Genomic DNA, 57,671 nt, shown 5'->3' with positions numbered 1-57,671 from the left:
ATGGTGTTGTAAAGAAAGAAGTGACCTTGGAAACCCTTGTGGAAAACAGATTGGCACATAAAAACGACTTGGTAAAGATTTTGGGAGACGGCGAATTGAAAGCTGCCCTTAAAATATCTGTACATAAATTTAGTGCTTCCGCTAAAGCTGCTATTGAAGCTGCTGGAGGTGAGGCAATAAGTTTATAAGAATAAGAAGCATGAAGAAATTTATAGAGACCATATCAAATATTTGGAAGATTGAAGAGCTAAGGCAACGAATTATTGTTACCCTTGGCTTGCTTTTAGTGTACCGTTTTGGTGCACAAATTGTTCTTCCAGGTATTGATACTTCCCAGTTGGGAGCTTTGGCCGATGGGACTGATGGGGGATTACTAGGATTATTGAATGCTTTTACAGGAGGTGCTTTTGCCAATGCATCTGTGTTTGCTCTGGGAATCATGCCCTACATTTCTGCTTCCATTGTGGTGCAGTTGATGGGTATTGCCATTCCTTATTTGCAAAAACTGCAGAAAGAAGGTGAAAGTGGAAGAAAGACCATCAACCAGATAACACGTTGGTTGACCATCGGTATTTGTATCGTCCAGGCACCTGCTTATTTATATAGCCTTGAAGCTGGGTTTGGAGTTCCTGCTTCCGCTTTTGTGATCGGGAAAGGATTGGATTTTATGATTCCAGCCGTAATTATCCTGGTTACTGGATGTGTGTTTGCCATGTGGTTGGGAGAGAAGATAACGGATAAAGGAATCGGTAACGGTATTTCCCTATTGATCATGATCGGGATTATTGCCACCATGCCACAATCTTTTGTTCAGGAGTTTATCTCAAGAACTACAAACAACACCGGTGGAATCATGTTTATCTTGATTGAGGTGATCATTTGGTTCTTGGTGATCTTGGCAAGTGTGTTGTTGGTGATGGCCGTGCGCCAGATACCGGTTCAATATGCAAGAAGAACAGCTTCTGGTGGGTACGAAAAGAACATCATGGGATCTAGACAATACATCCCATTAAAGTTGAATGCATCCGGGGTTATGCCGATTATCTTCGCCCAAGCGATTATGTTTGCGCCAAGTTTGATTGGAAAGACCTTTAATGATACAGCAGTAGGACAATGGATGGAGGTTCAGTTTGCCGATATTTTCGGATTGGCCTATAACATTCTGTTCGGCATATTGATCATCATATTCACCTACTTCTATACGGCCATTACAGTTCCCACGAACAAAATGGCGGATGATCTAAAAAGAAGTGGTGGATTCATTCCAGGGATTAGACCTGGAAAGGAAACAGGTGATTTCTTGGACAAGATCATGTCCTTGATCACTTTGCCTGGTTCTGTTTTCTTGGCCTTGTTGGCAGTATTGCCTGCAGTAGTGGTGAAGTTGATGGACGTACAGGCTGGATGGGCATTATTTTACGGTGGTACTTCCCTATTGATTATGGTAGGTGTGGCCATCGATACGGTACAACAAGTAAATTCTTATTTGTTGAATAGACATTATGACGGTTTGATGAAAACCGGAAAGAATAGAAAAGTAGCATAATTAGACGATAGACTTTGGTTGAAGGGCGTTAGTCAAACACTATCAACTAAGGACTAAAAACTAAAGACTAAAGAATGGCAAAGCAGCCTGCAATAGAACAAGACGGAACCATAATCGAAGCATTGTCAAACGCAATGTTTAGAGTTGAATTGGAGAACGGTCATGTTGTAACAGCACACATCTCTGGAAAAATGCGTATGCATTACATCAAATTACTTCCAGGGGACAAGGTAAAGCTTGAAATGAGCCCATACGATTTAACAAAAGCAAGAATTACTTATAGATACTAATACGATGAAAGTAAGAGCATCAATAAAGAAGAGAAGCGCCGAATGCAAGATTGTTCGCAGAAAAGGCAGATTATACGTAATCAACAAAAAGAATCCTAGATTTAAACAAAGACAAGGGTAATTATGGCAAGAATTGCAGGGGTTGATATACCCAAACAAAAACGCGGAGTAATTTCACTTACCTACATTTACGGAATTGGTAAAAGTAGGGCCCAAGAAATTTTGGAGAAGGCCAAAGTGAGCGAGGATACCAAAGTTTCCGATTGGAATGATGATGAAATCGGTAGAATCAGGGAAGCTGTTTCCTCTTACACTATTGAAGGAGAACTTCGTTCCGAAACCCAATTGAACATCAAGCGATTGATGGACATCGGTTGTTACCGTGGGATTCGTCATAGATCCGGATTACCGCTTAGAGGTCAACGTACCAAAAACAACTCTAGGACTAGAAAAGGAAAGAGAAAGACTGTTGCCAACAAGAAAAAGGCAACCAAATAATAATTTAGATAGAAGTCATTAGTTAGTATTTAGACGTTAGAAGAATCTGTTTGAAATGTAAAAGTCTAGGATTCCAATAACTAAGAACTAACACTAGAAACTAAAAAATATGGCAAAAGTAAGTACAAAAACAACAAAGAAGCGCAAAGTAGTGGTGGAGTCCGTTGGAGAGGCCCACGTTACTGCTTCCTTTAACAATATCATCATTTCCTTGACCAATAAAAAGGGTGATGTAATTTCTTGGTCTTCGGCTGGTAAGCTAGGATTTAGAGGTTCTAAAAAGAACACTCCCTACGCTGCCCAGGTAGCCGCGGAAGATTGTGCCAAAGTTGCACATGAGGCAGGATTGAGAAAAGTGAAGGTTTACGTAAAAGGACCTGGAAATGGTAGGGAATCTGCAATTCGTTCCATCCACAATTCCGGTATCGAGGTTACGGAAATCATCGATGTTACCCCACTTCCGCACAACGGTTGTAGACCTCCAAAAAGAAGAAGAGTTTAATTAATCATAATCGGCCCATTAGGGTCTTCACGAAAGTGCATGGAGATTATCGAAGGATAAGCCTTAATTCATAATCGCACTTTCAAAAAATTAGAAGATGGCAAGATACACAGGACCAAAATCAAAGATCGCTAGAAAATTTGGAGAAGCGATTTTCGGAGACGATAAAGCCTTCGAGAAAAAAAGTTATCCTCCAGGACAGCACGGTAACAACAGACGCCGTGGTAAAAAATCAGAATACGCTATCCAGTTGATGGAGAAGCAAAAAGCCAAGTATACCTACGGTATTTTGGAAAGACAATTTAGAAACCTATTTGACAAGGCCAACAGAAGCAAGGGAGTAACCGGTGAGGTATTGCTTCAATTGTGTGAGTCCCGTTTGGACAACGTAGTCTACAGAATGGGAATTGCCCCATCAAGACGTGGTGCCAGACAGTTGGTTTCCCACAGACACATTACCGTTAACGGTGAGATAGTGAACATTCCTTCCTATAGCCTTAAGGCTGGGGATGTAGTTGGTGTTCGTGAAAAATCTAAATCCGTACAGTCCATTCAAGATTCCTTGGCTGCCAACAGCAGTGTTTACGAATGGATTACATGGAATTCTGAAACAAAGGAAGGAACTTACGTTGCGATTCCTGAAAGACTTCAGATTCCTGAGAATATCAAGGAACAACTAATAGTCGAGTTATACTCTAAATAAAATCAACATTAATCCAATATGGCATTACTTAATTTTCAGAAGCCCGATAAAGTTATAATGATCGATTCAACAGATTTCGAAGGGAAATTTGAATTTCGCCCTTTGGAACCTGGTTATGGATTAACAGTTGGAAATGCGCTGAGAAGAGTTCTACTTTCCTCATTGGAAGGTTTTGCGATTACTTCTGTGCGTATTGATGGAGTTGAACATGAGTTTTCTGTTATCCCAGGCGTTGTTGAAGACGTTACGGAAATGATCTTGAACCTAAAACAGGTTCGTTTCAAAAGACAGATTGATGATGTTGAAAGTGAAACTGTTTCTGTTTCCGTAAGTGGAAAAGAACAATTGACCGCTGGAGATTTCCAGAAGTTCATTTCAGGATACCAAGTATTGAATCCTGATTTGGTTATTTGTAACATGGATCCCAAAGTAAGTATTAACCTTGAGGTTATTATCGAAAAAGGTCGTGGATACGTTCCAGCTGAGGAAAACAAGAAATCCAATGCCCCCTTGGGAAGCATTGCGGTTGATTCTGTTTACACTCCGGTTAAAAACGTAAAATACAGCATTGAAAACTTTAGGGTAGAGCAAAAAACCGATTACGAAAAATTGGTTTTTGAAATCATCACTGATGGTTCCATCCACCCGAAAGATGCATTGACTGAAGCTGCCAAAGTTTTGATTCACCACTTCATGTTGTTCTCCGATGAGCGTATCACCCTTGAGGCTGATGAAATTGCCCAAACGGAGACTTATGATGAGGAGTCGTTGCACATGCGTCAGTTGTTGAAGACCAAATTGGTAGACATGGATTTGTCCGTAAGGGCATTGAATTGTTTGAAAGCTGCCGAAGTGGATACTTTGGGAGATTTGGTTTCCTTCAACAAAAACGATTTGATGAAGTTCAGGAACTTTGGTAAAAAATCCTTGACCGAATTGGAAGAGTTGGTAATCAACAAAGGACTTCAGTTTGGAATGGATTTGTCAAAATATAAATTGGACAAAGATTAAGTAATCATATTTTGCTCTCCCGATTGCAATCGGGATTTGGTAGCAAGATGATAAAACAGAAAGATGAGACACGGAAAGAAATTTAACCACCTAGGGAGAACAGCTGCCCACAGAAAGGCAATGTTGGCCAATATGGCTAGTTCCCTAATAGAGCATAAGAGAATCAACACCACTGTTGCCAAAGCCAAAGCGCTTAAGCAGTTTGTTGAACCATTGATCACCAAGGCCAAAACAGAGAACAACCAAACTACCGAAAAAGGTACGCATAACAGAAGGATTGTTTTCGCTAGCCTTAGAAACAAGTATGCAGTTACCGAACTATTTGGAGCGGTTGCAGAAAAAGTTGGTGACAGACCAGGTGGATACACCCGAATTATCAAATTAGGAAACCGACTTGGAGATAATGCCGATATGGCCATGATCGAGTTGGTGGATTTCAATGAATTGTACAACGCAGGAAAACCAGCCAAGAAATCTACAAGAAGAAGTAGAAGGGGTGGAGGCAAAAAGGCAGCGGCGGCTGCTCCAGTAGCAGAAACGAAAACAACGGACGATTCAGAAGAATAAGAAGAATGTTATTAACTATTGTATTAGTGGAAAAAGGATAAGTGAAAACTTATCCTTTTTTTATGTTTTTTTGTCAAACTGAAATTTTAAAACCACAATGAAGTATCACGCTAAGAAAAAGGCACTGGTGTTGTTGGCAGACGGCACCGTTTTTTATGGAAAGGCCATTGGAAACAAAGAAGGGACCGCCGTTGGGGAAGTATGTTTTAATACGGGAATGACCGGTTACCAGGAAATTTTTACAGACCCCTCTTACTACGGGCAACTGATGGTGGCCACCAATGCACATATTGGCAACTACGGAGCCAATTTGGATGAAGTGGAATCCGATTCCATTAAAATCGCTGGATTGATCGTTAAAAATTTCAGTTATGAATATTCAAGGCCCGATGCGGATATGAGCCTTCTGGAGTTTTTGGACAAAAACGACCTATTTGCCATTTCCGATGTGGATACTCGGGCTTTGGTCAGCTATATTCGGGATAACGGAGCCATGAACGCCTTGATCTCAACAAGAGTGGATGAGCTGGATGCGCTCAAGGAAGAGTTGAAAAAGGTACCGAGCATGGAAGGATTGGAATTGGCTTCCAAAGTTTCCGCCAAGGAACCGTATTACTTTGGCGAGGAAGACGCTAAAATCAAAATTTCTGCCCTAGATATTGGGATTAAGAAAAACATTCTAAGAAACTTGGCCAAAAGAGGAGCCTATATTAAGGTATTTCCGTACAACACGCCTTTTAAAGATTTGGAAGCCTGGAACCCGGATGGGTACTTCATATCCAACGGACCTGGGGATCCTGAGCCATTAACAGATGCTATTGCCACGGCCAAGGAGATGATAAAGTCCAACAAGCCTTTGTTTGGAATCTGCCTCGGGCATCAGGTATTGGCCTTGGCCAATGGGGTTTCAACCTATAAAATGCACAACGGGCACAGGGGTATCAACCACCCTATTCTCAATTTGGTCACAGGAAAAGGGGAAATAACCTCCCAAAACCATGGTTTTGCCATCAATAGGGAAGAAACCGAAGCCCACGCAGACTTGGAGATTACCCATATGCACTTGAATGATAATACCGTAGCAGGAATCAAGATGAAGGATAAGGATGTGTTTTCTGTACAGTACCACCCGGAAGCAAGCCCTGGACCCCATGATGCAGATTATCTGTTTGACCAATTTTTTGAGGTCATAGAATCTGGACGCAACTAAAACGTTGTAGTTTATTTTTAGGTTATTATCAGTGTTTTATGAGCCTTATCATGAAGCAAAACTGCACTCCTTTTGTATCTTTGCCGAATTAATTTCAACCATAAATTTAAGTTCACATGAGCATTATTATCAACATTCATGCAAGACAGATTTTAGACTCAAGAGGTAATCCTACCGTAGAGGTAGATGTGATTACCGAAAATGGCATTTTGGGAAGAGCTGCCGTACCTTCCGGCGCTTCTACAGGAGAGCATGAAGCCGTTGAACTAAGGGATGGTGGAAGTTCTTTTATGGGCAAAGGTGTAGGCCAGGCCGTGAATAATGTAAATACCATTATCGCAGAGGAATTGGTAGGTACTTCGGTTTTTGAGCAAAATCAAATCGATGATGCCATGATTGCCTTGGATGGAACACCAAACAAATCAAAGTTGGGTGCGAATGCCATCTTGGGTGTTTCCTTGGCGGTAGCCAAAGCAGCAGCCAACGAATTGGGATTGCCTTTGTACCGCTACGTGGGTGGTGTAAGTGCCAACACCCTTCCGGTTCCCATGATGAATATCATAAACGGAGGTTCGCACTCGGATGCGCCCATCGCATTCCAGGAATTTATGGTAATGCCGGTAAAGGCCAAAGACTTCAGCCATGCCATGCAAATGGGAACTGAAATTTTCCACAATCTTAAAAAAGTACTTCACGATAGAGGTTTGAGCACAGCAGTAGGGGATGAAGGTGGATTTGCACCAACCTTGGAAGGTGGTACGGAAGATGCCTTGGATACTATCGCAAAAGCAGTGGACAAAGCAGGATATAAACTAGGGGATGAGGTCATGATTGCGTTGGATTGCGCTTCTGCCGAGTTCTATGTGGACGGGAAATATGATTATACTAAGTTTGAGGGCGATAAAGGAGTGGTTAGGACTTCCGAAGAGCAAGCTCAGTATTTGGCCGATCTTTGCGAAAAATATCCCATCATATCCATTGAAGATGGAATGGACGAGAACGATTGGGACGGTTGGAAAGTGTTGACAGAAAAAGTTGGGGACAAAGTACAATTGGTAGGCGACGATTTGTTCGTGACCAATGTAGAACGACTTTCCCGTGGAATTGAAAATGGCATTGCCAACTCCATTTTGATTAAAGTAAACCAAATTGGTACCTTGACTGAGACTATTGCAGCGGTAAATATGGCAAAAAATGCAGGGTACACCTCAGTAATGTCCCACCGTTCTGGGGAGACAGAGGACAATACCATCGCTGATTTGGCCGTGGCATTGAACACGGGTCAGATCAAAACTGGTTCCGCTTCACGTAGTGATAGGATGGCCAAATACAATCAATTATTGAGAATTGAGGAAGAATTGGGAAGTACGGCTTACTATCCGCAGGAAAAAGCATTCAAAGTAAATTAATTGTTGATGATTTAATAGCAATAAAAAGGCCTTTCCGAAATGTGAAAGGCTTTTTTTTGTTTCAAAAAGGAACTTTGGCTAACTTAATTCAATAAACCAAGCAAACTTACCTAAATGAAGAACTTTCTTTTTGTAGCAGCCGAAAACGATGCCTTGGCCAATTGCAAGGCGGGTGGAATGGGAGATGTGGTTCGGGATGTTCCCAGACAGATTTCGGAACATGGGGACAAAGTTCATGTGATTGTTCCCTCCTACAGCAGATTGCATCAGGATGGACTTTTTAAGACCCATCTCAATTTTAATCTTCGGGGACTATCGTACACTGCCGAATTGTATGAGGTGAAACCCAAAAAGGAATTTCCCAATATCGTCCACTACGTGCTGCACCATCCAGAAATTGAAGCTGGAGATATAGCCCATATATATCACAATGACCCCGAAGAGCCCTTTTATACGGATGCCATTAAATATTTCATCTTTAATACTGCGGTGGCCGAAGCGGTCAAGAAAGGAGCATTTGGGGACATCGATATTATTCATTTGCACGATTGGCATGCCAGTTTACTCCTATTTTTAAGAGCATATCATCAAGAGTATACCAACCTAAAGGATATCCGTTTTGTGTATAGCATCCATAATTTGGCGATACAGGGAATCCGCCCTTTTGATGACAACTATTCTTCTGTGAGAAATTGGTTTCCTGATGTGGTTTTTGACCATAGGGCCTTGATGGACTATCGCTATCAGGATTGCATCAACCTAATGGCCGTTGGAATCCGATTTGCGGATGCAGTGCATACGGTATCCCCATCCTATAAGGAAGATGTAATGAAACCAAGCTCGCCCCCAGAGTTTATTGGCGGGGAAAGTCTGGAGCAAGATTTACGTACCGCAGATGAGGAAGGAAGATTGTACGGGATTTTGAATGGATGTAATTATAAGAACATCAATATAGAGGAAAAAGGGTTTATTTACCGTAATACGGTAAAGGCCCTGTTCCGATGGTTGCAAGAAGAATCCAAAAAGTACAAAGCGGACTTTTTGGCCCATACCGGGGAGAAGATCATGGAATATGTGGATAATCGACCCAAGTTCATTGCCTCAAGTGTGGCTAGACTTACAGAACAGAAATTCTACTTTTTTAGACGGTCTCCGGAGGCATTTGTGGAGATTTTAAAGAAACTGGAAAAGGTGGATGGGATTTTCATGTTGTTGGGTACCGGGGCTCCAGAATATGAAGAATTGTTCAGGCAATTGAGCTATGAGCATAAAAACTTCGTTTTTACCAACGGGCAATCCGAAAGTTTGATAGATTCGATTTACTTGGAATCCGACCTCTATTTTATGCCGAGCCTATTTGAACCCTGTGGCATTAGCCAAATGTTGGCCATGCGAAATGGAAATCCCTGTTTGGTGCACCACACTGGTGGACTTAAGGATACCGTTAAACACATGAAAACGGGCTTTGCCTTTGACGGTGATACGTATGACGAAAAGATAAAGAGCATGTTGGATGGTTTTGATCAGGCGCTGGATATGTTCCAGAATGATAAAGAGGCCTGGAAAAAAATGCAGACAGCTGCCAAAAAAATGAGGTTCACCTGGAAAAAATCGGTTGACAAGTACTACAAGGACCTCTATCAGTTCGATACGAAATAAGCTGTTTGAAACTTAACATTTATTTGTGTTTTTGCTGGCCTAGAAAGGGCGCCCAGAAATTGTTAATGGCTGCGCTTTTTCGTAATTTTCACCTTCTGTTTTATTAATCCTTTATCAGTTAAAATGTCGGACAAAGCAATACTCGAATATGCAGGTGAGAAATACGAATTTCCAGTTATCAAAGGCTCTGAAAATGAGCATGCTATTGATATCAAAACCCTCCGTGGCACTAGCGGAATAGTAACCATAGACCCGGGATATAAGAATACCGGTTCCTGTGAAAGTGCCATTACCTTTTTGGATGGGGAAAAAGGAATTCTGCGTTATCGAGGATATTCCATAGAGGATTTGGCTGAAAAGGCTGATTTTTTGGAAGTGGCCTACCTTTTGATTTTTGGCGAACTTCCTAATAAGGAACAACTAGAGACCTTCCATAACGATATTAAGGAGGAATCCCATGTGGATGAGGAAATGAAGAAGATTTTGGACGCTTTTCCGAAATCTGCACACCCCATGGGCGTACTGTCTTCATTGACCAGTGCCCTGGTGGCATTTAATCCCACTTCGGTTGATGTTTCTTCAGAAAAAGCAATGTACCGCTCCATAGTGCGTATATTGGCCAAATTCCCCGTTTTGGTAGCTTGGACCCAACGGAAGAAAAAAGGATTGCCTCTGGATTATGGAGATGATAGCTTGGGGTATGTAGAGAACATCCATAAAATGATGTTCAAAAAACCTAGTCAGGAATACAAAAGGGATGGTATTGCCATTGATGCTTTGGATAAGCTTCTCATATTGCATGCAGATCATGAGCAGAATTGTTCCACTTCCACGGTTCGGATAGTTGGTTCTTCACACGCTGGTTTGTTTGCATCCCTATCCGCAGGAATTTCTGCCCTTTGGGGGCCATTGCACGGAGGTGCCAACCAAGCCGTATTGGAAATGTTGGAAGCCATTCAAGAAGATGGCGGCGATACCAAAAAATATATGGCCAAGGCCAAAGATAAAAACGACCCTTTCCGTTTGATGGGCTTCGGTCACAGAGTGTATAAAAACTTTGACCCAAGAGCTAGAATCATCAAAAAGGCTGCAGATGAGGTTTTAGGGAATTTGGGCATCGATGATCCTATTTTGGATATAGCCAAAGGCCTGGAAAAGGAAGCTTTGGAAGATGAATACTTCGTAAAACGCAAGTTGTATCCAAACGTGGACTTCTACTCTGGGATAATCTATAGGGCCCTGGGAATTCCAACCGAAATGTTTACGGTAATGTTTGCATTGGGTAGATTGCCGGGATGGATTGCCCAATGGAGGGAAATGCGTCTACGTGGAGAGCCTATAGGACGTCCTAGACAGATTTACATTGGTGAGAACCACAGACCCTTTGTCTCTGTGGCCAAAAGATAGTATAGTGTACATATTAAAAGATGGAGAGGCGACTTTGGGGTCGCCTTTTCATTTGGCATTTTTCTCTACAGTGTCAGAGGTAAGATTCAAGGACTTATCCAGTTGGTAACAAATTTGCATGGCTCCTAAAAGATAATAGGTCTTCGCCTCAGATAGGGAATCGGATTGCAGGGTGTTCCTATATTTATTGTATGCGGCATGCAAGAATTGATGGGCTTCCAAAGCGGTAAGATTGTTTACAACGGAATCCATGGATTGCCTGTACTTTTTCAGGGAGCTGTCCATCTCTTTAAATGACGATGAACCTTCTACATTGGATTGGGGCTGCTTTGTTAAATGCTTGGATAGATCCAGTGAATCAATACAATCGGAATATTTGGTGGATTGGTCAGGGGCATTGGGAGCCGGCCCCCCAAAAGTTATTGGGAGGGAAACTTTTTCAGGGAAAATGCTTAAGGAGGCCAAACCAAGGCTCACCACTGCTATAAAACCGATGAATAGAACAATCTTTCTCATCCAAGGACTGTTTCTTCATTTAAAGTTAGTATTATCCGAAGTATTTTAGGTAGGTTTGAATAGGAATTTTTGAAAATAAATCAATTTTAATCAATTGATAATCAATAAGTTAAATCAAACTAAGGGATTTGATATTTACTGTTCCAAAAACCCCTTGTCCTACTATGATATTTTCTATTTGCTGAAGAGGAAAATCGCTTGCAAAGCACTAGTTTTGCCATAGTATTTTTGAGGATTTCCTCCCATTTAGGATAGTGACGCATCCTTTTGGAATTGAAAATTGAAACTATGATGCAATTGCATATTGAAAATGAAACCAGCCCATTAAAGGCGGTTATCTTGGGTACGGCCGAAAGCTGTGGTCCAGTACCCAAACCCGAAGAAGCTTATGACCCGAAATCCTTGGAGCACATTTTAGCAGGAACGTATCCAACCGAAGCGGATATGGTCAAGGAAATGGATGCTTTTGCCCAAGTGTTCCAAAAACATGGAGTTGCTGTTTACAGGCCTGATGTGTTGGTAGATTGCAACCAAATTTTCTCAAGGGACATTGCCTTTGTAATAGAAGATAAATTGTTTCATTCCAACATTCTGCCTGATCGCGAACGCGAATTTGAGGCGATTCATGGGGTACTTGAAAAAATAGACCCCAATAAAATTATCAGACCTCCCGAAGAAGTGCATATTGAAGGAGGGGATGTGATGCCCTGGAACGATTATATCTTTGTTGGGACTTATACCGGAGCTGATTATCCAGATTATATCACGGCTCGAACCAACAAAGAGGCCGTGGAATTTCTAAAAGCACAATTTCCGCATAAAAAGGTCAAGGCTTTTGAGCTACAGAAATCCAATACCAATGCCAAAGAGAATGCTTTACATCTGGATTGCTGTTTTCAACCTGTGGGCAAGGACAAGGCCATTCTACACAAAAACGGCTTTTTAGTGGAAGAAGAGTACCAATGGTTGGTGGATTATTTTGGCAAGGAGAACATTTTTGAAATCACCAAGGACGAAATGTATCAAATGTTCAGCAATGTATTTTCCATTTCGCCTGAAGTTGTGGTTTCGGAACAAAACTTTACCCGCTTGAACAACTGGTTGCGAGAGCAAGGCTTCACGGTGGAGGAAATTCCCTATGCAGAGATTGCCAAACAGGAAGGACTGCTTCGATGCAGCACCATGCCCCTGATACGAAGCTAAACAGGCTCCGGTTATAGGTAGCTTTCCAAATTCTCGGTCAATACAATGTCAATGGGGAATAGTTTTTTCTTTGGCACCACATTGTTGTAAAGTAGTTGTTCTGAAAGCAAACCGATGCAGGCATCACCTTGCATCTTTGGGTTTTGGTTCAAAAGGATGTTGATATTGCCTTTTCGCAATTGTGCTATGTTTTTAGGAACCAAATCATAGCCAATGACTTTAATGTTAGATTGCTTGTTCAGATATGCTGACAGTAAATGGGTCTTGGAAGTGGTGACATAGATTCCAGCGATTTCCGAAAAAAAAGATTCCAAACTTTCTGGAAAATTGTCTGAGGCAAAAGAAACCACTTCAATGGCCAAGTCAGGATTATGCTCACTGAAATAGGCCTTAAACCCATTTTCTTTATCCCTTAAGTGAATCGCATGGTCGGTATCAACACCAAGATGTGCAATTAGAACTTTCTGTTTGGGCGTATGCACAATGATTTGATCCATCAGTTGTGCGGCTAGCCTTCCGCTCATTTTGTAGTCTTGGCCCACAAAGGTTGTATGGTCGATTTCTTCAATTGGGGTGTTGATTAGCCCAATGGGAATGCCTTGCTTTTCAACTTTTGAAAACAGTGCTTTAAGTTCTTCGTAGAATATCGGGGCAATCAAAATCGCGCTCGGGTCTAACAGCATTGCCTCTTTCAACATTTTTTCAAAGCTCTCTTTACTTTTCTGATAGCGAAAATAATTGAGCATGATTCCAAATTGCGTCATTTTTTTTCCTGCTTCCGCTATACCCTGAGCGCATTGATCCCAGTATATATCCTGTTCATTGTGCTTGGGGATAACTACCGCAATGGTAAGGTCTTTATGTCGTTTTAAAGATCGGGCAATCAGATTGGGTTTATAGTCTATTTCTTTTAGAACCTTATCTACTTTCTCCCTGGCCTTTGCGGAAACATTACCTCTGTTGTTAACTACCCTATCTACCGTACCTCTGGATACTTGGGCAAGTTTCGCAATATCTTCAAGTGTGTGTTTTTTAGGCTGCACGTAAAGGCATTTAGTTCCAATAGCTATACACGATAGGATTTCAAATGGAATTGATCGGCAGGTTAGACCCAATCCATCTTTTCCTAAGCATGGACCAAAGTAGTGAAGTTATTGACGTTTAGCAATAAATAAAAAAGTAAAATTTACAATAACACATTGAAATATCTCATAAAATATACATTTTTATTGATTAATACATAATTGTGCTCGTGAACAATATGAAATATATCAAAATAATGTAGATTTGTTCAGTCTGGTTTTTTCCGATTAAGAGTAAAACCAGAACTGTCGTGCAAACAACCTTTTTCAACCAAGCTCCTTAATGGAAATCTCGAACATTGATATTGCGATCGTCCTTGCCTATGTGATAGGGGTTCTGGTGCTCGGATTTTATCTTTCCAAAAGAGCATCAAAGAATTTGGAATCCTATTTTTTGGGCGGCAACCAGCTTCCATGGTACTATTTGGGTTTGAGCAATGCATCCGGTATGTTCGATATCTCAGGGACCATGTGGACAGTTGGAATTTTGTTTGTCTACGGGCTTAAAAGTGCCTGGTTACCCTGGCTCTGGCCTGTATGGAACCAGGTTTTTGTATTTGTTTACTTAGCCATTTGGATGAGACGATCCAATGTAATGACAGGGGCTGAATGGATTACCTTCCGTTTTGGAGATGGAAAAGGAGCCAAACTGTCGCACATCATCATTGTCATTTTTGCGGTAATTAGTGTTCTTGGATTCATCGCATACTTTTTTGAGGGAATAGGAAAATACTCCACTTCCATTTTACCTTGGGATTTAGGCTTTGACTTTTTTGGTTATCACGTTTCATCTGCAAAAAGCTATGCTTTGTTGATTTGCGGACTCACTTCGCTCTATACGGTAAAGGGAGGAATGCATAGTGTTGTGGCCACAGAGGTTATGCAATTTGTGATTATGACCATTGCCTGTATCGGGGTTGGGATTATTGCATATAACATGGTGGATGCCGGTCAAATAGATAAGGTTGTCCCTTCTGGTTGGAAGGACTTAATGTTTGGCTGGAACTTGAATCTGGATTGGAGTAATGCTGCCTTTCCGCAGGTAAATTCCAAAATTTCCAAAGATGGCTTTGATCTCTTTGGACTGCTTTTTATTTTGATGGTGCTCAAGGGAATTTTTGCTTCCATTGCAGGCCCGGTGCCTTCCTATGATATGCAACGGATATTGGCCACCAAAACCCCAGGAGAAGCCGCCAAAATGAGCTTTCTGACCATTTGCGTGCTCTACATTCCCCGTTATTTTATGATTGTTGGTTTCACAGTATTATCTCTTGTGTATTTAGGCCCTGAGCTTCTGGCAATGGGGGAGAACATCGATTTTGAACAAGTGCTGCCCATGGCCATCAACAAATTCCTCCCAGTAGGTTTAAAAGGGCTAATGTTAGCTGGATTTTTGGCGGCTTTTATGGGTACTTTCGCAGCTTTTGTAAATGCAGCACCAGCCTATCTGGTCAATGATATCTATAAAAAATACATCAACCCTGGAGCAACGGATAAACGCTTGGTCAGATTAAGTATATGGTCTTCGCTGGGTATGGTGATGGTGGGCATTGTATTTGGATTGAATGCAAGCTCCTTAAATGAACTGATCTTATGGTTAAGTTCTGCTCTTTATGGGGGCTACGTGGCGGCCAACGTATTGAAGTGGATTTGGTGGCGCTTTAGTGGAAACGGATATTTCTGGGGTATGCTCTTCGGACTGATAGCGTCCACGGTCAAGTTGTTTTTCTTCCCAGAATATGTAGACATTTTTGTATTCCCCATCATATTCCTGTTTTCTTTTTTGGGCTGCATCATTGGCACCTATATGGAGCCACTTCCCAATCGGGAAAAAGTAAAACAGTTTTACAAGCAGACCAAACCTTGGGGATTTTGGGGACCCATAAAAAAAGAAGTCATGCAAGAAGACCCGTCCTTTGTTCCCAACATGGATTTTAAACGCGATACATTTAATGTGGTTGTGGGAATCATTTGGCAAATGGCCCAGGTGGTTATCCCTATCTACTTTATGCTTCGTGAAAACACAGAAATGGTCATTTGGTCCGCTATATTGATTTTGACCAGCTATTTGCTCAAAAAATTCTGGTGGGATAACCTTAAAAACATGGACTAGATGGATAAAGGGTTAAGGATTAGCGCCACTTTTTTGGATGAAATCAGTCATGACATCCCGCACCAGAATTGGGGCAGAAAGGAATGGGATGCTGATTTTCAGCATATGAAGCAAATGGGCATTAATACCGTGGTGCTCATTCGCTGTGGCTTTCAAAAATTCCTTGCCTATCCATCCCCATATCTTATAGAAAATAGAGCCTGTTTTACCCCTCCAGTGGACTTGGTCCAACAATTTTTAGAGCTCTCGGAGAAGTATGGTATGGACTTCTATTTCGGAACCTACGATAGTGGGGAGTATTGGAAAACTGGAGATATGACCCATGAGATTGAAGTAAATCTTCGAGTTATTGAGGAAATCTTTAAAATGTATGGGCATCACAAGAGTTTCAAGGGATGGTACATAAGTTTGGAATTAAGTAGAAAGACAAAAGGAGCAATTGCGGCCATAGCGCAATTGGGCAAGCACTGTAAAGCGGTCAGCAATGATCTTCCGGTTTTGATCTCCCCCTGGATTGATGGAAAAAAAGCCGTAATGTCTTCCGAAGGTATTACAACTAAAAACCATGCAATTTCCTTGAAGGAACACGCCCATGAATGGGATGAAATTTTTCGAGGAATTAAAGGAGCGGTGGATATTGTAGCCTTCCAGGATGGTCATGTGGACTATGATGAACTTGAGGAATATTTGGTCGTCAACAAGAAACTGGCCGATACCTATGGAATGCAATCCTGGACCAATATTGAATCTTTTGATCGGGATATGCCCATTAAATTCCTGCCCATTAAGTTTGAAAAGTTGTTGTTGAAAATGCAAGCGGCCCAACGGGCTGGCTGTAAAAAGGCGATCACATTTGAGTTTTCCCATTTTATGAGTCCGCAATCTTCCTACTTGCAGGCAGGTCACTTGTACAATCGATATATGGAGTACTTTGGAGATTCCCTTAAAACCAACAAAACGTAGATGGTTTGAAAAAATATGCCCAACTATACCGTTCGGAGCTTTTGGAGCAGGTCATTCCATTTTGGGAACGATTTTCCATGGATCAGGTAAATGGTGGCTATTTTACCTGTCTAACTCCAAAAGGCACGGTATACGATACGGACAAGTTTGTTTGGTTACAGGCAAGACAGGTTTGGATGTTCTCTAAATTGTACAATTCCTTGGAGTCAAGGGCAAGTTGGAAAGCAATGGCCAAAAATGGCATCGAATTTCTGGAGAAATATGGTCGGGATGAAGGGGGGAATTGGTACTTCTCCCTAGACCAAAAAGGGAAACCCTTGGTTCAACCTTACAACATCTTTGCGGATTGTTTTGCCGCCATGGCATTTGGTGAATACTACAAAGTGGAGGGAGATGAGACCTATGCCAAAATTGCTCATGACACCTTTCAAAATATTTTGGCAAGACAACACAACCCCAAAGGGAAATACAACAAAAAATACCCTGGAACCCGAGATCTCCAAGATTTTGCCCTACCCATGATCCTTTGCAATTTGGCCTTGGAATTGGAACACCTATTGGAAGGAAAACAGGTAGAAGAATTAACAGATTCTGTCATTGACCTAATCATGAACCAGTTCTACAATGCTAAAACAGGTCTGGTTTATGAAAATATATCATCAAATTGTGGATTTGTGGACAGTTTTGATGGAAGGTTGATAAACCCTGGACACGCTATAGAGGCCATGTGGTTTGTGATGAATGTTGGTTTAAAAAGAAAGGACCAGCAATTGGTCAATAAGGCAGAGGCAATCATGTACCAACAACTGGAAAACGGCTGGGATGAAACTCATGGAGGTATTTTTTATTTTCTGGATTCCAAAGGTCATCCCCCTGAAAAACTGGAATGGGACCAAAAATTATGGTGGGTACATTTAGAAACTTTGGTGGCCTTGGCCAAGACGTATGCTTTTAACCAAAGTCCCAAGGCCGAAGCTTGGTTTGGAAAAGTGCATGACTATACATGGAATCATTTTAGGGACCCGGTTAACAGAGGGGAATGGTACGGTTATTTAAATCGAAAGGGAGAACTTTTGTTAGATCTAAAAGGAGGCAAATGGAAAGGCTGTTTTCATGTGCCCCGTTCTTTGTACGAGATTTCAAAAGCAGTGGATCAGTAAGCCCAATTTTTATGAAAACACTAAGCTATCGGAAATACCTAATACTATTCATAGCCGTACTGACTTTTGGCCTTAGTTTTTCGCAATCAGGAAAGGGGGTATGGCTTACTGATGTGGCAAGCAAGGCATTGGATTCCAAAGCAGGCATACAGGATGCCGTCTCAAGATGTAAGGCCATAGGATTGGAACATATCTACGTGGTGGTATGGAATCGCGGACATACGACATACCCAAGTGAGGTAATGGAACAAGAATTTGGGGTCAAGGTAGCTCCTAGGTTTTCCAAGTTTGATGTGCTTCAGACGTTGATAGACGAAGCGCACAAGGAAGGTTTGAAAGTGCATGCGTGGTTCGAGTTCGGGTTCTCATCCAGTTATCAAGAGGAAGATGGGGGACATATCCTACGGAAAAAACCGGAATGGAAAGCCATTGATGCGGATGGAAATCTGGTATCCAAAAATGGATTTCAATGGATGAACGCGTTTGATCCAGAAGTTCAGGATTTCTTATTGTCTTTGATAGTTGAGGTAGTAAAAAATTATGATATCGATGGAGTGCAAGGAGATGATAGGCTTCCGGCCAACCCTTCCACCTCGGGTTATGATACCTATACTGTCGCAGAATACAAAAAGGAACACAACAATCAGCTCCCTCCCAATGACTACAGGGATAGTACTTGGATTGATTGGCGGGCAAAGAGACTGAACCTATTTGCGGAGAAGGTTTATAAAATGGTCAAAGCTATCAAACCTGAAGTTCTGGTGACGATGGCCCCAAGTATTTTCCCATGGAGTAAGGAAGAATACCTTCAAGATTGGCCAACCTGGGTGCAAAATGGATGGGTAGATCAAATTATTCCGCAGGTATATCGATACAATATGAAAGCGTATCGTTCAACACTGGAAGCAAACTTAGAGTTCATGCCCATGGGCAAAATGGACCTTTTTGTGCCAGGGGTGTTATTAAAAGTTGGGGATTATTCACCTTCCAAGCGATTTTTAAAAAGAATGGTCAAAACCAATAGAGATAAGGGTTTGCAGGGTGAAGTATTCTTTTTTTATGAGGGCTTAATGGACCATGAAGCCTTTTTCAAATCAGTATATCCAAAAATGTAGATGGAATGAAAAAAATAATTGGGCTTATCGTTTTCAGCATGGCTTTTGTTTTTGCCAATGCACAAAAGGAAGTGGATATTGTTATTGTAGGTGGAGGTGCGGGGGGTACGTCCGCTGGAATTCAAGCCGCACGCATGGGTGCCAAGGTTCAGATTATTGAAAAAACCTCATGGTTGGGGGGGATGCTCACCTCTGCAGGGGTTTCGGCAATAGACGGAAATCACAAAATGCCATCGGGGATTTGGGGCGAATTCCGTCAAAAACTATATGATTATTATGGAGGACCCAAGGCTGTCGCAACAGGATGGGTCAGTCACACTCTTTTTGAACCCTCCGTAGGGAAATCGATTTTAACAGAAATGGCCAAGCATGACAATTTGGAAATTGAGTACAAGGCCAGCTTTAACGGTATCGAAAAAATGGATGGCAAGTGGTTGGTGCGATACAAAAAGAAGGGCAAATCATTTTCCACCAAGGCTTCCATTCTAATTGATGCTACCGAAACGGGGGAACTGCTGCCTTTGGTTGGGGCTGATTTTCGTTTGGGAATGGATTCCAAAGCGGATACTGGGGAAAAGGAAGCACCTGAAAGTGCCAATTCCATAGTACAGGATTTAACCTATGTAGCCATCCTAAAGGATGTTGGGGATGAAAAAAATCGCAGAGGTCTCGTAAAAAAAACAAAAAACTATAACCCTGATGCCTATGCCTGTGCCTGCAAGCGCGAAGGGGGTGAAATGTTTGGCTCCGTAGCGGATTGTGATCAAATGTTGACCTATGGGAAATTACCGAATGACAAATACATGATCAACTGGCCCAATTGTGGGAACGACTTTTTTGTGGATTGGCCTGAAATGACCCAAGTCCAGCGAGAAGAAGCATTGAAGCAGGCAAAGGATTTTACCCAAGGTTTTGTGTACTATATCCAGAATGAATTGGGCTACAAAAATTTGAGGTTGGCCAATGAATTTCCCACCAAAGATAATTTCCCAATGATTCCGTACCATAGAGAAGGGAGAAGAGCCAAGGGAAAAACATTTTTGGTCGTGGATCATTTGGAGTGCCCCTATGATTTTAACTTGTACAAAACTGGCGTGGCTGTTGGGGATTATCCCATAGACCATCATCATGATAAGAACCCGGATACCCCAAAAATAGAGTTTATCAATATCAAGGTTCCGTCGTATTCCATTCCCATGGGCAGTTTGGTTCCGGAGCAGGTGGATAACTTTTTGGTTTCCGATAAGAACATCAGTGTGTCCAACATTGTCAACGGGACCACTCGTTTGCAACCCGTGGTCTTGGGTATTGGACAGGCTGCAGGAACCATAGCGGCCATTGCTGTAAAAGAGCAAACCAATACAACGGATGTATCCATAAGGCAAGTACAGCAAGCGCTTTTGGAGAGCAAGGCCTATATCATGCCGTTTGTGGACGTTGCACCAGATGATAATGCGTTTGAATCCATACAACGAATTGGAGCTACTGGGATTCTCAAAGGATTTGGGATACCCTACAAATGGGCCAATGAGACCTGGTTTTATCCTGATAGGATTGTCTCGGAATTTGAATTGAAAAATGGCTTGTTACCCCTATATCCGAAGCTAAAAAATGAGCATGCTTCTGGAGCAGGAGTTACTCCACAGTTCTTGGCAACTATGTTGAGTACGATCAATCAAGAAATCCACTTGGATGTAATCAAAGAAATTTGGGTTTCAGAAGACATTAAAATCCCATTTTCCGCATCTGCACAGCTTGACCGACGTACAGTTAGTATTCTGATAGACAAACTGTTAAACCCCTTTGTGGTTGAGGTGGATTTCCACGGAAAGTTCAAATAAAAAAAAGCGTTTATTGACACTTTTTCTTGCTTAAAATTGTTGCAATTGCACGTATATTTACCCTCGCAAATAAAAAGAAAAAGATAAGCGAGAAATGCAGGTAACGAATACCATTTTAATGGTTAGGCCGGTCAATTTCAGGATGAATGAGCAAACGGCCGTTAACAACTATTTTCAGGAACAACCCGAGCTTACAGCAACCGAAATTAATGCAAGGGCGCAGCAGGAGTTTGATGCCTTTGTGACCAAGCTTAGGGGTCACGGGGTTCAAGTAGTCGTGATAGAAGATACCAAGGAGCCGGATACCCCGGATTCCATTTTTCCCAATAACTGGATTTCCTTCCATGCTAGCGGAACCGTTTGTGTTTACCCCATGTTTGCCGAAAATCGTAGGAAAGAACGGAGGGAGGACATTTTTGATGTTTTGGAAGCGGAAGGATTTGTAATCAACAATGTCATGGATTACACTGCTGCGGAGGAAGAAGGTATTTTTTTGGAGGGTACTGGAAGTATTTTAAAGGATCGTGTAAATCAAAAAGCATACTGTGCCCTGTCTGAAAGAGCCCACGAGGAACTGTTTATAGAGTTCTGCGAAGATTTTGATTGCTTTCCTGTCATCTTTACGGCCAATCAGACAGTAGATGGGCAACGTTTACCTATTTACCACACCAATGTAATGATGGCCATGGCAGAAACCTTTGCGGTAATCTGCTTGGATACCATAGATGACAAAAAAGAGCGCAAAAGCGTGGTGGAACATCTGAAGGCCGATGGAAAAGAAGTCATTGACATTACCGAAGAACAGATGTATCAATTTGCGGGCAATATGTTGCAGGTGGTTGGCGCTGAAGGGCAACGATACATGGTAATGAGTTCCGCAGCTTTTAACAGCTTGCGCCCGGACCAAATTGCAGCTATAGAAAAGCATTGCCCAATAATCCATAGTTCACTGGACACCATAGAAACCTGTGGAGGTGGCTCGGCCCGCTGCATGATGGCTGAGGTTTTTTTGCCGAAAAGTTAAAAAGGTCAGATAACAGTTCATTTCGTATCTTGATTAGGCCCTGATACAAACCAGGGTTAAATATGGATAATCCAAGAAAGCTTATCTCGGCATTGTTGGTTTTAGGAGCGTCCCTGTGTATCGGATGCACCAACCCAAAAGGTATTGTCAAGTTTGAACCGGGCAACATTTCTACAAAAGCCGTAGAGTATGCCTGTACCTTTTCTTCTGACGGCAAGGAAATCTACTTTGCCAGAAGTGAACAAGCATGGGGCAGTGGGGATATGAAAAGTGCCATTTACCGAGCAGAAAAGAAAAATGGTACATGGTCTACTCCCAAAGTAGCTTCATTTTCCGGAGTCTATGACGATAGTGACCCACACTTGACCAAAGATGGGAATACACTTTACTTTGTTTCCAACAGACCATCAGCTAACGCAACTAGATCAGCGGACATTTGGACGGTGACCAGAAATGAAAGGGGTTCATGGGGAAAACCTTCGGTTTTATCCTATCCCATAAATTCTGAAAAAACGGAATATAGTCCCCGTACGGATGGGGAAGGCAACCTCTATTTTGCCTCGGACCGACCCGACGGTTACGGGCAAGGAGATTTGTATGTGTCTAAATTGAAAGATGAGGAATTTCAACCGCCTATTAACATGGGAAGCACGCTTAACTCGCCCTTTGGCGAATGGAATTTGGAAGTCAATCTCAAGGGTGACCTGATTATTTTTGAGGCTTCACAACGCGATACCAACGTTTCACCCTATGGAGACTTCTATATCAGTTTTAAGCAGGACAACGCTTGGACACAGCCCCAAAATATGGTTGAACTGAACACTTCTGGTAGTGACCTTTATCCTTATTTGACCAAAGATGGCAAATATCTATACTACACTAGCAGCGATAGCTTAAAAGGGAAAAGCACCCATATTTATGTTACTGAGTTTAGGAAGTTGCGATGGAAGTATAAACAGCAATCCAACAACTTGAAGGATTGAAGAAAACACTAAAAAGGGCCGCATTGCGGCCCTTGAATTAAATAAAACATGTTTTTACGGAACAATAACCTCAAAGTCACTATCACTATGGATTATCTGACCACCGATGTTCACCTCGATTAATCCCGTGGTAGCTTCCATCGGTACTGCGACTTCTATTTGTTCACCTGATGAAGAAGTGACTTCAGCAACTACGCCATTGAAGGTTACGCTAATGGCTCCGTGATTGAATTCGGTGCCTGTAATGGTTATCTTGGCGCCTATTGGCCCCTCAAGTGGGTCAATTTGTGCAATGGTTGGTGGAGGTATCACCAAAAAAACTTTATCACTAACGATGGACTGTCCAGGGGTGGATAGTGTAATTGGTCCGTCCATAACATTCGCGGGAACTACCACCTCGATTTGATTGTCTGTTATACCATGAATGTCTGCCTTAAGGTCATTAAAATAAATGGCAATGGGCACACCAGAAAGAAAGTTGCTGCCACTTAGGGTAACTGTCTGACCACCGAAGCTTTCAAAAGGTTCAAAACCGTAAAAGAAAAGTTCTTCGCCAAAAGAATAGGAACTTGTTCCGGTTACTTCCTCAACCCTTACAGTAATAGGGCCATGTACATCCCCTTCTGGAACAATTGCTTTTAGGCCTCCTTCGATAATTTCGGTTACAGCGGCTTCAATTCCATTGAATTTTACCAAATTTTCTTCTAGGGTGGCCCCAAAGTTCTTTCCATATATGGCGACTTCGGTTCCAGCACTACCAAATCCAGGATCAAATTTTTTGATTTTCGGTTCTGGGGTCTCAACTACCGTGAAGTCTTTTGTGGAGAAGCTGATGTTGTTGTCGGAAATCAGGCTAATACGGCCAGACTGTGCATTTTCAGGAACGACAACTTCAATTCCGTTTTCGGACACAGCATTTATTTTAGCAGCAATACCTTCAAATTTAACTGTAATTTCTTCTGCCGATACTCCATAGTTTCCACCACTGATGTGAACAATGGTCTTGCCAGCTTTTCCTTCGGCAGGACTGAATCCAGAGATGTAAGGTAAATTAACTGCAGAAATGTCCTTGGGGGATTCATCTTGACAGGACAAAATCAAAAGGCCTGTAAATAGTAGGCATAAATAAAGTGGGGTTTTCTTTCCCATAACTTAAGAATTTAAAATTTGGGATAAAGAAAGAGCGGGTGTTTGTAATTGGAGGGTACCAATTGATGGATGGCCGTTTTGGGTTGACGGATCTACAAAATGCCGTACTTTTTAAGGCTTAACCCCCTCCTAATGGCAGGGTGGGATATTTACTCCTCACTCACGGTAAACTCCCTAATGGCCCTATTCGGCTCCATAATGGTATAGCCCTTCCAAAACTCTGGATTATAGGCCGATAAGTAAGTGGCCTTTACGGTTTCATCCTCTTCCAAGGCTTCAAAATCGGTTTTGGAGACGGTATCGGAATCATATACCACCAGTTCGTATTTTTCGGTGTTGTAATTGACCAAGTCAAGCGCAAGGGAGAGTTCGTTCTGTTTTCTTCGGCCTTTAACGTGCTTGTTCTTCTCAATCACTTTTAGTGGTCTGTCCACCCCTATTTTACGTCCAAAAGTGAAATTCATGAATTTGAGCTGGTATTTATCCCCATCAAACTTGGAAAAAACCGTGCTGCCAAAATACTTGAGTTCTTGATAGCTAAAACCCAATAGCTTAATGCTACGTATGGTTTTTACATTTTCATAGTCCATGCGCATAATGGCAAAATCCTCAATGTTCACAAAAAGCTTCCCTTGAAAATCAGCACTGCGCTTTGGGGCAAAGCCCACAACATAAACTCCTTGGTTATCCAACTCGGAATAGCCCAAAAGTTCATATTCATAGCGGTTCAATTTTTTAACTACGTCCAATTTCGACTTTCCAAAAAACTGCTCGGTAATCTCGCTCAAAATATGCTTGCGGTTGCCCAAAAAGTAGTTTTTTTCCGGTTTTTTGAGTTCCTCTTGGATTTCAGCAGCTTCATCCTCATTTTCCAGAATGGAATCCACCGGCACTTTTTCCCCAAAAATCCCCGATTTGATCTTCAAATAAGAATCAGGTTTTACATTGGCTCTAAAAATAGCTTCCATTTTATCCGAAAGGGCTTCCATGGATCCCTCATTGCTTTTGTCATACAATTCGGCGGCCTTTATGATCTCTAGCTTGTTTTCCTCCCCATTTTTGTAGTAATCGCCCAAAGTTTCGGTATAATAGGCCGAATTCCTTGGGAGAATGGAAACAATGCTGTCTATCAAATGCTTGTCCAGTTCCGCAATAGTGGATTTTTTGAATTCGATGTCCATTTTCTGAAGCGTGTTAAAACTGGACTGCCTCAAAAAGAAACGCTGTTTTAATGGCTTCTTGTTGTAATTGATGGGAAGTTGTTCTTCTACACGTTCCATGATTTCATCAACCGTCAATTCCTTGTCAAATAGATAGACCCCTGTGAGTTCTATGGCTTTGGGAGAGACGGCAATGACACTATCTTGCAGTTGTTGCAAGGTAAAACCCGTTTTCTGATAACCCATGGAGGAGATATAAATGGAATCGGGAGCGACGGTCTCGTCCAAAATAAAGCTGAAACGACCCTCTTCATTGGTAATAACACCCCGGTGTTCCCCGTATTGGACAGTGGCATAAGGAATTCCCTTCTGGGTTTTGGCATCGATGAGTTTGGAGGCGATGGTCTGGGCCGAAAGATTGCCCAATGCCAGAAAAAAGCAAAGGGTAATGGCTGGATTGAATTTGGGCATCAGTTCGTTCTTTTGATTAAAGACAAGCGAAATAACAAAAGGGTTGCTTCAAGAGAGACGACTTTAACAGGAATTTGTAACAGTATTGCCCTTGAAGCTAGCTTTTGACCAAATTCCTGATCATTCCGCCAAAAATAAAATAGTGGAAAGGCAGCACGCTAAACCAGTACAAACGCCCTCGTAGCCCCTTGGGCCTAAAAGTGGCCGTTTGGTGTAGAATATTGTCTTCATCAATTCGGAATTCGAGCCAGGCTTCACCTGGAAGGCGCATTTCGGCAAAGAGTAACAGGCGTTTTGCTTTTTTATCCGCCAACAGCACCCGCCAAAAGTCTAGCGCGTCACCTGGGAACAGCTTGTCCACATGGGTTCGTCCCCTTCGAAGACCTGGGCCCCCGTTGACCTTGTCCAAAAAACCACGTATTTTCCACAGCCAGTTCCCATAGTACCAACCCGTTTCCCCGCCAATTTTCCAGATATTTTCCAAGGTTTGCGAAGGGTTTTTAGCTGCTTTGGACTGTTTATCCACCAAAACGCCGTATTTGGGCACTTGGATGTACTTTTGCAAGCCTTCCTTTATCTGGCCGCTGGCGATACTATCCTTCCAACTACTGACCACTTGGTTTTGTGCAATCTTTTTAAAGGCTCTATCAATCGCTTCTGGGTATCTAAGCGTTTCTATATTTAAAAGTTGTTGCAACCGATTATCCGAAGCAACGACCTCCATTTTCATACTGTCTACCAGGTTTATGGCCAATTTGTACGAAGTTGAGGTCACAAAATAGAGCCAATACGAAGAGAGTTTCGGGGTCATCACGGGAACAGTGAAAATCCAATTTTTAAAGCCCCTGACCATGGCATATTGTTTCAACATGTCTTTATAGGTCAGAACATCCGGCCCACCAATATCAAAAGATTGGTTATAGGTCTCCTTTTTTCTCAGAACCCCAGTCAAAAACTGGATGATATCACGAATGGCAATGGGCTGTGTCTTGGTCAATACCCATTTTGGAGTGATCATAAAGGGTAATTTTTCACAGAGATCGCGAATGATCTCAAAAGATGAACTGCCAGAGCCTACAATGATGCCCGCGCGGAGCACCGTTAGATTGTATGTACCTTGGTATAGGATGTCCTCCACGTTTTTTCGAGAGCTGAGGTGCTTGGACAGTTTTTCCTCGTTAACTATTCCGCTGAGATAGATGACCTGTTCTACTTGGGTCTTCGCCATATGGGCATTGAAGTTTTTTGCTGCTTGGGCTTCCATTTGGTCAAAATTGGAAGTGGAGGAGGCCATGGAATGGATGAGGTAGTAAGCGACATCAATATCTTTGGGCAGGTTGTCAAGTCCGCCTGTCTTTAAAAAATCAACTTCGACTACCGTTATCTGAGTTCGAACACTGGCGTCAATGGAGAATCTTTTTTCGTCCCGTACAGCACAAACCACTTGATGCCCCAGTTCCAGCAAGCGAGGCAATAAGCGCATGCCAATATATCCATTGGCGCCTGTTAGCAGAATTTTCATAAATCTTCAATGGAAGTTGGGGTGTTGTCCGCTTTATGGTCCAACAGTTTTTTAAAAAATTTCTGGACAGCCTTGGTGTCAGATTTGACCTTGATAAAGTAATGGTCTTTATAGATCGAATAAACCGCGAAATCCCCTTTGTATATTTTGAGCTTGTAATACGGGATGATCAACCCATAGGTTTCCAAGAGCGATCGGAAGCGGACAATGATGCCTTTGGGACGAATCTCAATGTTGCACGTATTCAAATTGTTGTCCAGAATCAGTAGGTTTTGGATTTCCATACTGGTTTCGGTAATAAAAAGTTTAGGGGAGCCAATGCCGCCCAATGCCCATCGCTCTTTTAATGAAAAGGGCTTCCCAACTGTGGTATCAATCTTCTGTGTTCTGGATTTGTCGTTGTAGGAGACGTTCAAAAGCATCTTTAAAATTAACCAAAATCGTTGGGTTTGTTAGGAGCAAAGCCCATTATTCTTAGTGGAAACGCACAAAAAATATGTAGTTTTGCTGGCTGAAAAGCCCAGATACATGAGTTTGCAAAATGTAATTTCACAAAGTGTGATCAAAGCGGTAAGGGAGTTGTACCAAGTGGAACTTCCAACCGTTGAATTTCAACCTACCCGAAAAGATTTTGAAGGAGATATTACAGTGGTTGTTTTTCCCATGTTACGTTTTGTAAAGGGCAACCCTGTTGAAATTGGGAACAAGATTGGCGAATATTTACAGGAACATGTCGATGAGGTAGCCAAATTCAACGTGGTCAAGGGTTTTTTGAATCTTGTGGTCGAAGACGGTTATTATCTTGATTTTTTTAATTCTATAGTGGACCAAAAGGACTATGGGTATGTGAAAACAGCATCCAAAGATGCCGTGATGGTGGAATATTCTTCCCCCAACACCAATAAACCTTTGCATTTGGGCCATATCCGAAACAATCTTCTTGGATATTCGGTTTCGGAAATCCTTAAAGCGGCAGGAAAGAAGGTGTATAAAACCCAGATCATCAATGATCGTGGGATCCATATCTGTAAAAGCATGCTGGCCTGGCAGAAGTTTGGCGAAGGCGAAACCCCAGAATCATCAGGATTAAAGGGGGATCATTTGGTGGGGAAATATTATGTGGCCTTTGATCAGGCCTATAAAGCCCAGATTGCCGAGTTGGTGGATACGGGAACTCCCAAAGAACAAGCTGAAAAGGAGGCACCCATACTGTTAGAAGCTCAAGAAATGCTTCGGAAATGGGAATCAGGGGATACCGATACCGTTGCCCTTTGGAAAAAAATGAACGGCTGGGTCTATGATGGGTTTGATATGACCTACAAAAATCTAGGGGTTGATTTCGACACCTTGTACTATGAAAGTGACACTTACCTCTTGGGTAGGGATGTGGTAAAGGATGGTTTGGAGCGAGGCGTTTTCTTTAAAAAAGAGGATGGCAGCGTTTGGATAGACCTTACCGACGAAGGCTTGGATGAAAAGATTGTACTGCGATCGGACGGTACAGCAGTGTATATGACCCAAGATATTGGTACGGCCATTCAACGGGTCACCGATTTCCCAGACATCAAAGGTTTGGTCTACACGGTTGGGAACGAGCAGGATTATCACTTTAGAGTACTTTTCCTTATCCTTAAAAAATTGGGGTACCAATGGGCACAGCAACTGTACCATTTGAGTTATGGAATGGTTGATCTGCCTAGTGGAAAGATGAAGAGTAGGGAAGGCACCGTGGTGGATGCGGACGACTTGATCAGCAGTATGGAGGAAACCGCAGAGGAAATCTCCAAAGAGTTGGGCAAATTGGACGGTTACTCCGAAGAAGAAAGAAAAATGCTCTACCGTACTATTGGACTTGGGGCACTTAAGTATTACATCCTAAAAGTGGATCCCAAAAAACGAATCCTATTTAACCCGGAAGAGTCGGTGGATTTTCAAGGGAATACCGGGCCGTTTATCCAATACACTTACGCTCGGATTCAATCTATTTTGCGAAAAGCGGAAGATGTCGGGTCGAGCGCAGTCGAGACCTCTTTGAGCTTGCACGAAAAAGAGAAGGAATTGCTCAAGCAAATCCAGTTGTTTCCGGAAACGGTACAATTGGCAGCGGAAAATTATAGTCCGGCATTAATTGCCAATTATACATACGACCTCGTTAAGGAGTTCAACTCCTTCTACCAGCAGGTTTCCATTTTGGGAGAACCTGACGAAAACAAAAAGCATTTTAGGGTACAGTTATCCAGTAAAGTAGGGGAGGTCATTCAGTTGGCCTTTAGGCTATTGGGGATAGATGTTCCCGAACGGATGTAATGGATGGACTAGGGCTTACACCAACACAAAAAGAAATCGCTGCGCTTGTTTTAGCGGTTGGTTTGCTGTATGTTTTTGCCCGGGTAGGTTATCAGCAATTTTTTGGTGAGCGATTCACTTTTTATAATGTATTTCATCCTGTTCGACGGATTACGGCACGGGAACGAAATTTTATCAGTAGTTTTCTATTGCCGTATCGGCAATTCAATGATAAGGAACGCAAGATCTTCTTGAAACGCTTTGCCTGGTTCAAATCCAAAAAACCCTTTGTCTTTTATGGGGATATAGAGAACAAGGAGGAAATTAAGGCGTATGTTTCTGCATCGGCTATTTTATTGACCATGGGGATGAACGATTTCAGGTTTGAGAGATCTATTTCAAGAATTGTCATTTATCCTGATCAATATTACTCCAGAATCGGAAAAAGTCATCATATTGGAGAGTACAACCCAAACTTGAGAATCTTGGTTTTTTCTGCGGAAGACTTAGCCAAGGGATTCAGTATACCCAATGACAATAGGAATCTTGGCATTCATGAAGTGGCGCATGCGTTGATGTTCGAAACCAGAAAAAAAGCTTCCTGGGAAGCTCGCAGATTCAAAGTGGGTTTGATACAAATCAAAAATATTTTTGAATCCAGGGAGTTTCAGGATACCCTATCAAAAACGGACTACTTTAGGGATTATGGAATGACCAATTTCTATGAATTCTTTGCCGTAATGGCGGAGAATTTTGTGGAAAGCCCAAAACAATTTAAATCTGAGTATTCAGAGTTATACGATACGGTTAAAAGGATGTTCAATATGGAATTGATTTGACATATATGAGATTGACACAGATTGTATTAGCCCGTTGCAAATTTGTAGCTTCCGTGATTCAAAAAACCGTCAGTTCGAGTTTTTTCCGAAGGAAAAAGTATCGAGAACAAGGGTTTTATTTTAAAATTCCAATTCTCGATATAATTTTTCAGGGTAGAACCCTAGAAAACCACTCGAATTGACGAATTATTATCAACATACGACTTGGGTTGCACTCCTGTTTTTTCAGTGCGTCATTACCGTTGGAATTGCCCAGAAAAACATCGGTATTCACTCCCATAACGATTATGAACAAAGAATTCCCTTTTGGGATGCTTTTTCCGCTGGCGCAAAATCTATTGAAGCAGATGTGTTCTTAATTGAAGGCGAGCTTTTTGTGGCCCATGAAGAAGAAAATATCCTTCCTGAAAGAACCTTGGAAACTGTCTATTTGCTCCCGTTAAAAAGAGCGGAACAAATGTATGGGCGGGGGTCTATGGATTTTCAATTGATGATTGATGTTAAGTCAGAGGCCTATACAAGTCTGAAGGCTATTGTTGAACTTTTGGAAAAATACAAGTCCTATTTGAAGCCTTACAACAAAACAGGGGTTTCCATTGTTATCTCAGGTAATCGCCCTCAGGAGAAGGACTATTCCAACTATCCTGATTTTATCCTGTTTGATTGTCAGGACATATCAGGAATGCCGGAGCAAATGTGGTCTAAAGTGGCTATGATCAGCACCAGTTTCAGGAATTTCTCCAAGTGGAACGGGACAGAAGACATTTCTGAAAAGGATGAAAAAAAGGTGAACGAATTTGTGGAAAATGCCCGGAATTTTTCAAGACCAATTCGTTTTTGGGCAACACCTGATACGGAAAACGCTTGGGACAAATTAATATCTTGGGGAGTAAACTACATCAACACGGATAATCCGGAGGAGGTACAGGCCTATCTTAAAAAGAAAGTGCCGTCCCAACATAAATAAGTAAAGATTCCCGCTGTTAAAAATTGACCCTAAAACTAACGTTTGGGGTAAGGCCCAAGGAGATATTTTCCACTGTTTCAACCTGATTCTCCTCCGTGAGACGGTAGTATTTGTTCAAGCTGTTTTTTCGGTTGGTCATGTTCAGCAAGGACACGCCCGCATTGGCTTTTATTCTTTGGCTGATATTGAACTTGTAGATGGCTGATGCATCCATCCTGAAATAATCGTCCAATCTACTGCTGTTGGGTTCCTTGTAGTTGATTTGGGCGGGAAAAACAGAAGTGTCCACTGCCAAATCCCCATCTTGTGGCTCCGTAAAGGGCTTTCCAGACCTATAATTGACGCCAAGACTCAATTTGAGGTTGTTGTAGGTGTAGGTTCCCGCAAAGGTAAGGGTGTGCCTAATATCCAGGTTGTTGGGGAAACTGTTGGGGATGATAGTCTCAAAAGTATAGTCGTTTTTGTTGTAGGTATAGCTCAGCCAAGTACTGTAATTGTTTCCCTTTTTATTGACGAGAAATTCCATCCCCTTGACATCGTAACTCCCGATTTCGCCATCAAACTGGTTTTGGTTTTGAAACCCTTGTGTACTGGTACTGATACCATCCACTTTTTTGTAAAACCCTTCCAGTCCAATATAAAATTTGTTGGTATCGTAGTTGACACCTAGAGATCCTTGCTTACTTTGAGTGATGGGCAACGTGTCATCATCAGATAAAATCCAGCGTCTTTTTTCTATCCCAAGAAAGTTTTGTTCCAGGTCAATCACCTGATTTGTCGATTGACTTTTAAATTCGCCGAGAACCTCCATTCTGAAATTTGGGGCAAAGGCATAGCTCAAATTTAATCGAGGTTCCACCAAAAATTTGGTAAAGGTTCCCAGATTTTCCATGTAGTTTAGGCGCACTCCCGCTCTTCCAGCAAATTTAAGGTCATCGGTTTTGTAGCCAACCCCTGAATAAGGCGCATGGATTCGCACTACTCCCTTGATTTCGCTTTTAAAATTTGGTTGGTTAATGATAGTGGTATTGGCAATTCCCGTTTCTATGTATTGATAACCGTTGTTCCACTCAAAATTATCAGTCAATTTGTACTTGGTATCCAGCTTAAGAGCGGTCTCCAACACCTCGTTCCGTTGCAACAACAGTTGTATTTGGTTGGCAAAAATGCTCTCGGCATCCAAAACATACTTGGTGTAATACAGGTTTAGATTAGATGAGAAATTATTGGTCCAATCGCTATGCAATTGCCCCCCAACAGAAATGTTGGTCTGATCCAGGATACTGTTGGTGCTCTCAACATCGGTAAGGTTGGTTTCCGTATAGTCGAGGTTATTGGCCATTCCGATAAAATTCAGGCGTAACTGGTGATAATCATTGATGTCATAAAGCAGTTTGCCCGTAAAATCATAAAAGAAGAAATTCTCATTGCGAAGAATTTCATCATCTATGACCACATTATTTGCATTGGTGACTTCACTGTCCTGGAATGCTCGGTCGAAAAATTTGTTGTAGGTAGGGGTGTTCAAAAAATCAGTAGTGGAACGCCGTGCGGAAAATTGGAGTCCAAGTCTTTGGGTAACTGGAATTTGACCATAGATATCCCCACTAATGAAGTTAAATCCCGCCCCGCCTACAAAATAGTCCGTAAGCTCATTGCTGGTCTCCATTTTTATAACGCTACTTACCCCATCGCCAAACTCAGAGGGCGTGCCATTTTTAAAAACGGTGATTTTATCCGTGAGGTAAGGGTTAAAGGCAGAAATCAAACCAAAAAAGTGCCCTGATTGGTACATTTTGATACCATTCCACAAAATGAGGTTTTGGTCGTTGGTTCCCCCGCGAACGTTTATATCCGATACGGTCTCATCAATACTCTTAATTCCAGGAAGCGCTTGCACGGTTTGAAGAATGTCCGGTTCAATTAAGCCGGGCAAAATGCCAAAATCTGCTGTATTTAGGGTGATGCTGGCATCGGTTTCCTTGATAATACCGGTAGTCAGGAACTGGTAAACCACCACTTCTTGGAGTTGCTCGTAATGCTGAGCCAACAAGATTTTGGGGCAACCACCTTTTTTCATCAACTCTTCAACCGTTACATACTTGGTATTAAAACCCAAATATCGAATTTTTAGGGTTGCATTTCTGGGAATATCGGTTAACAGAAATGAGCCATCAGGGTCTGTAGCTTGGGCAATTTCGGTTCCAAAGACCTCTACTGTGGCACCTGGGATGTTATTTTCCGCAAAATTGTCCAAAACCTGTCCGCAGACACGGACCAAGGTATTTTTGCTAAGAGTGTAATAACGGTCGTTAAGCTTCTGGGATTTTATTTGGAGCTCGGAACCAATGAAATCCAGGATATCCTGTAAGGCCACCAGATTGTTGGGAACAGCGATGGTAATGCCTTCCAAGTCCTCATGGATATAGGAAAACTTAATGTCGAACTTTTCTTCAAGGGTCTTGATATAGGCCACAAGGGTTGCAGGTGTTCCAGATTCTACCTGTGCGCTTAGATTTGGGGTCAGGAGAAGTATAAACACCAAGAAGAGGCCTAATTGGCTGCTAAGGAGTCTTTTCAGCATAGAAAAGTACATTATCGCCCTCAAGTTTGTAATTCATTCGAGATGGGGTGCTTATACTTTTTAACGCCATATTTAAGTCTGTGTTGCTAAAAGTTCCTGTAAATAACAGATTCTTATCAACATTTTGTGTATTTACCTTTATATTGAACTGACGCTCCAGTTCATTAAGTACAAATTCCAATGGAATGCGCTCAAAAGAGCTTTCGTTGTTAACCCAGCTAGGTTGTGCGGTAATGGGTTTTTGGGCATCCACTATTTGACCCCCGATCACCACAAATGAACTACCTGCAGGCAATTGGGTTTCCGTATTGTTGTAGGTCACACTGACCAAACCTTCAAAACAGGTCACTTCAAAAAAGCCTTCCCTGTTTTCCACATTGAATTGGGTACCCAGGACGGCCACAGTTCCATGATTGGTGGAAACCGTGAATTTTTTTCCTTTGGCCACCTTAAAGAAAGCCTCACCTTTAAGGGCTACATTTCTTTCCTCATCCCAATTTTTTTCACTGTAAGAAATTCTGGAGTCTGCATTTAAAAGGATTTCCGAATTGTCAGGAAGAACTACTTCGGTGCGTTCCGCCAATTGTGTGGTAACGGATTCATCCAAAGTGTTTACATAGAAATAAGAGCCTGTCAACAAGATAGCAATGGCCGCTGCCACGCGCAAGAACTTCTTGAACGGGTGCAGTGCAACCACTTTTGGGGCGGCTCCAATGCGCTCGTCCATAAGCTTTTGAAAAGCTTGGTCCGCATTGAATTCGGGGGCTTCCATGGTGCTGGAAACCTCCTTGAGCTTATTGTAGGAAGCATAGGCATCGGACTTTTTAAACTCCGATAGCTCCGCTTCAGAAAGCTCTCCGCTAAGCCATTTTGCCAAATAATTCTCTTGCATGATTTCTATGCTTTACACATTAATAACAACTCACTTCCAATTTACCCTACTTCTTAAATTTTAAATTATTAATTCTTAATGCTTAATTGTTTCAATCAATTGGATGGCGAATGCCAATTTTTTTATTTACAATTAAACATTTTCAATTTAAAATTAAATACCATCGATCTGTTCCCTAAGGGTTTTTAGTGCCAAGTGCATCCGTTTTTCTATTGCTTTTACGCTCACCCCTTCCATTTCTGCAATTTCGGCGTATTTTTTACCATCTATTCGATTCAATAAAAAGGTGGTGCGCTGGTTTTCAGGTAAATCATTCAGGGCTTTGTCCAATTTTTCCTTGTACTGTTGTTCTTCCATCAAGAACTCAGGGGACTCATTGGAGTGTTCCAAAGTGGGGGCAGCATACTTCAATCTAACCTTTTCTGCCTTGAGCACATTTAGATACAGATTGTTGGCCACTGTATATAAATAGGATTTGGCCTTCTCCGGCACCACCTTGGCGCAATTCTCCCAAAGTTTCACAAAAGCCTCCTGCACAGCATCATGTGCCTTCTCCTCGTTGCCAAACTTATAATATATATAGTTGAATACCGTTTTGGAATTAGCCTTGAAAACAGAGCTAAAAACCTGCTCTTCGCAAACGTTGTCCATTTAGGAGGTTTTGTTTTGACCAAAGATATTTGAAAAAAAACAAAGATGAAGTAGGGTTTTTTATCGGTGAGTTGTTTTAAGATTGAATTCTAACTAAAAATCCAAATCGTTATGAAAAAGTTGATAAACTTAATGTATGCAGGCTTTGTGCTATTGGCCCTTACATTTACCTCCTGTCAAGATGAATTTGAAGAGGTGACAGGTGGTACTGAAAATGAGACCATCCAGGCAGATTCTTCCACTGCTTTGCTAATTGAGAAAACATCATCCAATGATGGTTCTTTTGACAATATTGTGGATGGTGCCAGTTGTATAGCACTTAAGTTTCCTTACACCGTTGAAGTAAACGGTATTGAAGTGAGCATTGATTCCCGTGAGGACCTTCACACTATCGAAGATATTTTTGATGAAGTGGATATTGACGATGATATCCTTGAAATTATTTTCCCTATTACAATTACTCTGGCTGATTTTACCGAAGTAGTTATCGAGAACGTTGAACAACTGCGTGAATTGGCTGCCGAATGTAAGGAAGGTGGAGATGATGATGACATTGAATGTATCGACTTTGTATATCCTATCACCTTATACACTTTTGACATCAATGAGCAACAGACCGGTGAGGTTACCGTTGAGAGTGATGAGCAGTTGAGAAGATTCTTTAAAGGATTGGAAGGTGATGATTTAGTGAGCATCCAGTTCCCAATTACTTTGAAAAAATATGACGGTACCGAAATCGTTGTGGATAGCAATGCAGAATTGGCCCGAGCATTGGAATTGGCCAAAGATGAGTGTGATGAGGATGACGACAATGATTATAACGATGACGACTTTGATGAAGAAAGGTTCGATTTCTGTTTGACCCAATGTCCATGGAAAATAATGGAGGTGGTTCGTGATGAGGTAAACCAGACTGATCAGTACTATGCTCGTATCATTAAGTTCTTTGAAGGCGGTGGTGTAACAGTTACCGATGGTTCTGGAAATATTGTGGAAGGAACTTGGAGCAGTAGTTTTACCGATCGTGGACCGCTATTGACCTTGGAGTTTGAAACTTTGGTTGACTTTAACTTGGAGTGGTTAGTGTACGAAATTGGTGATCATACCATCAAATTGTACAATGAGAACGGTAACAAGATCATTCTTAAGCAACTTTGTGAAGATGATCTACCAGGACCTGATACCTTGCGCGAAATCTTGAAGGAGTGCGAATGGGTTATCAAAAAGGTGAAAAACCAAGGAGAGGAAATTGACCGATTGCTAGGTTGGGAATTCAAATTCTTGCCAGAAGGTGTTGTAACCTTGAGCAACGGGGTAAATACTTCCGAAGGAACTTGGGAAATTGGAGAAAACAACGAAGGTGTTCTATCCTTACTGATCACTATGGGTGATGAGCCAGGTGTTAGCTTTGAATGGCCTTTAAGGGACTTGGACGACCATAGATTGAAGTTTGAAGTGGAGGAAGTGGACTATGAATTAACCTTGCTTCGAGTGTGTGATGATAACGCCAATGACGGGGATGTTACCGAAATCAGAAGTGCTATGAAAGATGGTACTTGGGTAGTGGCCTTGTATGAAGAAGATGATATGAACAAGACCGAGGATTTTGCCGGTTTGGACTTCTACTTCAATGAAATGCATCAAGTAAACGTGGACGAAAACGACAATCCGATCATCCAAGGTGTTTGGAGAGTTTTAAGAGGAGATGATAACTATTTAAAATTCTTCCTCAGCTTTGACCACGATGGTAAATTCAATGATATTACCGATGATTGGTACATTGAATCCGTGACCGCCAATCGTATAGAATTGGTTCACGAGGATGAAAATTCCACCGAAACTTTAGTTTTCGAGAAATTATAAGATTTTCCCCTATCTTTTTTTGAAAAGGACGGCTCTCCCCAAAGCCGTCCTTTTCTTTTTATTCTTAAATTTGTCCCTCCTTTTAAATGACGGGAACACATGTTCGATAATTTAAGTGAAAAGCTGGACAAGGCACTTCACGTCCTCAAGGGACGCGGCCAAATAACAGAGATCAATGTAGCGGAAACTGTGAAAGAGGTCCGAAGGGCCTTGTTGGATGCCGATGTCAATTTTAAGATTGCCAAAGAGTTTACCAATAAAGTAAGGGAAAAGGCCTTGGGGCAAAACGTGTTGACCACCTTACAGCCTGGTCAGCTCATGGTTAAGATTGTTAAGGATGAGCTTACCCAATTGATGGGGGGTGACGCTGAGGAAATTGATTTGTCGGGGAACCCTTCCGTGGTGCTAATGTCCGGATTACAAGGTTCGGGTAAAACCACCTTTTCCGGAAAATTGGCCAATTATCTTAAAAATAAGAAGAGCAAAAAACCGCTATTGGTTGCCTGTGATGTATATCGCCCTGCAGCGATTGACCAGCTTCATGTAGTTGGGGAGCAAATCGGTGTTGAGGTATACTCTGATCGGGAAAATAACGACCCCGTGGCCATTGCCAAAGCTGGGGTAAAGCATGCTAAATCCATCGGTTGCAATGTGGTAATCATCGATACCGCGGGTCGTTTGGCCGTGGATGAGCAAATGATGACCGAGATTGCCAATATTCATAAGGCCATTGAACCCCAGGAAACGCTTTTTGTGGTCGATTCCATGACGGGACAGGATGCTGTAAACACTGCCAAAGCATTTAATGACATCCTTAATTTTGATGGGGTTATTTTGACCAAGTTGGATGGTGATACCCGCGGGGGTGCAGCCATATCCATTAAGTCTGTTGTAGACAAGCCTATCAAATTTATCGGAACAGGTGAAAAGATGGAAGCCATTGATGTTTTCCATCCTTCACGTATGGCCGATAGGATTCTGGGGATGGGTGATGTGGTTTCCCTTGTGGAACGGGCTCAGGAGCAATTTGATGAGGAGCAAGCGCGGAAAATCCAAAAGAAAATAGCCAAGAACCGTTTCGGTTTTGACGATTTTCTGAGTCAGATCCAGCAAATCAAGAAAATGGGGAACATGAAGGACCTCATGGGAATGATTCCTGGAGCAGGAAAGGCTCTAAAAGGGTTGGATATCGATGATGATGCTTTTAAGCATATAGAAGCTATTATCCACTCCATGACCCCTGATGAGCGATCTACCCCATCCAAATTGAATGCAAGCCGAAAAAAGCGAATTGCGGCTGGAAGCGGACGTACCATACAAGAAGTCAACCAGTTGTTGAAACAATTTGAGCAGATGAGCAAAATGATGAAGATGATGCAAGGTGGTGGTGGCAAAAAGATGATGCAGATGATGCAGAACATGAGATAACTTTTAAACACCAAACACCAAACACCAAACACCAAACACCAAACACCAAACACCAAACACCAAACACCAAACACCAAACACCAAACACCAAACACCAAACACCAATAACCAACCCATGGAAATCCTTGATGGAAAAAAAGTATCCAACCAAATAAAAGACGAAATAGCCATTGAAGTGGCGCAAATGAAGGAACGGGGTGAAAAAGTACCTCATTTGGCTGCAGTTTTGGTGGGAAATGATGGCGCTAGCCTCACCTATGTTGGGAGCAAAGTGCGCTCCTGCAAAAAAATTGGCTTTGAGTCTACCTTGATCCATCTTCCGGAAGAAACCTCAGAAGAAGAATTATTGAGTCAGGTTCATGCACTCAATGCAAATCCTGACATTGACGGATATATAGTTCAATTACCCCTTCCCAAACATATAGACGAGCAAAAAGTGCTCATGGCTGTGGATCCAGATAAGGATGTGGATGGCTTTCATCCCACCAACTTTGGAAAAATGGCCTTGGATATGGAATCCTTCATTCCTGCCACTCCCTTTGGTATTATGGAGCTGTTGCGCAGGTATGATGTGGATACCTCGGGCAAGCATACTGTTGTTATTGGAAGAAGCCACATCGTGGGTAGGCCTATCAGTATTTTGATGAGCCAAAAAGGAAAGGCAGCAGATTCCACCGTAACCATTACCCATAGTAGAACCAAGGATCTAAAGAGTCTCACCCTACAAGCAGACATTGTGGTTTCGGCACTTGGGGTTCCCAATTTCTTGAAAGCCGATATGGTCAAAGATGGGGTAGTCATTATTGATGTGGGGATAACCCGAGTCCCAGATGAATCTAGGGAGCGGGGCTATTACATTACTGGTGATGTGGATTTTGACGGAGTTAGTCAAAAGGCCTCCTATATTACCCCCGTACCTGGTGGTGTAGGGCCAATGACCATTGCCATGTTGCTCAAAAACACCTTATTGGCAAGGGAAAGGCATCAGATGAAAAACTAGCTTATCCACCTCAGGGCAAGCGGATTAATATGCTATATTTAGCATAAAACTAATTCAATCCGACCGCCATGAGGGCGTATCTTTCAACCTTTCTCACGGCCTTGTTCTTTGTGCCTGGTCCCAACCTCTTTGGCCAACGTTATCACACCACCCGATATGCTGATGACAGTGGATTACCTTCGCGGATTGTCAATGATGTTATCCAAGACCAACAGGGATTTATTTGGGTTGCGGGGAACAATGGACTCTACAAGTTTGATGGCAAGAAATTCAACCCTTATCTGGCTTCCTTAAAGGATACCCTTGGGTTGAGGGACAACAAAATTACCTCCCTAATCCAAGCTAAGGATGGCAAAATGTGGATCGGCACGGCCAAGGGGCTTCATCTAATGCAGGGCGATAGCATCAGGTATTTCCAGTTGTTGGATGAACCCACTGATAGCCAGGATTATGTGCTCAACGTTTTTGAAGACCGGAATGAAAACCTGTGGATTGGAACCTACGGAGGGCTTTTTCTGGTGGAAAAATCCAAGAAAGCCACTCATTTTTTTGATGGAGAAGGTAAAGCTTCCGTTTCAAAGACTACCATTTGGCGTATTACGGAGGACCATAAAGGTAGGTTATGGATAGCTGCCAAAAATGGCCCTTTTGTTATGGATTCCCATCAAGATTTTCAATTCAAAAAGGTAAAGACCCTGTTGCTGGGTGGTTTACAAGATGTGGAAACCTTGGATTTTTTTGGCTTTAGGCAATACAATGATTCGATTATGCTGGTGGAATCCAACAAAGGTATTTTGAAAGGTGTCATTGATGGTAGCCATTCCATGAGAATAAGCAAGTTTTTGGATGAAAGCGGGAAGGAACTGGAAGAGCATTTCATTGAAAACTTTATGATTACGCCCAATAGGGATATATGGGCTGCCACTTGGAAGAAAAACTTTAAAAAATATCGATACCAAGAAGGACGTTTATTGGAGCAATCCGTAATATCCAAAAACGGTTTGTTGAACATGTCGGGAAATTCCAAATCCGTATTTGAGGACAAGCAGGGCAACATTTGGATCACCAACACCAATGGCCTTTACAAATTAAGTAGGACAAGGGAGGAAGTCCTGGTGTTCCCTCCGAGGTATAAAGCGGATTGTTTGTCGGACTTTTATGGAATATATTCCATTAAGGAAGACCAAAAGTCCAATTTGTGGATCACCACCTCCACCAAACTTTATCGCATAAAAAAACAAGAGGTGTTGGAGGGAAAATGCCCGGAAGCACATTTAGTCTTTGAGGATGGGGATATGCAACTTTCGCGAGATATTAACATCGACAGCCAAAACAGACTATGGATTGGTGCGGATGGTGGGCTTTTTGTCACCCAATTGGACAGGGAACAGCGTCCGGGTCCATTCCACAAAATTGATAAATCCGATGGTCTGCCTTCCAATTGGTCTTATGATGTCCTGGAAATTGCAAAAGACACCTTTTGGGTCGGAAACTACACTGGACTGGTTCGGATGATTCTTCCCGAAGGAAATTTTAGGAAACCCGAGATTGAGGTCTTTACTTCCGAAGAGGATAACCCCAATAGTCTGGTTAATTCCCAGGCTATGGATTTGGAATGGGATGGAGCGGGCAATTTGTGGATAGGCACGTTCAATGGAGTTAGCCGGCTTCCGAAGGGGGAAAACAAGGGGTATTTTGAGAATTATACCCATTCATTCGGCAAATTTGAAGGTTTGAGCCATAATTCCGTCAAAAAAATTTTTAGGGATAGCGGGGATAGGCTCTGGATAGCCACACAACGGGGATTAAACCTATACAGGCCAGATATCAATGGATTTTATCAGTTTGGACATGCGGAGGGATTACCTTCGGAATACATTCTGGGCATACAGGAAGATTCCAAGGGGTTTTTATGGGTTTGTACCACCAATGGCGTGCTTAGAGCGAGATATGATGTGGAAAGCAATCAATTTAAGGAACGCCAGCACTATACCTCCCAAACAGGTTTGGCAGACAATATTCCCTATAGAAATTCCATTTGGATTGATAAATGGAACAATGTTTTTATTGGGAGTAGGGAGGGGATAAGTGTAATAGGGAACCATTTTACCGAAACCCAAGATGTGGATTTTGATTTGGTGCTCATAGCTTCCGAGGTAATGCAAAAGGGAACCCATGGCTTCACTTCGATACCCAATGGTGGGGATAACAGGGAAATTATTTTATCACATAAGGAAAATACGATAAGAATAGATTACCGAGCCCTGGATTTTACCCAACCTGAAAATCTTGAATATAGACACAAATTATTACCTGGAGATGACGCTTGGGTCTTCACTGGAGCCAATCCTGAGTTAACATACTACAATCTTCCCCCGGGGGATTATCAGTTGGTTTTGGATGGGAGCAATTCCGTAGGCAAATGGTCAGAGAGTCCCATAACCCTCAATTTTTCCATAGCTCCACCATTTTGGAGGTCTACATGGGCATATGTATTGTACGTGCTGCTTTTAGCTGGAATATTACGATTCTTTTACCTCTTGCGCATTGGAAAAAAAGAACGGGAGTTGGAACAAAAAGCGCAATTGGAACAAGCATTGATGGAAGAACGCGAACAGTTGCGAAAAGATAATGCAGCCGATTTTCATGATGAATTGGGTTCCATGATCACCAAGATTTCCCTCTTTTTGGAAATGGCACAGCGCCAACTGGAAGAAAATAAAGATCCCTTACCCTTTTTCAACAAGATTAGGAACAATCTTAAAGGCCTTTCCGGGGGGTTCAGGGATTTACTTTGGGTAATTGATCCACAAAAGGACAGTCTTGAGGATACATTTATCCGTCTTAAGGATTTTGGCGAGGAGTTTTTTGATAAAAGCCAAGTGACCTTCACGTCCAGTCCCCTCATTCCAGGATTGGAGGCCAAACAACTCAGCCCCAAAAGCAAGAAACAAGCTATCATGATTTTCAAGGAAGCCATGACCAATAGCCTAAAATATGCCAAAGCCACACAGGCTCAGTTAAACCTCATTTGTCATAACGATTGGTCCACTTTGGAATTCATGGACAATGGGGTCGGTTTTAATGTTGCCCAAAAGTCCAAGGGAAGGGGATTGAAGAATATGAGGGTCCGTGCTGCCAAAATTGAGGCAGAACTGGAGATATTGTCTTCCGCTGAGGGAACCATCATCCGATTGGATAGAATACCCCATACGGGGGATACAAATTCTTGACAAGTTGATTAACTTGTAGGAGTATCATGGAGCAGACCATACATTTGGCGATTGTGGAGGACGATAATGAGATTCGTCAGGCCCTTTGCATGATTATTGACGGCTCACCGGGATTTACTTGTAAATATGCTTTTCCTGATGGTGAATCGGCTTTGGCTTCCATAGGAAACCTTCCCGTGGATATTGTGCTTATGGATATTGACCTTCCGGGAAAGTCAGGTATCGAAGTGACCCGTAAACTGAAATCGGAAAACCCGGAAATCGATTTTATCATGCTCACCGTACAATCCGACGATGATTCCATTTTCAAGTCTTTATGCGCAGGTGCTTCGGGGTATCTACTTAAAGAAACCAGTCCATCCAGCCTATTGGACCACATTCGGGAAGTGTATCTGGGAGGGTCGCCCATGAGCAGTAAGATTGCAAGGAGAATCATCAATTCTTTTCGGGTGATTCAAAACCCCCTTAGCAGTCGCGAAATGGAAATACTGGAGATGTTGGGTCAGGGTTTAAACTATAAGGATATTGCCAAAGACATCTTTTTAAGTCCACATACCGTAAAGACGCATATCAAAAACATCTATAGCAAACTTCACGTAAAAAACAGGGCGGAGGCCATCTATAAGGCCATCAAGCAGAACCTGATTTGATTATAAGCCATTTGGAAATACCTCTTTTGGGCGATTGATGCAAGTTGTTCTAAATCAGATATTTGGAATAACAACATAAATATTTTCAACATGGGAACATTAAAATCAATACAAATGGTCATACTGTCGGTACTATTCCTGACCTGCTATGGCGTACAAGGGCAGAAACTTCTTAGGAAAGTCAAAAAGCAAGTGGAAGATAAAGCTGCGGAAGTGATGGATGAAGGGCTTAATGGTAACAAGCAAAAATCCGAAAAAGAAGATGGCCGCACGGACGAATACATCACGGCTTCAGGCAAAAGCAAAATCAATCCACATTTTATAGATCGGAGCAACTTACTCTTTTTCGACAATTTTGATAATGAGAAACCAGGGGAATTCCCCAGCAAATGGACTCAGGTGGATGGAACCGTTGAAAACGGACATTTTATTTCGGGAAATAGAAAAGATGGCGTAGTGCAGATGGTATCTTCCAGAAGTGAGATCAAGCCAACTTTTGATAAAGACGATTATTTGGGGGAGTCTTTTAAAATAGAATTGGAACACCATTTTTGGCAGCAAGGCAACGAGGCCTATGTTATCCAATTGTTCGGCTCCAGAAGTAGCAGACCTGCCTATACCATTTACCTCAGGGGAACCAATGTGGCACCTGGATCGGAATCTTTGGCCTATATGGCAGGGAAGCAGTCACCCGGATGGTTTACTTCCCAAATCTCCTTTAACAGAGGAAACCTAAAGGTCTTTGTAAACGGGCAGCAATTGGTGAACAATCCAGATATAAACATTAGGGAATTCACCCATTTGAGCTTGTATACCCTGTCTCCGGGATCTACAAGGGGCGATGGACATACCAAGGCTCGAATCAATTATTTTATGATTGCAAAGGAAGGACTACCGCTTTATGATAGGATCGTGACCAACGGCCGCATAGTTGTCCGGGATATCTATTTTGACGTGGACAGATACGACATCAAACCGGAATCGTATCCTTCTTTGGACAAGATTGTGAAGATGATGAAGGAGCATCCCAATATGGAGGTTACCATAGAAGGTCACACAGATTCCAATGGCAGCAACGAATCCAACTTAACCCTCTCTGAAAATCGGGCTGGGGCCGTAAAGAATTATATGGTTTCCAAAGGAATCAAAAGGTACCGACTTGCCAGCAAGGGCTTTGGCGAAGAAAAACCAGTAAGCCTCGGGAACGATGAAAATGCTTGGGCCATGAACAGGAGGGTTGAGTTTGTTTTGCACAATTAAATGTACCTTTAAAGGAGCATCAAACAATTAAACAAACTTCAAAATCAACAGGTTATGAAAAAAATGATAGCCATCCTGTCCTGTTTACTGCTTATGGGACTTTCTTGCAAAAAGAAGACCGATTCCGAAGAAAGTAAGTCCGATACGATAGAAGTCGGGGATTCCCATTCGGATAGTTCAGATTCCGCTGAAGCGATTAAGGATTGCGATGATTTCTTGGCGTCCTATGAAGAGTGGACGGATGATTATCTTGAATTTTTGGGGAAGTACAAGGATAATCCAGCTGCAGCGCTTTCGGACAAACAATACAGCGAAATGCTAATGAGAGCCTCCTCCTGGTCCTCAGATTGGGTGGCCATAGCAACTTCCTGCGCAGGAAATCCTAGGTATGAAAGTCGATTCTCCGAGATTTCTGATAATATGGATGAGAAACTGAAGGATATGGGATTCAAATAGAAAATATCCAAATCCAAACTAAGAGGCCTTAGCAATTGCTAAGGCTTTTTTATGCTTTTATTCCTTGTTCGTTTTCAGCATTGACCATTTGGTTTTCTTCCTCGTCAGGAGTCAAAAAATCCAAATCATTGTCACCTTCATCGTTGGTGCAACTTGAAAGGGCCAGGGAAGAAAAAAGAAGCGTGATAAACAACAGAACAGTTTTCATAATTCACGATTTGGGCTTAAAAAATGCCTGTTCAACTTAAAATATAACGGATTGTCCCGGCCAATCTTATTTTTTCAAGCATTTATTCGATAAATTGTATCCAAATCAACTGAGATGTCTGGCACAACTAGAAACAAAATCGCGTGGGTTGTATTTGCCTTTTTGGCCATAGGAGTAGGGTTTTATCCCGTTTTGTATTGGGTAACTTCGGAACCATTTGGCCTTTTACTGGGCAAGGCTTCGACACTTTTGGATAATCATCTTTGGAACATTGGATTTTACGGCCATATCACCTTTGGTGGGATAGCGCTTTTGACCGGATGGTCGCAGTTCAGCAAAAAACTAAGATCTCGAAAATTAAAACTTCATAGGAACTTGGGCAAAATCTACGTGCTTTCTGCATTGATCAGTGGGGTTTGTGCAGTTTATATTGGGTTTTACGCCACTGGGGGTTGGATTACCTCTTTGGGTTTTATTGGCTTGGGATTGGTTTGGTTGTATACGACCCTCAAAGCTTATTTCGCGATTAGGGCCAAAGATTTGGGGCTGCATCAAGGCATGATGATTTACAGCTACGCAGCCTGTTTTGCGGCTGTTACCCTACGTATCTGGTTGCCACTTTTGACCCTGGCTTTCGGAGAGTTTTTAATTGCCTATAAAATTGTGGCCTGGTTATGCTGGGTACCCAACATGTTTTTTGCCTATTTCTGGGTGCGGAAAAAGGGAATTTCCCTGGTCTAACCAATTAAGGTTCCAAAACTTTGAGCTTGATATTACGGAAATCTATGGGTTGACCTTCACTTTGAAGCGCAATAAACCCCTCTTTTAAAGGCTTTCCGTCAATTTTTATGCTTTCGTCATATCTGTTGGCTACGCCGCCACCTATCTGTGGATGGGTATATTCCAAAACCTTTTCCCCATTAATGATGTGTGTGACCAAGGAATCCCCATGTACAATGAGCTCTGCCTTGACCCATTCATTGGGTTTATAGGTCTTACTGGTAGAGCTGATACAATGTCTTGGATCTATTTTGCCTTCAAAAACAACATCTGTGCCAGGAGAACACATATTTCCAGTGGGCCGAGCTTCCCCTTCATTGACCTCCGCCAGAAACTGCATCTCTACCGATATGGGCCAATCCTGTTCCTTGGGCATGGTACGCGGATCTTGGGAATGGAACATAAGTCCACTGTTGAGCACGGTATAGCTCGGGGCCGTATCGTACCATGGGCTGGCAAAACGATATTCCATGCTTAGGTGGTAATGGGAATATGGGGTATTGTAATACAAATGGCCGTAGCGTTCATTAAAGTCACCTTCGTAATTATCGTAGCGGACTCTGATCATGCCATTCTCTACCCGAAAAGTATCTCCAAAATTATCGCCCACCTCATAGTGATGGATTTTAACCGTCCAGTTCTCGATATCATTACCGTTGAACAAATGAACCCAGGGGCCTTCAGCTTGTGTTTGGATTTGCTCTTCCGGTTGTGCTTTGTCCGCGACTTTGGGTTTGCAATTCAGTAACAATAGGCAAAAAGCCAGCATGTAAGCTGGAAAGACAAGGTGGTTTAATCGGTTGGTCATGGAAATGGTTTTGGTTATTTTGCGAAAAGTTGTGACATATCCTTAAAGGCTTTAAACTCCAAGGCGTTTCCAGCTGGGTCTAAAAAAAACATGGTGGCTTGTTCACCTACATCTCCCTTAAATCGGATATAGGGCTCAATAATGAAATCCACTGCTTTTTGTTTCAAAGTGTTGGAGAAGCTTTCAAAGACTTCCCAGGGCAATACAACGCCGTAATGCGGAACGGGCACATTTTTGCCATCCACGGGGTTGGTGTGTAAAGATGACTCGGATTTTGGTTTGTAATGAATGACCAACTGGTGACCAAAAAGATTAAAATCTACCCAATGGTCGCTGCTTCGGCCTTCTTCGCAACCTAAAACCTCTCTATAAAAGGTTCGGCATTCCGCCAGATTATGTACGGGAATGGCAACGTGAAATGGTGTGATGTTATGCATAAGTAATAAAAGTAAAGTGCATTGGCCAACCGTGCAAATTGAATTGGAGTTTTGAAACCCTTCAACAGCTCATTCCAAGATTCTATAACATTCATGGTTTATGATGTGTTGGTGGTATAAAAAAATTCGCACATCACGCAATTGTGTTTACCTTTAGTAGCTGTCACTATAACCAATTGAATTACAAATTAAAATGAAGAAAATTGCCGTTCTGGTATCGCTGCTGATTGTAGGCGCATGTAAAGTGGGAAGTAAAGCTGTTGCTGAAAAAACAGTTGTCAAGGAAACCAATTCAACATCCGATAAATGGATTTATCTTTTTGATGGAACCAGTACCGAAGGTTGGCGTGCCTATAATGGGGATGCACTCCCTCCAGGTTGGACCATTAAGGACGGTGCCTTGACATTTGACACAGAACTGGGTTTGGAGCAGGATTATAAAGGGGGCAAAGACATCATTTATGGCGCTGAGGAGTTCGATAATTTTGAACTCTATCTGGAATGGAAAATCCCCGAAGGGGGTAATAGCGGAATCTTTTATCACGTTAAGGAAGGTTATGACGGTCCACCAGTAGTTTCACCTGAATATCAGCTAATCGATGACGAGAATTACGCCAAAATACACGATTTAACCGGGTATAATTCCCAGTTTGGGGCCGAGCACCCAGAATTGTTGCAAGATTGGCAGAAAACAGGTGCCGATTATGCCATGCACGTTGCGGATGAGTCCCAAAAAGTATTGAATCCGGTTGGGGAATGGAATTCTTCCAAAATTGTGTTCACCCCAGAAAAAGTGGAACATTGGCTTAATGGTAAAAAGCTGTTGGAATTTCAACCATGGTCCGAGGATTGGAACAAGAAGAAAAATTCAGGAAAGTGGGATAATGCCCCTGATTATGGAAAATACAAAAAAGGTTTTATAGCCTTACAAGATCATTCCAGCCCCATATGGTTCAAAAATATTAAAATCAAAAAGCTATAATGGCCACTATTGGAAGAATAGTTTCTTTGGGAATATTGTGCTGTCTTTTGGCGCAAATTCCCTGCAGTGCCCAAAACCAAACAACAAAAGATGAGGGTTTTGTGGAACTTTTCAATGGCAAAAATCTGGATGGATGGATTGGAAACAAACAGTCCTATCGTGTTGAAAATGGCTATATTGTAGTTGATCCAAGTGGGGGAGGAAGTGGAGGAAACCTTCTTACGGAAGGTGAATACGGTAATTTTGTATTCAGATTCGAATTTCAGTTGACCCCAGGGGCAAACAATGGATTGGGCATCCACGCACCTTTGGAAGGCGATGTGGCCTACCTTGGAAAAGAACTCCAAATATTGGACAATACAGCCGATAAATACGCCAATTTACAGCCCTATCAATACCATGGGTCGGTTTATGGGGTTATTCCCGCTAAACAAGGCTTTCTGAAACCCGTTGGTGAATGGAATGTTCAGGAAGTAACCGTCAATGGCCCAAAAATTAAGGTGGTGCTCAATGGAACCATTATTGTTGATACGGATTTACAGGAGGCTACCAAAAATGGAACCTTGGATAAAAAAGACCATCCCGGTTTGAAAAAAGACATAGGACATATTGGCTTTTTAGGACATGGGGATGTTGTTCGCTTTAGAAATATCAAAATCAAAGAATTACCGTCAAAAAAATAATTTATAAAAGTATAATATGAGTAAGAAGACATCAAATCAAGATAGGAGGGATTTTCTGAAGAAAAGTGGTGTGGGAGCCCTAGGGTTATTGGCCGCACCTTCCCTTCTAAGCGCCCATGAGAAATTAAGAGCAATAAAGCCGGATGGCCGAATTAGGACAGCGCATATTGGTGTGGCCAATATGGGAGCTGCGGATCTCAACGATATTTCATCACACCCACAAGTGGATGTGGTGGCACTTTGTGATGTTGATGCCATCAATTTATCTACGGCACGAAAGCAACATCCCAAAGCCCGCGTATTTTTTGACTACCGTGTGATGTTGGAGGAGATGGCCGATGATATTGATGCGGTAATAGTTTCCACTCCAGACCATACCCATGCCCCTGCCTCATTGTTGGCCATGGAGAAGGACAAGCACGTCTATTGTCAAAAACCATTGACCCATTATGTCTCCGAATCCAGGGCGATGAAGAAAATGGCTGAGGACAAAGGTTTGGTTACCCAAATGGGAATACAAGTACATTCGTTCTACGATTATAAATTAGCCACCTTGTTGATACAGGATGGTATTATTGGTAAAGTACACACGGTTCATGCATGGAGTCCAAAATCTTGGGGCTACAACGGCGCTGAGCCGGAAGGGGAAGATCCTGTGCCAGCTCAGTTGGACTGGAACCTTTGGTTGGGTACTTCGGCAGAACGGCCCTACAAGGAAGGATACTACCATCCAGGGAACTGGCGAAAACTAATGGACTATGGATGCGGTACCTTGGGCGACATGGGGGTTCACATTTTTGACACCCCTTATAATGCACTGAACTTGGATGTGCCCATGACCATTAAGAATGAATGCCGCGAACCAAACGGTTATGGATATCCGGAAAATAACACAGTTACTTACGAATTTCCCGGTACGGACTACACGGGTAAAACCCTAAAGTGGATTTGGTACGATGGTCCAGGCATGCCTCCTGCCCATGAAGATTTGGTGCTTCCAGGTGCAAAGACCGCGGGCAAAAAGAAACAAACTGTAAAAAACAACAATTCTTTGGATGCTGGAGTAGCGGCAGAGGGTCAGTTACCAGAACAGGGCGCTATGTTCGTGGGAACAAAAGGACGTTTGCTATTGCCTCATTTTATGCAGTTGCCCAGAAAAATTGTTCGGGGCAAATATGTGGACATTTCCAAGGATATTGCCAAGCAAAATTTGGGAGCACCTGTTAGAAACTATGCCAGCGAAGGACCCAAGCACTATCATCAATTTATTGATGCCTGCCTGGGCAAGGACAAATGTACAGCTCCCTTTGAGTACGCTGCTCGTTTGACTGAGACCATTCTATTAGGTGTGATTGCCGGTCGTTTCCCCAATCAAACCTTGCATTGGGATAGTGAAAAGGCAAAATTTGCAGAGGAAGAAGCCAACCAATATTTGGCTGGGGAGTACAGAAAGTTCTAGTCAGCCCTTTTTAAAATTTGGAAATCCCAAATGCGAAAGTGTTTGGGATTTTTTATGGTAGGAGTTAGGCCACAAGAAAGCTGATGATCTCATCATTGATCTCTTCCTGATGCATGGAATGCCCTAAACCTTCAGTGCTGACCAATCTACTTCCCTTCCAGGATGCATGGACTTGTTTGGAGGCGTGATAGGGTGCTACCATATCCAATTTATCATGAAAGAGCAAGCCTTTCTTGGTGTTTGTCTTGGCGAACTTTGAGGTGGAAAAATCCCTGATGTGAAATCCAAAACGGTTAAGGATGTAATTATCCAATATTCCCATAAATCGGTCATTGAATTTCAAAATATCCTGGTACTGCTGCATAATTTCATGAAACTCCGAAGGAGCGCCTATCACCACCATTTTTTTAACCCCTGGGTTTGGGTTTTTATACTCGTTGTACATCAAGGTCATACCGCCTACGGAATGCCCAACAAGATACTTGGGATCATACTTTTTAACCATATGATGCAGGGCCTGCTCATATAATGGCACATATAAAAGTTTACCAGTGGAATAGCCATGGGATGGGGCATCAAAAGCTACGATATTGAAATCAGCTTCTTTGAGTTTTTGGATGAGGTTACGCCACCTGAAGGTGTTACTTTCCCATCCATGGACCAAAAGAACGGTTTCCTTGTTGCCTGACCAATGATACGACTGAAGTTGGTGTCCTGCTACCTGCTCAACTTCCAATTTTGCATCATCCAAATAGTCTTTTTGTTGGGGCAAAACCCTGCCTTTTCTAACGGTACAAAAAAGATTGAAGGCTTTATGGGCCATTTTCTTTGGGAGGATTAATGAGGAAATATTGAAATATTGACCGTAGGCCAAGGGAACTATTTTGGCAATCAGTTTTTTCATGACGGTTACTTTTTGTAACTTACTCTATAATAGATACTAAAAGTACATATTCCTTTTAGAAGAAAAAAGAAGTCACCTCAATTCAACTTGGTATAGGAATGGAAACTGTTACTGATAATCAGAAAGTTAGAACAGCAAAAAAATTGGAAAAAATGTTTGGGCATATCGATTACAAGAACCCACCGGAACTCTGCCCCGTGAGGGATGTAATGTCCGTGGCCTCAGATCAATGGAGCGCCCTTATCATCCTATGGTTGGGATATTTTCCTGTCTTAAGGTTCAACAAGCTTAAAAAATTTGTGTACGGCATCTCCAACAAAGTGCTTAGCCAACGGCTAAAAGTGCTGGAAGCAGATGGTTATATACAACGAAAAGCCTATGCAGAGGTACCCATCCGAGTAGAATACAGCTTAACGGATTTTGGTCAATCTTATGTGGAAAAACTGCTGGAACTCACCGAATGGATGCAAACCAATAGCCCAAAAGTGTTGGCTAATAGGGAAAAGTATGGCTTGATTTAATCCCTAAGCCGATTCCAAATATCCAGGTACATCTTCCAAGTATCTGCCTCTTTTTTCCAGACCACCACATATTTTCCTTTCCAGGGTATCACTGGATCATCTCCTTTTTGACTGGTTCCCTGATAATGGCCATAGTCATAGGCATAATTTCCCAAAACCTTGATTTCAGAGGCATCCATACTGTGGGTTAGAATCTTGGTGTCCTTACCCAACATCCATCTGGATTTAATGGCTTCCCTGCCCTCAACAATGGGGGTTCCCAAGGGCATCAATTTGGCATCAAGAGTGTAGCAATCGGCCATGGTATCAAAATCTTGTGCTATGTATGCTTTGGAAAATCTCTTGGAGGCTGCCCTAATTTGTTGCTGTGTTTCAGCAGTACCCCTATTGATTTTTCCATTGGTACAATCAATTTTCCAGGTAGGAAAGACCACGGACTCTGTTTTATCCACCCATTCCCCAATCCATTTAAAACCCTTGTCGTCAATATCGTAAAAAGATAAGCGGTAAAACCCATCCATGCCGTTGGGGGCTTTTTGTTCCCTATACAGGACTATTTTTCCCTCCTCGGTTTTACGTCCCTCCCATACGGGAAGCACTGTGGAAGGTGCTCTTGTAGAGTAATAGTGTACATACCAGCGGGTACTATCTGGAATAAATTGGCGGATGCTCCCCGAGTAAGTCCCGTCCACTTTGAGGGTTTCATCCTGAACACCCATTCCATTCATGATGTATTTAAAGCGCCAAACCATATCAACGGGTTCCGCCCAGGTTTGATCTGCATTCCTGGTTTCAGACTTGCAATTACATTCGCCAATCATAGGAGCAAAATCCATTAGTTCTTTTGGAGCTTCAGGATTGGGAAGGCCAAAAGGGTGCTCGGACGAAGGTTCAAAATTGTATTGTGCAAAAACAAGAATGGGCAACAACAGAAAGGAAGAGAGTGTTGATAGTTTCATGGGTTGGACTTTGTCCAATCAAAATACCCAAATTGAAACAAGAGATGGGCTCCATTAAGAATATATTAACAGCTCACTCCCATCCCAACATCAAATATTTGATTTTGGCCGTATTCGGAATTTGAACCTCCTCAATATTGCTTGTGACATAGCGCAAATTGTCAGGTAGCTCTTCTTTATCAATGGTAAAGTATAAATTACTGCCCTTTGGAAATACCACAATACTGTTCAGGGTTGTCACAATCTTCTTAATTCCATAGCCGTTTTGGATGTCTTGAAATGTGCTGTTCAGTCCTATCCCTTTGTCTGAAACATATCTGGCGTCAAAAAACCGTACATTTTCAATTGTGGGGATGCTATCTGCATTGGGAGTGAGCGTTAGCAAATGCTTTCCGCCCTTTTCAAAAATCTTGATTTTTTTAGCTTTGGCCCCCACTTGAAGGTTTGTGGTATCCTGAACCACGGAATCTTGTGCAAACACCGTTCTAATGTCCTCCACTGTCGTATCCTTGGTCAAAGGACCTACGCTGTTTTCTGAAATAAGGAAAGTGGTTTCCTTTGGTGTGCAGCCAAAAACTATCAAACTCAAAATTCCAAAAATGAGAATTGTTTTTTTCATCTTTCTAACATCTAACATCTAACATCTAACATCTAACATCTAACATCTAACATCTAACATCTAACATCCAACATCTACCTAATCACCTTTTTTAAAACCCCAAGAACCCCTCGTATAAATGTGGCACTTGTAAGCACTTTCACCACAGGGTTCATTCGGGTGCTGCTACGCCTGGAAGAACTTTTTCGGGAGCTTGAAGCCTTTCGTTCCCTTTCCTCTTCTTTTTCGGCTTCCTTTTGGGCTTTTTCTATCTTTTCATTGAGGATTTCATAGGCACTTTCCCGATCTATTTCCTCATTGTATTTCTTGACTAGTTTTGAATTTCCTATGGCTTCCTTCAGTTCAGCATCTGTCAGGACATCCATTCGACTCATGGGAGCCCTAAGCAGTGTGGCAGCCAAAGGGGTAGGTCTACCTTTTTCATCCAAGGCCGAAATCAGGGCTTCCCCAATTCCCATAGAGGTCAATACTTCCTTGGTATCATAAAACTCGGAAATGGGATAATTCTCTGCTGTTAACTTGATGGCTTTTCTATCTTTAGCCGTAAAGGCACGCAGTGCATGCTGTACTTTTAAGCCTAATTGCCCCAACACATCATCGGGAACATCTGTAGGATTCTGGGTAACAAAATACAGACCTATACCCTTGGAACGGATCAGCTTAACAATGCTTTCAATTTGCTCCAGCAGGGCTTTGGAAGCCTCCTTGAAAATTAGATGGGCCTCATCAATAAAAAGAACCAATTCAGGTCTGTCGCTATCTCCCTGTTCAGGAAATGTAGCATAGATTTCTGCCAAAAGACTCAGCATAAAGGTCGAAAACAGCTTCGGGCGATCTTGAATATCCGTTAAGCGAATAATGTTGATATAGCCGCGGCCATTTTCATCGATACGTACCAAGTCCTCTACATCAAATGACTTTTCCCCAAAAAAAAGATCGGCTCCTTGCTGCTCCAATTCAATGATTTTCCTCAGAATAGTGCCTGTGGAACTGGTCGAGATACGGCCATAAGCCGATTGAAACTCCTTTTTGCCCTCGCCTGTGGCATACTGCAGAACTTTCTTGAAATCTTTTAGATCCAATAGAGGGAGTTTGTTGTCGTCGCAATATTTAAAAACTACGGCAACAATACCTTCTTGGGTAACCGTTAAATCCAAAATTCGACTTAAGAGAACAGGCCCAAATTCAGAAACAGTGGCTCGCAATCGAACCCCGTCCTGCTCAGAAAGGGATAAAATCTCTACTGGGAATGCATTGGGCTCAAAGGGAAGTCCAATCTGTTCGTGGCGTTCATCAATCTTGGGGTGCCCTGGACTGGGCTGTGCAATGCCGCTCAGATCCCCTTTAAGGTCCATAAGCAACACCGGTATTCCCTTATCGGAAAGGTTTTCGGAAATCACTTGAAGGGTTTTTGTTTTACCTGTACCAGTGGCTCCTGCAATCAGGCCATGGCGGTTAAGCGTTTTAAGCGGAATCTTAACGAAAGCGTTCTTAATCGCTTGACCATTCAACATTCCAGCCCCCATAGTAATGTAATCTCCTTTGGTGGTATACCCTTTCTCAATGTGTTCAAAGAATTTTTCCTCGGTGCCCATGGACTTCTATTTCGGATAAAAATAGGGTAATTTTAAGCAATAATAAAAGAGGCTGGACAAACAAAATTATTCACTTTGTAAAGGGCTCTTTGGTATTCCGATTTTCTTTGAAAATCAAGTTTTTCGCACTTTTTAGGTTAAAATCCGGCCATATTGGCGATAAAACTTGCAGCAAAGGTTATGTTTTCATAGTTTTTATCCTTTGCCTGATCAGTTTAGATGGACTCCAAACAAACCATACCCAATTTTTAAGCAACCGATGTTTTCCAATCATGTAATGCGAAACTTCTTGGCATTTTGGGCGGTTTTGACCCATTTGATGGTCCATGCACAAACCAATGATCCACCAGTGGTCAGTGCAAATGGAAATCTGATCTATTGTCCACTTTCAACTACCCCTATTGTTTCAACATTTAATGTTACGGATTCTGATGACACTGAAATCGAAGCTTTTTTTGTTCAGATTTCCGTGGGATATGAACGTGGCTCAGATATGCTGAATCTAACAGGCAATCATCCCAACATAACAACCACGTGGGATTCGGTGCAAGGAAAACTTACCATTCGCGGTCCTGGTGGCAGTCCCGTGCAATATGTAGACCTAATTCCTGCGGTAATGGACTTGGAATTTACCAGCACGTCACCGGACCCTATTGCATTAAAGCAATTTTCTTTCACCATTGGATCGGCCAATTATCTGCCGCAAACAGGCCATTATTATGAATATGTGCCCAGTTTGGGAATAACATGGCAAGAAGCTCGAGTTGAGGCGGCAAACAGGACTTTCTTTGGACTGCAGGGCTATCTGGCCACTATTACTAGTATTGAAGAGGCCAGATTGGCTGGCGAGCAAGCTTCGGGAGCGGGATGGCTGGGAGGAAGCGATGCCGAACAAGAAGGGGTTTGGAAATGGGTTACAGGCCCGGAAGCAGGTACCACTTTCTGGAACGGAGGTATAAATGGGAGCACCCCAAATTTTGCTTTTTGGAACACCAATGAACCCAATAATGTGATTTTTGATACGGATCCCACAGGCGAAGATTATGTCCATGTGACCAGTCCAAACATAGGCGTGTCCGGGTCTTGGAACGATCTCCCCAATGTAGGGTCAACAGGAGATTATCTTCCCAGGGGGTATGTGGTAGAATATGGTGGCCTTCCAGGTGACCCTTTACTTCAGCTATCGGCAAGTACAAGTTTGGTAACACCCCAGATAGAAGATGTGCAATCCGCGTTTGCTTGTGGAACGGGAGCGGTGACGCTTGAAGCCACTACCTCTGAAGGTGATGTGCTATGGTTTGATGCAGAAGAAGGAGGGAATCTAGTATTTACTGGACCTGTCTATACAACTCCTGTACTTACCCAATCCGCAACCTATTATGTTTTGGCCTCGGAAGGTGGTTGCCTTACTGGGGAAAGGACTGCGGTGGAAGCCACGGTACACCCATTGCCGGTGATTGACCCCAATATTGTTTTCAGAAATTGTGACGAAGATGGGGTAGCCGATGGGTTTGTGGATTTCAACCTGCATGAAATCACGCCATTTGTCACTCTTGGTGATACGGGTTTGTCAGTTTCCTATCATCCAAGCCTAGTGGATGCAGAGAACAACACAAATCGCATAAGCGAAGTTCCGTATAACAATGGTTCTGGGAGCACATTGTATGCCCGCGCTGCCAACTCTTTTGGATGTGCATTGATCTCGGAGGTTACTCTGGAGGTTTCCACAACTTCTTTTCCTGCAAACTTTTTGGCCATCTTGGAAAGCTGTGATGAGGACGATCAAGATGGATTTTACAGTTTTAATTTGGAAGAGGCTGTTCCTGAGCTTTTGGCCCAGTTTCCTTCTGGGCAGAATCTGGAAGTGACGTTCTACACGAACTCAGACGACGCTTTGTTGGAGCAAAATCGCATCACGAACACAAACAACTTTGTAAACGAAACTGCTTTTTCGCAACAGTTGTTCGTTCGGGTCGAGAATAGGGATAATGGGGATTGTTTTGGGATAGGACAGCACGTGCAGCTGCAAGTACTGCCTTTGGTAGCATTCGATTTGACCGAACCTGAACTCATCCTTTGTGAAGGGTCTACTATAACGGCAGCAACCACCAATGCTGACGGAATTTACCAATACCAATGGACTGATTCGGCAGGGGTGGTGGTAAGCAACGAGGCTTTTGCTTCGATATCCCATCCTGGTAGGTATTCCGTAATTGCTACCTCAGAATTGGGTTGTGTTTCACCGCCAAGATATTTGGAAGTCGAGCTTTCGGGGCCTCCCAATTTAACCAGGGATGCAGTAGTGATAGATGATGCCAATGACGTCAATTCCATTACCGTACTGGAGGAAAATGGTAACCTTGGCCCAGGAAATTATGAGTATGCGCTGGACGACGCTTATGGGCCTTTTCAAGATTCTCCAGTTTTTGAAAATGTCGATCCTGGTTTGCACACCTTATATGCAACGGATAAAAATGGCTGTGGCTCAGATCAATTGGTCATT

The 57,671-nt window shown here is 42.4% G+C and carries 53 protein-coding genes (2 of these 53 only partly in view); 37 read left to right on the top strand and 16 right to left on the bottom strand.

Going from position 1 to position 57,671, the window contains the following annotated elements; all coding sequences use genetic code 11:
- The 13 genes from rplO to ACOOE0_RS01210 form a co-directional block, all read left to right on the top strand.
- Positions 1–188: the 3' portion of a 50S ribosomal protein L15 gene (gene rplO / locus ACOOE0_RS01270; RefSeq protein WP_138835161.1), read on the top strand. 265 nt of this gene lie to the left of the window's left edge; 188 of the gene's 453 nt are visible here — the last part of the coding sequence; its start codon lies off the left edge, out of view; it ends in the stop codon at positions 186–188.
- A gap of 11 nt (positions 189–199) precedes the next feature.
- Positions 200–1,546 carry a preprotein translocase subunit SecY gene (secY, locus tag ACOOE0_RS01265; RefSeq protein WP_420400681.1) on the top strand — a complete coding sequence of 449 codons (1,347 nt, stop codon included), beginning with the start codon at positions 200–202 and terminating at the stop codon, positions 1,544–1,546.
- Between the two features lie 74 nt (positions 1,547–1,620).
- A complete protein-coding gene (gene infA, locus ACOOE0_RS01260; protein WP_014031991.1) occupies positions 1,621–1,836 on the top strand; it encodes a translation initiation factor IF-1 in 216 nt (71 codons plus the stop codon).
- A gap of 4 nt (positions 1,837–1,840) precedes the next feature.
- Positions 1,841–1,957 carry a type B 50S ribosomal protein L36 gene (gene ykgO / locus ACOOE0_RS01255; RefSeq protein ID WP_013621733.1) on the top strand — a complete coding sequence of 39 codons (117 nt, stop codon included), beginning with the start codon at positions 1,841–1,843 and terminating at the stop codon, positions 1,955–1,957.
- Between the two features lie 2 nt (positions 1,958–1,959).
- On the top strand, positions 1,960–2,334 hold the full coding sequence (rpsM, locus tag ACOOE0_RS01250) for a 30S ribosomal protein S13 (protein WP_420400680.1): 375 nt from the start codon (positions 1,960–1,962) through the stop codon (positions 2,332–2,334).
- Between the two features lie 109 nt (positions 2,335–2,443).
- Positions 2,444–2,836, top strand: a complete 393-nt coding sequence (gene rpsK / locus ACOOE0_RS01245) for a 30S ribosomal protein S11 (protein ID WP_420400679.1) — start codon at positions 2,444–2,446, stop codon at positions 2,834–2,836.
- 97 nt (positions 2,837–2,933) lie between these two features.
- Complete coding sequence (gene rpsD / locus ACOOE0_RS01240) at positions 2,934–3,539, top strand: 30S ribosomal protein S4 (protein WP_420400678.1); 606 nt, start codon at positions 2,934–2,936, stop codon at positions 3,537–3,539.
- A gap of 18 nt (positions 3,540–3,557) precedes the next feature.
- A complete protein-coding gene (locus ACOOE0_RS01235; RefSeq protein ID WP_097047045.1) occupies positions 3,558–4,550 on the top strand; it encodes a DNA-directed RNA polymerase subunit alpha in 993 nt (330 codons plus the stop codon).
- A 63-nt stretch (positions 4,551–4,613) separates the two neighbouring features.
- Complete coding sequence (gene rplQ / locus ACOOE0_RS01230; RefSeq protein ID WP_420400677.1) at positions 4,614–5,117, top strand: 50S ribosomal protein L17; 504 nt, start codon at positions 4,614–4,616, stop codon at positions 5,115–5,117.
- A 97-nt stretch (positions 5,118–5,214) separates the two neighbouring features.
- A complete protein-coding gene (gene carA / locus ACOOE0_RS01225; RefSeq protein WP_420400676.1) occupies positions 5,215–6,327 on the top strand; it encodes a glutamine-hydrolyzing carbamoyl-phosphate synthase small subunit in 1,113 nt (370 codons plus the stop codon).
- A 116-nt stretch (positions 6,328–6,443) separates the two neighbouring features.
- A complete protein-coding gene (gene eno / locus ACOOE0_RS01220; RefSeq protein ID WP_420400675.1) occupies positions 6,444–7,736 on the top strand; it encodes a phosphopyruvate hydratase in 1,293 nt (430 codons plus the stop codon).
- Between the two features lie 114 nt (positions 7,737–7,850).
- Positions 7,851–9,395, top strand: a complete 1,545-nt coding sequence (locus tag ACOOE0_RS01215) for a glycogen synthase (RefSeq protein WP_420400674.1) — start codon at positions 7,851–7,853, stop codon at positions 9,393–9,395.
- A 123-nt stretch (positions 9,396–9,518) separates the two neighbouring features.
- On the top strand, positions 9,519–10,802 hold the full coding sequence (locus tag ACOOE0_RS01210) for a citrate synthase (RefSeq protein ID WP_420400673.1): 1,284 nt from the start codon (positions 9,519–9,521) through the stop codon (positions 10,800–10,802).
- 48 nt (positions 10,803–10,850) lie between these two features.
- On the opposite strand, the gene ACOOE0_RS01205 is transcribed toward ACOOE0_RS01210, so the two are convergent.
- The gene (locus tag ACOOE0_RS01205) at positions 10,851–11,318 is read right to left on the bottom strand and encodes a hypothetical protein (protein ID WP_420400672.1); all 468 of its coding nucleotides are present in this window, start codon (positions 11,316–11,318) and stop codon (positions 10,851–10,853) included.
- A gap of 288 nt (positions 11,319–11,606) precedes the next feature.
- Here ACOOE0_RS01205 and ACOOE0_RS01200 point away from each other — a divergent pair, with 288 nt between their 5' ends.
- Positions 11,607–12,521 carry a dimethylarginine dimethylaminohydrolase family protein gene (locus tag ACOOE0_RS01200; protein WP_420400671.1) on the top strand — a complete coding sequence of 305 codons (915 nt, stop codon included), beginning with the start codon at positions 11,607–11,609 and terminating at the stop codon, positions 12,519–12,521.
- A gap of 11 nt (positions 12,522–12,532) precedes the next feature.
- On the opposite strand, the gene ACOOE0_RS01195 is transcribed toward ACOOE0_RS01200, so the two are convergent.
- Entirely contained in the window at positions 12,533–13,564 is a 1,032-nt protein-coding gene (locus ACOOE0_RS01195) for a substrate-binding domain-containing protein (protein ID WP_420400670.1), read from the bottom strand.
- 322 nt (positions 13,565–13,886) lie between these two features.
- Here ACOOE0_RS01195 and ACOOE0_RS01190 point away from each other — a divergent pair, with 322 nt between their 5' ends.
- From ACOOE0_RS01190 to ACOOE0_RS01160, 7 genes are all read left to right on the top strand, one after another.
- Positions 13,887–15,716, top strand: a complete 1,830-nt coding sequence (locus ACOOE0_RS01190) for a sodium:solute symporter family protein (protein WP_420400669.1) — start codon at positions 13,887–13,889, stop codon at positions 15,714–15,716.
- The gene (locus tag ACOOE0_RS01185) at positions 15,717–16,679 is read left to right on the top strand and encodes a DUF4434 domain-containing protein (protein WP_420400668.1); all 963 of its coding nucleotides are present in this window, start codon (positions 15,717–15,719) and stop codon (positions 16,677–16,679) included.
- Positions 16,680–16,684: 5 nt separating this feature from the next.
- Complete coding sequence (locus tag ACOOE0_RS01180) at positions 16,685–17,839, top strand: AGE family epimerase/isomerase (RefSeq protein WP_420400667.1); 1,155 nt, start codon at positions 16,685–16,687, stop codon at positions 17,837–17,839.
- A gap of 11 nt (positions 17,840–17,850) precedes the next feature.
- On the top strand, positions 17,851–18,954 hold the full coding sequence (locus ACOOE0_RS01175; protein WP_420400666.1) for a glycoside hydrolase family 10 protein: 1,104 nt from the start codon (positions 17,851–17,853) through the stop codon (positions 18,952–18,954).
- Positions 18,955–18,959: 5 nt separating this feature from the next.
- A complete protein-coding gene (locus tag ACOOE0_RS01170; protein WP_420400665.1) occupies positions 18,960–20,795 on the top strand; it encodes an FAD-dependent oxidoreductase in 1,836 nt (611 codons plus the stop codon).
- Between the two features lie 94 nt (positions 20,796–20,889).
- A complete protein-coding gene (gene ctlX / locus ACOOE0_RS01165; protein WP_420400664.1) occupies positions 20,890–21,819 on the top strand; it encodes a citrulline utilization hydrolase CtlX in 930 nt (309 codons plus the stop codon).
- A 62-nt stretch (positions 21,820–21,881) separates the two neighbouring features.
- Positions 21,882–22,802 carry a TolB family protein gene (locus ACOOE0_RS01160; protein WP_420400663.1) on the top strand — a complete coding sequence of 307 codons (921 nt, stop codon included), beginning with the start codon at positions 21,882–21,884 and terminating at the stop codon, positions 22,800–22,802.
- Between the two features lie 54 nt (positions 22,803–22,856).
- Here the strand turns inward: ACOOE0_RS01160 and ACOOE0_RS01155 are convergent, their stop codons facing one another.
- The 4 genes from ACOOE0_RS01155 to ACOOE0_RS01140 form a co-directional block, all read right to left on the bottom strand.
- Entirely contained in the window at positions 22,857–23,951 is a 1,095-nt protein-coding gene (locus ACOOE0_RS01155; protein WP_420400662.1) for an IPT/TIG domain-containing protein, read from the bottom strand.
- 149 nt (positions 23,952–24,100) lie between these two features.
- Complete coding sequence (locus tag ACOOE0_RS01150) at positions 24,101–25,582, bottom strand: carboxypeptidase-like regulatory domain-containing protein (RefSeq protein WP_420400661.1); 1,482 nt, start codon at positions 25,580–25,582, stop codon at positions 24,101–24,103.
- Between the two features lie 97 nt (positions 25,583–25,679).
- Positions 25,680–27,104, bottom strand: a complete 1,425-nt coding sequence (locus tag ACOOE0_RS01145) for an SDR family oxidoreductase (RefSeq protein ID WP_420400660.1) — start codon at positions 27,102–27,104, stop codon at positions 25,680–25,682.
- Positions 27,101–27,526, bottom strand: a complete 426-nt coding sequence (locus ACOOE0_RS01140; RefSeq protein ID WP_420400659.1) for a hypothetical protein — start codon at positions 27,524–27,526, stop codon at positions 27,101–27,103. Before ACOOE0_RS01140 ends, ACOOE0_RS01145 begins: the two co-directional genes overlap by 4 nt.
- A 106-nt stretch (positions 27,527–27,632) precedes the next feature.
- On the opposite strand from ACOOE0_RS01140, the gene argS reads away from it, so the two are divergent.
- From argS to ACOOE0_RS01125, 3 genes are all read left to right on the top strand, one after another.
- Complete coding sequence (gene argS, locus ACOOE0_RS01135) at positions 27,633–29,411, top strand: arginine--tRNA ligase (RefSeq protein WP_420400658.1); 1,779 nt, start codon at positions 27,633–27,635, stop codon at positions 29,409–29,411.
- Positions 29,411–30,229: a zinc-dependent peptidase gene (locus ACOOE0_RS01130; protein ID WP_420400657.1), complete on the top strand. Its 819-nt coding sequence runs from the start codon at positions 29,411–29,413 to the stop codon at positions 30,227–30,229. The genes argS and ACOOE0_RS01130 overlap by 1 nt, the downstream gene beginning before the upstream one ends.
- A gap of 178 nt (positions 30,230–30,407) precedes the next feature.
- On the top strand, positions 30,408–31,196 hold the full coding sequence (locus ACOOE0_RS01125; RefSeq protein ID WP_420400656.1) for a phosphatidylinositol-specific phospholipase C/glycerophosphodiester phosphodiesterase family protein: 789 nt from the start codon (positions 30,408–30,410) through the stop codon (positions 31,194–31,196).
- A gap of 16 nt (positions 31,197–31,212) precedes the next feature.
- Here the strand turns inward: ACOOE0_RS01125 and ACOOE0_RS01120 are convergent, their stop codons facing one another.
- From ACOOE0_RS01120 to ACOOE0_RS01110, 3 genes are all read right to left on the bottom strand, one after another.
- Complete coding sequence (locus ACOOE0_RS01120; protein WP_420400655.1) at positions 31,213–33,780, bottom strand: TonB-dependent receptor; 2,568 nt, start codon at positions 33,778–33,780, stop codon at positions 31,213–31,215.
- Positions 33,761–34,672: a FecR family protein gene (locus tag ACOOE0_RS01115; RefSeq protein WP_420400654.1), complete on the bottom strand. Its 912-nt coding sequence runs from the start codon at positions 34,670–34,672 to the stop codon at positions 33,761–33,763. Before ACOOE0_RS01115 ends, ACOOE0_RS01120 begins: the two co-directional genes overlap by 20 nt.
- A gap of 153 nt (positions 34,673–34,825) precedes the next feature.
- Positions 34,826–35,323 (bottom strand): RNA polymerase sigma factor, encoded by a 498-nt coding sequence (locus ACOOE0_RS01110; RefSeq protein ID WP_138835116.1) that lies wholly within the window; start codon positions 35,321–35,323, stop codon positions 34,826–34,828.
- A gap of 111 nt (positions 35,324–35,434) precedes the next feature.
- Between ACOOE0_RS01110 and ACOOE0_RS01105 the strand changes: the two genes are divergently transcribed.
- The 7 genes from ACOOE0_RS01105 (at position 35,435) to ACOOE0_RS01075 (ending at position 45,213) form a co-directional block, all read left to right on the top strand.
- Complete coding sequence (locus ACOOE0_RS01105; RefSeq protein WP_420400653.1) at positions 35,435–37,186, top strand: hypothetical protein; 1,752 nt, start codon at positions 35,435–35,437, stop codon at positions 37,184–37,186.
- Between the two features lie 99 nt (positions 37,187–37,285).
- Complete coding sequence (ffh, locus tag ACOOE0_RS01100; protein ID WP_420400652.1) at positions 37,286–38,614, top strand: signal recognition particle protein; 1,329 nt, start codon at positions 37,286–37,288, stop codon at positions 38,612–38,614.
- A gap of 115 nt (positions 38,615–38,729) precedes the next feature.
- A complete protein-coding gene (folD, locus tag ACOOE0_RS01095) occupies positions 38,730–39,614 on the top strand; it encodes a bifunctional methylenetetrahydrofolate dehydrogenase/methenyltetrahydrofolate cyclohydrolase FolD (RefSeq protein ID WP_420400651.1) in 885 nt (294 codons plus the stop codon).
- 68 nt (positions 39,615–39,682) lie between these two features.
- A complete protein-coding gene (locus ACOOE0_RS01090; protein WP_420400650.1) occupies positions 39,683–42,847 on the top strand; it encodes a two-component regulator propeller domain-containing protein in 3,165 nt (1,054 codons plus the stop codon).
- A gap of 26 nt (positions 42,848–42,873) precedes the next feature.
- Positions 42,874–43,497, top strand: coding sequence for a response regulator (locus ACOOE0_RS01085; RefSeq protein ID WP_420400649.1), 624 nt, complete (start codon positions 42,874–42,876; stop codon positions 43,495–43,497).
- A gap of 90 nt (positions 43,498–43,587) precedes the next feature.
- Positions 43,588–44,757, top strand: coding sequence for an OmpA family protein (locus tag ACOOE0_RS01080; RefSeq protein WP_420400648.1), 1,170 nt, complete (start codon positions 43,588–43,590; stop codon positions 44,755–44,757).
- 54 nt (positions 44,758–44,811) lie between these two features.
- Positions 44,812–45,213, top strand: a complete 402-nt coding sequence (locus ACOOE0_RS01075) for a hypothetical protein (RefSeq protein WP_420400647.1) — start codon at positions 44,812–44,814, stop codon at positions 45,211–45,213.
- 49 nt (positions 45,214–45,262) lie between these two features.
- Here the strand turns inward: ACOOE0_RS01075 and ACOOE0_RS01070 are convergent, their stop codons facing one another.
- A complete protein-coding gene (locus ACOOE0_RS01070) occupies positions 45,263–45,421 on the bottom strand; it encodes a hypothetical protein (RefSeq protein ID WP_161991941.1) in 159 nt (52 codons plus the stop codon).
- A gap of 114 nt (positions 45,422–45,535) precedes the next feature.
- Between ACOOE0_RS01070 and ACOOE0_RS01065 the strand changes: the two genes are divergently transcribed.
- On the top strand, positions 45,536–46,162 hold the full coding sequence (locus ACOOE0_RS01065; protein ID WP_420400646.1) for a DUF2306 domain-containing protein: 627 nt from the start codon (positions 45,536–45,538) through the stop codon (positions 46,160–46,162).
- Between the two features lie 4 nt (positions 46,163–46,166).
- Here ACOOE0_RS01065 and ACOOE0_RS01060 read toward each other — a convergent pair whose 3' ends face one another.
- Both ACOOE0_RS01060 and ACOOE0_RS01055 read right to left on the bottom strand, forming a co-directional pair.
- A complete protein-coding gene (locus ACOOE0_RS01060) occupies positions 46,167–47,009 on the bottom strand; it encodes a 3-keto-disaccharide hydrolase (RefSeq protein ID WP_420400645.1) in 843 nt (280 codons plus the stop codon).
- A gap of 14 nt (positions 47,010–47,023) precedes the next feature.
- Positions 47,024–47,446 (bottom strand): VOC family protein, encoded by a 423-nt coding sequence (locus ACOOE0_RS01055; RefSeq protein ID WP_420400644.1) that lies wholly within the window; start codon positions 47,444–47,446, stop codon positions 47,024–47,026.
- Positions 47,447–47,639: 193 nt separating this feature from the next.
- Here ACOOE0_RS01055 and ACOOE0_RS01050 point away from each other — a divergent pair, with 193 nt between their 5' ends.
- Genes ACOOE0_RS01050 through ACOOE0_RS01040 form a run of 3 tightly spaced genes read left to right on the top strand, consistent with a single transcriptional unit; the run spans position 47,640 to position 50,570 of the window.
- The gene (locus ACOOE0_RS01050; RefSeq protein ID WP_420400643.1) at positions 47,640–48,428 is read left to right on the top strand and encodes a 3-keto-disaccharide hydrolase; all 789 of its coding nucleotides are present in this window, start codon (positions 47,640–47,642) and stop codon (positions 48,426–48,428) included.
- Positions 48,428–49,111, top strand: coding sequence for a 3-keto-disaccharide hydrolase (locus tag ACOOE0_RS01045; RefSeq protein WP_420400642.1), 684 nt, complete (start codon positions 48,428–48,430; stop codon positions 49,109–49,111). The genes ACOOE0_RS01050 and ACOOE0_RS01045 overlap by 1 nt, the downstream gene beginning before the upstream one ends.
- A gap of 16 nt (positions 49,112–49,127) precedes the next feature.
- Positions 49,128–50,570, top strand: coding sequence for a Gfo/Idh/MocA family protein (locus ACOOE0_RS01040; protein ID WP_420400641.1), 1,443 nt, complete (start codon positions 49,128–49,130; stop codon positions 50,568–50,570).
- A gap of 64 nt (positions 50,571–50,634) precedes the next feature.
- On the opposite strand, the gene ACOOE0_RS01035 is transcribed toward ACOOE0_RS01040, so the two are convergent.
- Positions 50,635–51,474 carry an alpha/beta fold hydrolase gene (locus ACOOE0_RS01035; protein ID WP_420400640.1) on the bottom strand — a complete coding sequence of 280 codons (840 nt, stop codon included), beginning with the start codon at positions 51,472–51,474 and terminating at the stop codon, positions 50,635–50,637.
- 98 nt (positions 51,475–51,572) lie between these two features.
- On the opposite strand from ACOOE0_RS01035, the gene ACOOE0_RS01030 reads away from it, so the two are divergent.
- Positions 51,573–51,995 (top strand): winged helix-turn-helix transcriptional regulator, encoded by a 423-nt coding sequence (locus ACOOE0_RS01030; RefSeq protein ID WP_420400639.1) that lies wholly within the window; start codon positions 51,573–51,575, stop codon positions 51,993–51,995.
- Here ACOOE0_RS01030 and ACOOE0_RS01025 read toward each other — a convergent pair.
- From ACOOE0_RS01025 to ACOOE0_RS01015, 3 genes are all read right to left on the bottom strand, one after another.
- Positions 51,992–52,954, bottom strand: coding sequence for a YybH family protein (locus tag ACOOE0_RS01025; RefSeq protein WP_420400638.1), 963 nt, complete (start codon positions 52,952–52,954; stop codon positions 51,992–51,994). The genes ACOOE0_RS01030 and ACOOE0_RS01025 overlap by 4 nt on opposite strands.
- Before the next feature lie 73 nt (positions 52,955–53,027).
- Complete coding sequence (locus tag ACOOE0_RS01020) at positions 53,028–53,573, bottom strand: hypothetical protein (RefSeq protein WP_420400637.1); 546 nt, start codon at positions 53,571–53,573, stop codon at positions 53,028–53,030.
- Between the two features lie 74 nt (positions 53,574–53,647).
- Positions 53,648–55,168, bottom strand: coding sequence for a helicase HerA-like domain-containing protein (locus ACOOE0_RS01015; RefSeq protein ID WP_420400636.1), 1,521 nt, complete (start codon positions 55,166–55,168; stop codon positions 53,648–53,650).
- Positions 55,169–55,445: 277 nt separating this feature from the next.
- On the opposite strand from ACOOE0_RS01015, the gene ACOOE0_RS01010 reads away from it, so the two are divergent.
- Positions 55,446–57,671: the 5' portion of a T9SS type B sorting domain-containing protein gene (locus tag ACOOE0_RS01010; RefSeq protein ID WP_420400635.1), read on the top strand. It continues 282 nt past the right edge of the window; 2,226 of the gene's 2,508 nt are visible here — the first part of the coding sequence; the start codon lies at positions 55,446–55,448; its stop codon lies beyond the right edge, outside the window.

It is taken from the genome of Flagellimonas sp., assembly GCF_965215805.1.
Classification (GTDB): domain Bacteria; phylum Bacteroidota; class Bacteroidia; order Flavobacteriales; family Flavobacteriaceae; genus Flagellimonas.
Note: the sequence above shows the minus strand (reverse complement) of the source record. Positions and strands in the feature narration are given on the sequence as shown.

Coding starts and splice junctions, on each gene's coding strand:
- secY (WP_420400681.1), top strand. CDS start 200: ATGAAGAAATTTATAGAGACCATATCAAATATTTGGAAGATTGAAGAG.
- infA (WP_014031991.1), top strand. CDS start 1,621: ATGGCAAAGCAGCCTGCAATAGAACAAGACGGAACCATAATCGAAGCA.
- ykgO (WP_013621733.1), top strand. CDS start 1,841: ATGAAAGTAAGAGCATCAATAAAGAAGAGAAGCGCCGAATGCAAGATT.
- rpsM (WP_420400680.1), top strand. CDS start 1,960: ATGGCAAGAATTGCAGGGGTTGATATACCCAAACAAAAACGCGGAGTA.
- rpsK (WP_420400679.1), top strand. CDS start 2,444: ATGGCAAAAGTAAGTACAAAAACAACAAAGAAGCGCAAAGTAGTGGTG.
- rpsD (WP_420400678.1), top strand. CDS start 2,934: ATGGCAAGATACACAGGACCAAAATCAAAGATCGCTAGAAAATTTGGA.
- ACOOE0_RS01235 (WP_097047045.1), top strand. CDS start 3,558: ATGGCATTACTTAATTTTCAGAAGCCCGATAAAGTTATAATGATCGAT.
- rplQ (WP_420400677.1), top strand. CDS start 4,614: ATGAGACACGGAAAGAAATTTAACCACCTAGGGAGAACAGCTGCCCAC.
- carA (WP_420400676.1), top strand. CDS start 5,215: ATGAAGTATCACGCTAAGAAAAAGGCACTGGTGTTGTTGGCAGACGGC.
- eno (WP_420400675.1), top strand. CDS start 6,444: ATGAGCATTATTATCAACATTCATGCAAGACAGATTTTAGACTCAAGA.
- ACOOE0_RS01215 (WP_420400674.1), top strand. CDS start 7,851: ATGAAGAACTTTCTTTTTGTAGCAGCCGAAAACGATGCCTTGGCCAAT.
- ACOOE0_RS01210 (WP_420400673.1), top strand. CDS start 9,519: ATGTCGGACAAAGCAATACTCGAATATGCAGGTGAGAAATACGAATTT.
- ACOOE0_RS01205 (WP_420400672.1), bottom strand. CDS start 11,318: ATGAGAAAGATTGTTCTATTCATCGGTTTTATAGCAGTGGTGAGCCTT.
- ACOOE0_RS01200 (WP_420400671.1), top strand. CDS start 11,607: ATGATGCAATTGCATATTGAAAATGAAACCAGCCCATTAAAGGCGGTT.
- ACOOE0_RS01190 (WP_420400669.1), top strand. CDS start 13,887: ATGGAAATCTCGAACATTGATATTGCGATCGTCCTTGCCTATGTGATA.
- ACOOE0_RS01185 (WP_420400668.1), top strand. CDS start 15,717: ATGGATAAAGGGTTAAGGATTAGCGCCACTTTTTTGGATGAAATCAGT.
- ACOOE0_RS01175 (WP_420400666.1), top strand. CDS start 17,851: ATGAAAACACTAAGCTATCGGAAATACCTAATACTATTCATAGCCGTA.
- ACOOE0_RS01170 (WP_420400665.1), top strand. CDS start 18,960: ATGAAAAAAATAATTGGGCTTATCGTTTTCAGCATGGCTTTTGTTTTT.
- ctlX (WP_420400664.1), top strand. CDS start 20,890: ATGCAGGTAACGAATACCATTTTAATGGTTAGGCCGGTCAATTTCAGG.
- ACOOE0_RS01160 (WP_420400663.1), top strand. CDS start 21,882: ATGGATAATCCAAGAAAGCTTATCTCGGCATTGTTGGTTTTAGGAGCG.
- ACOOE0_RS01155 (WP_420400662.1), bottom strand. CDS start 23,951: ATGGGAAAGAAAACCCCACTTTATTTATGCCTACTATTTACAGGCCTT.
- ACOOE0_RS01150 (WP_420400661.1), bottom strand. CDS start 25,582: ATGCCCAAATTCAATCCAGCCATTACCCTTTGCTTTTTTCTGGCATTG.
- ACOOE0_RS01145 (WP_420400660.1), bottom strand. CDS start 27,104: ATGAAAATTCTGCTAACAGGCGCCAATGGATATATTGGCATGCGCTTA.
- ACOOE0_RS01140 (WP_420400659.1), bottom strand. CDS start 27,526: ATGCTTTTGAACGTCTCCTACAACGACAAATCCAGAACACAGAAGATT.
- argS (WP_420400658.1), top strand. CDS start 27,633: ATGAGTTTGCAAAATGTAATTTCACAAAGTGTGATCAAAGCGGTAAGG.
- ACOOE0_RS01130 (WP_420400657.1), top strand. CDS start 29,411: ATGGATGGACTAGGGCTTACACCAACACAAAAAGAAATCGCTGCGCTT.
- ACOOE0_RS01120 (WP_420400655.1), bottom strand. CDS start 33,780: ATGCTGAAAAGACTCCTTAGCAGCCAATTAGGCCTCTTCTTGGTGTTT.
- ACOOE0_RS01115 (WP_420400654.1), bottom strand. CDS start 34,672: ATGCAAGAGAATTATTTGGCAAAATGGCTTAGCGGAGAGCTTTCTGAA.
- ACOOE0_RS01110 (WP_138835116.1), bottom strand. CDS start 35,323: ATGGACAACGTTTGCGAAGAGCAGGTTTTTAGCTCTGTTTTCAAGGCT.
- ACOOE0_RS01105 (WP_420400653.1), top strand. CDS start 35,435: ATGAAAAAGTTGATAAACTTAATGTATGCAGGCTTTGTGCTATTGGCC.
- ffh (WP_420400652.1), top strand. CDS start 37,286: ATGTTCGATAATTTAAGTGAAAAGCTGGACAAGGCACTTCACGTCCTC.
- folD (WP_420400651.1), top strand. CDS start 38,730: ATGGAAATCCTTGATGGAAAAAAAGTATCCAACCAAATAAAAGACGAA.
- ACOOE0_RS01090 (WP_420400650.1), top strand. CDS start 39,683: ATGAGGGCGTATCTTTCAACCTTTCTCACGGCCTTGTTCTTTGTGCCT.
- ACOOE0_RS01085 (WP_420400649.1), top strand. CDS start 42,874: ATGGAGCAGACCATACATTTGGCGATTGTGGAGGACGATAATGAGATT.
- ACOOE0_RS01080 (WP_420400648.1), top strand. CDS start 43,588: ATGGGAACATTAAAATCAATACAAATGGTCATACTGTCGGTACTATTC.
- ACOOE0_RS01075 (WP_420400647.1), top strand. CDS start 44,812: ATGAAAAAAATGATAGCCATCCTGTCCTGTTTACTGCTTATGGGACTT.
- ACOOE0_RS01070 (WP_161991941.1), bottom strand. CDS start 45,421: ATGAAAACTGTTCTGTTGTTTATCACGCTTCTTTTTTCTTCCCTGGCC.
- ACOOE0_RS01065 (WP_420400646.1), top strand. CDS start 45,536: ATGTCTGGCACAACTAGAAACAAAATCGCGTGGGTTGTATTTGCCTTT.
- ACOOE0_RS01060 (WP_420400645.1), bottom strand. CDS start 47,009: ATGACCAACCGATTAAACCACCTTGTCTTTCCAGCTTACATGCTGGCT.
- ACOOE0_RS01055 (WP_420400644.1), bottom strand. CDS start 47,446: ATGCATAACATCACACCATTTCACGTTGCCATTCCCGTACATAATCTG.
- ACOOE0_RS01050 (WP_420400643.1), top strand. CDS start 47,640: ATGAAGAAAATTGCCGTTCTGGTATCGCTGCTGATTGTAGGCGCATGT.
- ACOOE0_RS01045 (WP_420400642.1), top strand. CDS start 48,428: ATGGCCACTATTGGAAGAATAGTTTCTTTGGGAATATTGTGCTGTCTT.
- ACOOE0_RS01040 (WP_420400641.1), top strand. CDS start 49,128: ATGAGTAAGAAGACATCAAATCAAGATAGGAGGGATTTTCTGAAGAAA.
- ACOOE0_RS01035 (WP_420400640.1), bottom strand. CDS start 51,474: ATGAAAAAACTGATTGCCAAAATAGTTCCCTTGGCCTACGGTCAATAT.
- ACOOE0_RS01030 (WP_420400639.1), top strand. CDS start 51,573: ATGGAAACTGTTACTGATAATCAGAAAGTTAGAACAGCAAAAAAATTG.
- ACOOE0_RS01025 (WP_420400638.1), bottom strand. CDS start 52,954: ATGAAACTATCAACACTCTCTTCCTTTCTGTTGTTGCCCATTCTTGTT.
- ACOOE0_RS01020 (WP_420400637.1), bottom strand. CDS start 53,573: ATGAAAAAAACAATTCTCATTTTTGGAATTTTGAGTTTGATAGTTTTT.
- ACOOE0_RS01015 (WP_420400636.1), bottom strand. CDS start 55,168: ATGGGCACCGAGGAAAAATTCTTTGAACACATTGAGAAAGGGTATACC.